This window comes from Microcystis panniformis FACHB-1757 (genome assembly GCF_001264245.1).
Lineage (GTDB): Bacteria > Cyanobacteriota > Cyanobacteriia > Cyanobacteriales > Microcystaceae > Microcystis > Microcystis panniformis.
Map to the genome: position 1 here is coordinate 1,555,571 of NZ_CP011339.1, position 57,671 is coordinate 1,613,241.

Here is a 57,671-nt window from a genome sequence, read left to right on the forward strand (position 1 = left end):
AAGGCGGCTTTTTCGGTTTTTTTTACTCAGTCACCTTCTTTTTTAGAGCATCAACGTTTGATGAAAAGTAGTAAGGGAAAAGATAATGCTTCAAGTTTATTTGCTATCAAAAAAATACCTGGTGATAATCAAATCAGAAACCTGTTAGCTCCTATCCCAGCTGCCACAATATTTGGCTCTTTTCAACAAGTCTATCAATGGTTAAAAAAACCGGGAGTTATTAAAAAATTTTTCTACTTAGATGAGGAAATTTTAATAGCTTTAGATGGTACGGAATATTTTTCTTCAAAGAAAATTAGTTGTCCCCATTGTAATTGCCGCAATCCTCGTAATGGAACGACAACTTATTTTCATGGTTGCGTCACGCCAATTGTGGTTTCTCCTGAGCAAAAACAAGTGATTAATTTAGAACCAGAATTTCTTAAAAAACAAGATGGGCAGCAAAAACAAGATTGTGAAAATGCGGCTGTTAAAAGATGGTTAGATAAGAATCATCAAAAGAAGTATGGTTATCCTGTAACCCTGTTAGGAGATGACTTATACTCTCGCCAACCTATCTGTGATTTAGCTCTAAAACAAGGTTATAATTTTATTTTTGTTTGTCTTGAAACTTCTCATAAAACCTTATATGAATGGCGAGAATTTTTAGAAAAAAGTGGAGAAGTTAAAACCGGAGAAAAGAAACAATGGGATGGACGAAAGAATCTCATTTATCGTTATCGTTATGTTTCTAGAGTTCCTCTGAGAGAGGTCGAGTCAAGTCTCGAAGTTAATTGGTGTGAAGTCACGGTCATTAATGAAAAAACACAGAAAATTATCTATCAAAATAATTGGATTACCAATCATCAAATTACTGAAAATAATGTTGAAAAAATTGTCAAAGCTGGACGCAGCAGATGGAAAGTTGAGAATGAAGGAAATAACGTTCTTAAAAATCACGGTTATAATTTAGAACATAATTTTGGTCATGGTCAAAGTCATTTATGCGAGTTCTTGTTGTCTTTAAATTTACTAGCTTTTTTATTTCATACCGTTTGAGATTTAGTTAATCATACTTATCAAAAGATTCGTGAGTTATTAGTTACTCGCACCAGTTTTTTTAATGATATTCGTACTTTATTAAAATATTTTTGGTTGAAGAATTGGTCAGAGTTTTTCTTGTTTATTCTTACCGAATATGTCCCGCTCAAAAAAATAAATTCTCGTTAAAAATGTCAATTTTTCGAGAGAAGGAAAGATTATTTTATTCATTGAAAAAACCACAAATTAGGTCAGAATTTCAGCTAAATTTATGAGTTGAGATAAGTTTTTTATGGGCAGATATTTTAAAACTGTCTCTTGAAGCTAATTATGATGATTATCTTGAAAAAAAATGATAATTAGACAGAAGTTCTCTTGTTCACATAGAGAACTTTATCTTCTTTTGTTTTCAAAATGAGAATTGCTGAGTTATCTCATTTAATCTTGATATTTTTAAATCTGCATCTAATCTGAGAACTCAATATCATCTATCATTTTGGGATAGTTTAGTGATTGCTTGCGCTTTATTTTCTGATGCAAATATTTTGTATTCAGAAGATATGCAAGATGGTTTAATTGTTGATAAAAAATTAACTATTATTAATCCCTTTAAGCAATAAAATTATTTTACTGGTTAATGATGCTGTCTTCAGCATTTCTCAAACCAGTCCTAACGGTACAGTTGTCGGGACAATTAACGCCACTGATGCCGATAATAACCCCTTAACCCTACAATATCACCGCGGGTAATCCTAACCTCGATGGCGACGGTATCTCCGCCTTTACCATCAATAATAGCGGCCAAATTGCCATGGCTGACTCCGATGACAAGGCTGTAGTCATCTCCCTACATCGACTAAATCCTTATCTGGCAAGAGATTTAATTGATTAGTTCGCTCTAGATCGAAAACAGTTGACAAAAATCGCAGCAATGTCTGTCTCTATAAGGAATGAAACCCTTGTAGAGACAGACATTGCATAACAAAAACCGAAGAACCGTTATCGTCTTTGTTAACTACCAAAATTTGCCCTTCCACCACATCGCTAACCGGAGAAACCATTGTCAGTGTCACCGGTTCTTTTTTGCTGATCGAGTCATCATCAATTTCAGAAGTATAAACATAGAGTTTTACTCCTTGGGCGGTTTTGCCAGTTGCCGTACAGATGATACCATCTCCTAGACTAGGCATTTGGGCAAATGTCGGCTGAATTAAGACGCTGGGGATACCGATCAGGGTAACGGTGGCTAAAAGAGCGGTTTTAGTCAGATTTTTAAGCATGAATTTCTCGGTACAAGTGGACTTCTATTAGGTTTTTAGCACATTACCTGTGCCACGAGAAATCAAGATAACACAAAAATTGGCTAGAAATTTTTATAAAGTGTTGAGTGAGATTCTTGGCTTTTACTGCCATTAAATCGACAAAATAGCCAGAAAATTCTTCTTAAATTCTCCTACTAACTGGCAATAACTAGCAGATTCGCTATTTGATCGGCTAATGTAAAACCTTAGACTCTAACTGCTGCTGTTGCCAGAGATTTTGATAGACTCCGGGGACTGTGATTAACTCCTCGTGGGTTCCTATCTGAACAATTTCTCCGCGATCCATGACAAAAATGCGATCGGCAGTGGCAGCGGCCGATAATTGATGGGAGATAAAAATCACGGTTTTTTGGCTTTCTTGGGCGAGATTTTCCAAAATAGCCGTGGCTGTTTGATTATCGACGCTAGATAGGGCATCATCGAGGATTAAAATCGGTGCTTGGATGGCTAAAGCGCGCGCTAAAGAGGCCCGTTGACGTTGACCACCGGAAAGAGTAATCCCACGTTCTCCCACTAAAGTGCCGTATTTTTGCGGGAAATTCTCGATTTCTTCCTCAATTCTCGCTTGTTTGGCCGCCGATGCCACTGCTGGAAAATTCAGCAGCGGATTGCCATAACGGATATTATCTTCAATGGTGGTACTAAATAAAAAACTTTCTTGGGGAACATAAGCGATCGCTTTTCGCAGCTCTTCAAGGGCAATTTGAGTGACATCTTGATCATCAATAAACAACTGTCCCTCGGCAATATTCAAAAGACGGGGAATAGCGTTAGCAAGGGTAGATTTTCCCGACCTGATCGCACCGACGACCGCTACCGTTTCCCCCGGATTAATGGTAAAAGAAAGAGATTTTAAGGCTGGTTCCTTAGCATCAGGATAGAAAAAAGTCAAGGCTTTGGCGGTAATTTTTCCTTGAATATTTTTTAAGTGAATACAATCAGCATTGTCTTTAATTTTAGCCTCAGCTAATAGGATAGTTTCTAGGCGATCAATACTCACTTCTCCCTGTTGGTAGGCAGTAATAGTGAAACCTAATAAAGCAGTGGGAAAAACTAATCTTTCGGCCAAAATTAACAGAGCAATAAAGTCTCCAATGGTGATATTACCCGCTATAATTTGTCTAGTACCGAGAGCAAGCAACGCCAATAAACTCACATAGGCTAAAGCTTCAATCAGGGGAAAAAGAAAATTACGAGTCTGGACTAAATCTAAATTAGCCTGTAATAATTCGCGATTTCTTTGTTTAAATGCTAGGCGCTCGTTAGCTTCTTGGGCATAGATTTTAATCAGAGTAATACCACTCATATCCTCTTGAATTAAATCGCTCAGATGCGAGAGTTTTTCCTGTACTTTTTGCTGTTGCTGCTGCAGACGACCACTAAATAACTGCACAGCAATTAACATCAAAGGATAGACAGAAATAGCGGCGATTGAAAGGGGAATATGAATCGCTAACATCACGGGCAAAGTTAACCCATAGGCAAAAAAAGTATTAGCCAAACTGAGCAAAGCAAAACCCACCAGACGACGCACATTATCCACATCGCTAGTGGCACGGTTGATTAAATCTCCTGAAGTTTGCCGAGAAAAATAGGCAGGTTCAAGGGTTAATAAATGCTGAAAGATTTTTTGTTTAATATCGAACTCTACCTGACGACCGATCCCGAATAATAATACTCTAGAACTCATGCGGATAAACCACATAATCGAGGCTAAAGCGACAATTAAAATTAGATAATAAATGATTTTTGAAAGTCAAAGGATTTACTCAAATCATCGATGCTATCCCGGATTAAAAGCGGTATATAAACACCCAAAAGATTAACAATAAGCAGCGCAACTACCCCCCAGTTACTATTTGCCAATGGGGACGTAGATAATTTGCTAGTTTTTTAATGCGAGAATAAGCCATATTCAGTAATCAGTAATCAGTAATCAGTTATCAGTAATCAGTTATCAGTAATCAGTAATCAGTTATCAGTTATCAGTTATCAGTAATCAGTAATCAGTTATCAGTTATCAGTTAGAACAGGAAAAAGGGGGAATAGCCACCCAAGAATTTTTATTTTTTCTCCTTGTCCTGATTTAGCCTAGGTTTAAGATTAGAACCAGCCTTGGGCGGTTTACCGGGAGGCTTATCAATTTTAGCTTGATAGCCGTGCCGCCAGAAGTTAAGATAATCTGGGTCTGGATTGGCATTAATTAACCCTGCCACCTCTTCTCTGGCCATTTCGATGACTGTCGCCGTATCCTGTCCCCAAGTGTGTAAACTGGAGGGATTGCCCCAATGATGTTGGAGAATAGTGGCAACCCGCTCGATTACTTGGGGATGAGTGGGGGTAGTGGCACTATAGTCAAGATAAATTTGCATTATTTTACAATCTGAGAAATGAGAGTCAAGAAAGGCAGCTATTCTCAGTTTAGCCGTTTAAGAGATTAGAAAACGGGTTTCTTTAAGAAACCCGTTTTCTAAGAAACCCGCTTTCTTTAAGAATTGAGTTTTCGGCAGATTTCACGAGCTAAGAAAGGCAATCGATAACAAACGTCCGGGTCGCTTTCGAACGCATATTGTTTAGTTAAAAGCATCACATTTCTGAGAGATATATCAGGAAGTCTTCTACTTTCTTCGGAGTAGTATTCTGCCAGATCTTCAGAGGTAAAGCTGAAGCCTCTCTCAGAAGCCAGTATGACAGTAAGATCCATTAAACTTTGGACATCTGTTGTTAGTTCTAGACTACCTTGAATTTCTAGATCACTCTTAGCAATTTCATTAAACTGTCTGACGGCTTCGATAGACATAAGTTCTCCTGTGATGTATTAAGATTGAGACCAAGAACAGCCGATGCAAGTCTGAATTGCATCACTATCTGATCTAGCTTGATAGAATACCTCATTGGGTGTCTGATAGTCAAGACATTTTCGAGGACGATTGTTAATTAAGTTTACGGCTCTTTCCACCTTTCCACCGGGAGCATCTCATTTATACAAGTGAGTAATTATACTTGTCCCTAAAACTGGTTTCTGGCAAGGCTTTTAAAATAGCTTGACATAAAACCTGATTTAGGGGTTACAAAGGTGAGATGCTCCCCTTTCCACCTCCTCTGGCTTAACGATTTTAAAATTTGTCCTCTTGGGGAAAAATTGTCTTAACAGTCCATTGGTATGCTCGTTTAATCCCCTCTCCCACGAATGATAAGGAGTAGCAAAATAAAAATCTGCTCCTAGTTTCTCACTCAACTCTTGATGTCCACAAAATTCTTTAACCTTGTCACAAGTAAAGGTTTTTCTTTTGTCAGGTTGAATCTCTTGGAAAAGTTTTTCTGTGACTCTATTGATTTCTTAACACAAATCTAGCAACTATTTATTCATCATTTGCTTATACCATTGAGCGTCTGCTTGAGCTTGCTCGGAGGGAGCGGGGGGATTTAACAGGGCCTCGACAAAAACGAATTGATCGCGTTCGGTTAATTCTACCAATTGGCTATCTTTGATCGTTTGCATAGCTGCCTCAGCCAAAACTGACACCATAAATTCAGTCAAGTTCTGTCCCCGTAAAAAGGCAGCCATCTCCATCAGTTGCTTTTGCTCTGCTGTTATGGAAGCCTCTAACCGCGCATTGTTGCCGATTTTAGTCCCTTGGGGTAAATCTTTATCTGGTTTCGTTCTCATGGCTTAGAAATTATCTAATTTAAGCACATTATATTCTTAGAAAACGGGTTTCTGAGTTGATAAGAAAGCGGGTGGCTCTTCTAGGTTCTGTGTGATAAGTTTAACTTACATAGGATCGATCTTTGTGTCCTCTGTGTCTGGAGTGGTTCCCTCCACTCCCTCGCCAGCAGGACTGTATCTCAGAATACATTTTACCCACCAAATCCAAAAGAGCCAGCGGGTTTCTGGGTTGTTGAGAAACCCGGTTTCTGGTTTGTTGATGAGAAACCCGCTTTCTGGGTTGATGAGAAACCCGCTTTCTGGCTTATACTAAGCGTCAGAGGGTTTACAGGGGTTAAGTTATGACAGGAATTGAAACAACCATTGTAACGGCATTGACTAATAATTTTATTGGCCAAACGATTAAATCGGGGTGGGAGGGTATTAATAAAAATGAGTTATTGAATAAAGATGTCGGGCAGCTTATCAAAGAAGGAAAGTATCTTTTTTTGCGGGAATATACTCAACGTTACTGGGATCGGCACGGCATGATTAAGGTTTTAAAAATGTCTAAGCCGATGGATTTGGAGTCAATTTATGTTAATGTCAAATGTTTAGGAAATTTAGTCAGGGATTATTATGATGAAAATTTAGAAAATAAATACCGTGAGAGTAAGCAGCGACGGTTTAACTTTAGGGATGATGGTAAAAAAGATGGTTTACTTTTGGCTAATCAAGAACAATATTTAATGGTACTTGGTGATCCTGGTATTGGTAAATCTACATTTTTGCGAAAAGTTGGGCTAGAAGCTCTCAAAGGAAAGCAAGGCAGTTATCAGCATCCTCTAACACCGGTTTTACTGGAGTTGAAAAACTTTAAAGAAAACGAGATTAATATTCAGGCATTAATTGAAGAGGAGTTTAAAATCTGTGGTTTTCCCAACGTGGAAAAAAATATTAGCAATAAACTAGAAAAAGGGGAATTACTAATTTTATTAGATGGTTTAGATGAAGTGCCAACAGCTAATGTTTATAATGTAATCGAGAAAATTCAAGATTTTGTAGATAGGCATCATAAAAATCGTTTTATTCTTTCCTGTCGTACTGCTGCTAGAACTCATCTTCAACGATTTACCGATATTGAAATTGTCGAATTTGATGATCAGCAAATTCAAAGTTTTATTGAACATTGGTTTAGTTCGGAATTAGATCGGAAAAATGAGACGGCTAAAAATTGTTGGGAACTGTTGCAAAAGGAGGAGTATAAAAGTGCAAAAGAGTTAGCCCATACACCGTTATTGTTGACTTTTTTGTGTTTGGTTTATGATGAAAATCAATCTTTTCCCACAAATCGCAGTCGCCTTTATCAAGATGCGTTAAGAATTTTATTGGAAAAATGGTCAGCCGAAAAACGTTTACCTAATCGCGGTTTAGTTTATGAAAATCTCAGTATTGAGCAAGAAGAAATTTTGCTATCTGAAATTGCTTATCAGAATTTTGTAGCAGATAAACTTTTTTTAGAAAAACGAGAAGTTGTTAAGCAAATTAAAGATCACCTTAAACAAAACTTAAATGCTCCGCAACATTTAGACGGCGAAAAAGTATTAAAAACCATTGAAATTGAACAGGGAATTTTAGTAGAGCGGGCGAGAGATGTCTATTCTTTTTCTCATTTAACCCTTCAGGAATACCTCACGGCTCAGTATATTTATGATAATGATTTGATTGAAGAAGCAGTTAAGAATTATGTAACAGAAACTCGTTGGCAAGAGGTCTTTTTGTTAGTGGCAGGGTTGATGCGAGGGAAAGCCGATAAATTGTTATTAGCAATGGAGAAAGAAGCCCATAATTATCTTACAACGCCCCTCGGTCAAAAATTAGTGCCGATTTTGCAATGGGCAGATGAGATGACTAAAGATTCTGTTGATAGTCCGATTAAACCTGTAGGAAGAAGAGCGATCGCCAATTATCTCGTCATCGCCAACGTCTTCGCCTACGGCATCGCCATCGCCTACGTCCCCGAGATCATCCACGTCATCGCCATCAACATCGCCACCGTCATCACCGAGATCCTCTTTACCCCCGACCTCATTGATGAGTTTGTCCTGTTAGTTAACTTATTGGCTCAGGATCGAATTGTTTCTAAGGTTAATTTTTACCAATTAAGCGCTGATTTAGAAGCTTTCAAACAAATTATTCCTGATGATAAAGCAACTAAAAAAGAACGTCGAGAATTTGCTGATCAATTCTTGAAAATGTGGAATACTGCTTTTAATTTAACGCCTGAATTACTGAATTTATCCATCCAAGAAATTCGCAAAATAGACAAGCATTATTTTTATATTAATCTCCTGGTTCTCTGCTGCCAAAAAGTGGCTGTTAATATTTCCCCTACCGTCTGGCAAGAAATCGAAGAACGAATGCTCCGCGTTCCTTAACTTCTACTTTTTTTCTCAAATTTTGCCTTTCCAATTGGATGAGATTAGCGAATATTAACACTATGAGGATTGGGAGCTTCAAAAACCTTGCATTACCATTTTTATAGAACATAGGGTTTGCTGAAAAAGTACGGGCGAAGCATTCGGATAGAAAATCTACGGTTTCACCGATAAGTTATTGTCCGAATGCTTCGCCCCTACAGGACGCGGAACCATGAAGACGCAAGGTTTTGAAGCACGATTCTCTCAGAATCTTGCACCTGTTTCGGGAGAAAAGCCACAAAACCTCTACCTTGCCTACATTTCACATTTATTCAGCAAACCCTATTTATTGGCGGTAAGCTTGACTGCGATGTTCAATCAGCAAGACGATAACTTGAGACTGACTATCATCAACTGTATAGATAACCCGATAGTCTCCAACGCGGAAGCGATACTTCCCAGCAAATTCTCCCTTTAATGCTTTAATTTGAGGGTGATTTTTCGGTGTTTCTTGAAGGAGTTTTAAACACTTAGCAATCTTCTTTTTTAAGATTGGATCCGCTTCAGAATAAACTTTATTTGCTTTAGCTGTCAAACGGACTTTATAAGTCATCTCAGCTTTCCCAATCAATGAGGCAACCTGATTGTAAATCCATTTCAGCTTCTTTCAAATGTTCCATAATATTCGGGATTGCTCTAATTTCTTGCGTTGCCTTTTCACTTTCTTTATCTGACAAATAAGCGGCAAATTCTAGAATCATCTTTAAATTTTCTACTGATAGGGTTTGTATATATTGTTGAATCTTTTGCTGCATTAAATCGACCTGTACTAATGTTTCAGAATCTAAAAAATCTTCTGGAGTCGAGGGATTTACTTCAACGTCAGTTAGAGTCATATTTAATCAAGTGCTTCTCTGAAGTTTATTATTTGTATCTTAGCGTGTATCCCGTCTCCCGACGACCGACGACCGACTCCTGACGAACGACTCCTGACCCCACAGTTAACTTTATTTTTGTCCAACTACTTAGGGTTGGCTGAAAAAGTACGGGCGAAGCATTCGGGCAATAACCTATCGGTGAAACCGTAGATTTTCTATCCGAATGCTTCGCCCCTACAGGACGCGAGCGCCGCTCAAGATGCCAGGTTTTGAAGCAAGATTCTCTCAAAATCTTGCACCTGTTTCGCTCGTAAAGCCACAAAACCCTTACCTTGCCTACATTTCACATTTATTCAGCAAGCCCTACTTAAGACTGCGAATGTATGAAAACGCATCAATTGGGCAAAAGCTCAACGATGCGTTTTTAAGCTCCAAAAACCGCTATATTTGTAACCCAAAACAAATTAATTCTGATTAGCGTCAGTGGCTGCGGCCATTTGCATTCTCTGCACCAGATTATCGAGGGCTAATTCTAGATGTAAACCGGCATCTACGGCGGTCCAACCCTGTTCGGTTAGGTGTCGCCATTCAAAGTGTAGGTGAGGACCGGTAGAAAGTCCCGTACTACCCACACGACCGATAACCGCGCCCTGTTCCACCCATTCTCCCGGTTTGACGGTAATTTCCGAAAGGTGGGCATAACGAGATTCTTGACTACCATCGAGGTGACGTAAAATCACCGTTAATCCGTAACCTCCCAACCAGTCGGCGGTGGCCACTTCCCCTGCGTAGGCGGCTAATACAGGTGTTCCCATCGGTGCGCCTAAATCAGTACCCGCGTGCATGGCCCGATTCCCGGTGACTGGATGATTTCGCCACCCGAAAACCGAGGTAATTTGGGCAGGAAGAGCGAGGGGAAAGAGTAAATCGGTGCGTTGAGTTTGGTTAGAATCCGTGGGACTTAAACGGGTGGCCCGCTCATAGGTGGTTGCTTCGCTGATGGCCGCCACTTCTGCGCGAGTCACGGGGGCTAAAGCTAATTTTACGCCATTCCATTCCGGGGGATTGAGGGCTACCACCTGACTGGGAATCACCGTCGGGGCGGCCAGACGTACCGGGGCGCTAGAGGCCACGAGGGTGGGGGCATAACGACGCAGGGAATTATTAGCGATAACCGGCTGATTTCGGGGCTGCCGTCCTACTCGCACGGCCGGATTAGGATTGAGACGCACCCGGGCCAGATTAACCGGGGGTAAGGGTTTGGCCACAGTGCTGACCGGCTGACGACGGGGGGACCGGGCCGCCAGATTACAGCTACCTCCTACCAGTTGACCATTTTGGGCGATGGTTTGGCAACCACTGCGGCGCTCGGTGACGACAACGGAACTGGGGGGGTTAAAGTTTCTGGTATCGATAAAATTATTTTTACCGCCGGCCCGGGGGGCAAGGGTAGGCATATCGGTTTGATGGTTTTCGGGGATAGCCAGACGGGGGGCGGGATTAGTATTTTCTTTGATAACGGGGGCTTTTAGAGTCGGGGCGGCATTTTCCACTACCGGGGTTTCGCTGCCAGCTGCGGAATTAGCGATCGCATTGGGAGCAAGAGTGAGCAGACCGCCAATCACCAAACCGAGACCACTGCATAAACTCAACTTCTTTTTTAAGGATTTTCCGAGAAAAAGTTTCAATATCACCGATGAAGGATACATAGGGCGGCCTCACTTCTCACAGTTTAGTCAAAAAAATATTTAGACTCAATTATAGCCGAGACTGACCCTACCGGCCGGTATATAGATTTCGCTACTGGCATTGTCCGAGGTGAGTTTAACTTTTAGTTCCCCTCGATCGCTTACCCCCGTTATTATGCCCTGATAGCCCTCAAAAGCTATCTTTTGACCAAAATTGGCAAAAAGCTCTAAATAGGAGGCTAATAAGGCTTTTATGCCGTGATGACAGTAATATTCATAGCCGTATAGGATAGCATCGCTGGTGAGAGAAGTTAACTGAGCGATCGAGGTGATTTTATTGCCAGTAAAAGCTTGTAAATTAATACCCGTGGGGGGGACGGGATTAGCCCAATTGATGCCCACTCCGATGACTGCTTGCGGGATGTTTTGACCCTGAATACGGGTTTCTAGGTTAATTCCCCCTAGTTTGCGCCCTAATAGGACTAAATCGTTCGGCCATTTGATTTTAACGGGTATTTCTTGACAATTGAGGTGATGAGCGATGCCCCAAACTGTAGCGAGAACGAGATGGGCAGATTTATCCACCTCTAAATCCAGATTTAACGCCAAAGATAAATATAATCCTCCCGGTTCAGAAATCCATTCCCGTCCCCATTGTCCCCTCCCGGCACTTTGTTGACTAGCAGTCACCACAAAAGGCGGCTTTTCCCCCGACTCTAATAATTGCCATGCTTTAGTATTAGTGGAAGGTAATCGCTCAAAGTGATGGATTTTGGTCATAAATTGGGAATTATGAATTATGAATTATGAAGTGGGGAGTATTTTCAGTGTTGCCAAAGGCACGGCGTAGCCGTCCAGTAAACAGTAAACAGTAATCAGTGACCTGATACTAAATCCGTTGAGTACAGGCTACATATCAGTACAGGCAAAAGGCAAGAGGCAAAAGGCAAAAGAGGGAATAGATAATCAGTTTTTAATAACCGGATTGAGTATGAAAACTCACATCTGATAACTGAATCACTGATAACTGATCACTGATAACTGGTCACTGATAACTGATCACTGATCACTGATAACTGATTAGGTGCAGGGGAGAGAACGCAGGTACTCACTGAGGTGGGAACGTAAACCGATGCCATGGAAAAGCGGGCCACGACTGCCTAATTCGACGATACTGACGGCGGCCACGGGCATTTCAAACCGATCGCGATAACGGCCCACATCGATACCCATCAGACTACAGAGCATGATCCGGATGGTGGCCTTGTGGGAAACAATCAGGATATTGCCATCACTGTGGGTGTGTTCAATTTCCTCCAAAACGGCCGCGGAACGACGGGCGATATCGATGCCCCTTTCCCCGTTGGGGGGAGCATTCCAAGCGGGATCCGTCAACCAACGCACATAGAGATCATGATATTGATGATCAATATCGTTAGGGTGCATTCCTTCCCAAAGACCATAACCGATCTCTTGTAATCCCTGCCGGATTTCTAATTTCAGTCCCACCGCTTCACAGAGAGGTTTAGCGGTTTGAATAGCTCTTTGGAGGGGACTGACATAGGCCGCGCGCCAAGGTAAAGAACGATAGACATCGGCGAATTCCTCCGCCATTTCGATGCCTTCGGCAGTCAAACCGGGATCATTTTCTGGAGTACCACAGTATCCCCCCGTTTTGCTATAGGCTGTCTGTCCGTGTCGCAGAAAATATAACATCAAGCACATAGTTTTTCAGGAGACCAAATCCGGGGTTTCCCTGGTTGCTGTTGACTGGTTAGGTTCCCGCTCGGGAGCGCAGGTCATTGCGGATGTGAGAGCGATCGCCCATGACTTGAAAGAGGGGACCATGTTCGGCTAATTCGACGATCGTTACCGAGGCCACGGGCATGGCAATTCGATCGCGATAACGGCCGATATCAATGCCTAAAAGAGAACATAACACGATTCGGATCGTTGCTTTATGGGAAACGATCAAAATATGGCCATCATCGTGATGATGGTCGATTTCCTCTAATACTTCCGAACTACGACGAGCGATATCGATGCCTTTTTCGCCTCCTGTGGGAGAATTCCAGCCTGGATCTGCTAACCAGCGCACATAATCATCATGAAACTCCTGATTAACCTCGGCTGCGGTTTTTCCCTCCCATTGACCGTAGGCAATCTCTTTTAATCCTTCCCGTTTGTGGATGGGAATACCTAAGAGTTCGCTTAAAGGGGTGGCCGTGGCCATGGTGCGCTTGAGGGGACTAGAATAGATACCTGTCCAAGGCACATCTCGATAGGCAAGGGCGAAATCCTTGGCCATTTCATAGCCGGCCGGGGTTAGTTCCAAGTCTAATCGACCGCAAAAACTACCCGTTTGACTGGCTGTAGTTTCGCCATGACGCAAAAAGTAAAGTTTTAGACTCATTTTTTAGGTTCCTCTTAATATTTGTGACTCTCTCCCACCTATAGTGATACTAAATCTTGTTTAAAAAGTACAGGAGAGCAGGGAGCGGGGAGAAACAATTTAAGCTGTTCGTAATTTAAATTGCTTGTTGAGATCAGGCGGTCGGCAGGGGGCGGTCGGCGGTCGGAAAAATCGAATATGCAATTTAGATTCAAAACAGCTTAGTTGTAAAATATCTACATCTATCAGCCACTTATCTATAGTTTTGTAACGGCAATTTTTGCTAAAAATCAATAAGTGTAAACTTTAATCACAAGCTCGATCGAGTCCCGACAAAGGTGTTATCTTAAAAACATAAGGCACAAAGGAAGCGACTCAACTTCCTTCCGGGCAAAAAGACCTAGAGCGTGTGCCGCCTGCTCTAGATCAACGCAACAGCTAAATCGGACACAGATTCTCAAAGTTTGTAAAGTAAAGTATGGTTTCGCCTCTGTTGCTCGATATAGGACAGATGGAGTGAGCCGTAATCAGCACCTGAGTCGGTAAACTGAGAAATCTTGATAGTTGACAGATAGACTGTTGTGGGTTCTGTAAACCTCTATTGTATTGAGTCCGTTAAACTTTTAGGAGTCCATATCGTTTGTACAAGATGAAGCCCGCCTCCCTAGGCGGGCCTATTGTGTTTTTAGAAAACCGCCACGAGATATTCCTGTAATTGCAATTGATAACCTGCCTGTAGCTGACAGGGATAATCAAGGGAAAACTCAGGTAAAGCTAATAGAGAACTTTTTTGACAACTAACTAACGCCACATCGAAGCGACAGCTTAAATCAGACCATTGGGGATAAAAGGCGAGAAATATCTGGGCAGCTTGGTAAATTTTACCTTGTTTACGGTCATTGATCGCTAATTTGCCCCCTAAATCCCAATTGCCAGCACTGCGGGTTTTCACCTCGACGAAAGCGAGAGTCGCTTGGGATTTAGACAAGACGATTAAATCGATTTCACCGCCAGCACTACGCCAACGACGCTGGAGAATATGCCATTGCTGTAATTGCAACCAATCCGCCACCAAATTTTCGCCCAATTCCCCCACGGTTGTCATATTCAGTTATCAGTTATCAGTGGTCAGTTATCAGTGGTCAGTTATCAGTTATCAGTTATCAGTTATCAGTTATCAGTTATCAGTTATCAGTGGTCAGTTATCAGTTATCAGTTATCAGTTATCAGTTATCAGTGAACAATATTGATTTATTATCCTGTCTTCTGACTCCAAACTACTGATTACTGTTCACTGAATCACTGGATTACAAAAGTCCTTCTAGACGACGACGGATGCTGTCTAACTCCGCATCGGGAATCTCAGAAAACTCCTCCTCGGCGGGGGGACTTCCTCTTTTTGCCAATCCAACTCCTCGGCATTGCTTTCGGGGGGAATTACCAACATACCCGCTGCAATCATTTCCGCTTGATAGCCGGCGCCGCGACAAAATTCTGCCACTTCCTCGGAATCAATTTTCTCTACCGTGGGAGTCGGAAAATCCTGTGCCTCTAACAGCAGAGCATAACGGGTGGCATCATCTTCCGATTCAAACATCAACACCTTATTGATAGCTCCCATTTGAATGGTGTGGATACCTTCGTTTTCTGTGCCTGCGTTAAAAAGTAGTACAAATACACGCATAATTACTATTAGCGATCGATAAGCGGTGGTCGTCTATACTCATTTTACCCCCCTTCTCGATCGCTAATCCTGAGCAATTTTAGTTTCTAGTCAACCACTTTTGACCGTTAAGCCGTTGCAGGGTGTAAAACAACAGTAAATCAAGACTAACTTTCCTTTCATCGATCATAAATGATTCAAGTGTACTAGGTTGAGCACCGCCCTCAGCTTGAGAAAAAGCTTTTTTACCATTGATGTTTTCTTCCAAAAAATAAATGCTAAATTGACGCATTCCCTCGAGCCAATTGCCAGTTAACTGCCAACAGGGAGAGCTAGAAAAGCCCTGCACGGGAATTTTATCCTGTTTAAAGGACAGCTTTATATCACTTATACCGAGCTTTTGCAAGGCTGCCGCCAGTGCGGGCTGAAAATGCTGCTCAATAAATTGAGCGAAGGGTTTTTCCTCGACGGTTGGCTCCTTGGGTTTTTTAGCAGCCGCAGGTTGAGCCGGTTTTGCTGCTTCTGCTGCCGGAGTTGCGGGGGTGGTGGTTTCTTCTGCCATAGGAATTAATCAGGAATGGGTAGGTAGCTACAATTATATTTTCTCCCGGGTTATCAGCTATCAGTTTTTTTAGCTATCAGCTTTGATTTACCCGATTAATTAGCGATTTTTTTAGTGACGGCGTTTCTCATAAATATGAAGTATAACCGGACAGGGCATCGTCTCGGAGTCTCCCCAAAACAAAAACCTCCTACCAGCGACCGGCGGTTTGATGAGCTTATTTTACCGTGAATGACTATGTTTGACTATATTTTTATTTAAACTTGACAATACTTCCGCAGATTTGCTCCAGTCTTAGAGCTTATTTATCAAGTAAACATTAAAATAAATGTAGGGCGATCGAGGAATTATCACCCTAGTTTTTCTGACAGGGATTTCTTATTTTCCGCAGTCATAATAGCTTATGCCACTTTCTTCACCTTTCTGTGTTCTCCAATTGGGACACCACTCGTTAAGAGGGACGACAAATGAGCCTCTTTTATATTCATCCTCTATTATTGGTCGAGCGTTATCAGCATCTTGCTTGCTTGGGAATAAGATGACACTCACATAAAATCCTTTTCGTTTAAATAGCTTATTTTTGCCTCGATATTGTGGCAATCGTCTTGGTAGTTGTTCCATTTCCCATTGTGCTTCTTGAATGCCTCGATCTGAACCATAAACAACACCATGGGATGGAGTTTGGGAAGATACTTGGCCAGCAAGACCAATACTTAATATCAAAGTAGCTAAAATTAAACACTCTCGATTCTTCATACTATTTGGCTCCTTATAATTGTTAAATAAGTTTCAAATTTATTGGCTACTCTCAAGGGGAGCATCTCACCTTTGCAATGAGCATAAATACTTAGTGGAAAAATAGGCTTTTCGAGGGTAATTCTTGTTTTAATTCTCCATGTACGCAGTCTTTAAAAGCCTCTATTTCGTTCCAAGACACGATTAAGAGTGGCTTTTAGGCTAAGTATAATTACTCATCGCGTAAATGAGATGCTCCCACTCTCAAGTCTTTTCTCGCATTTCTTAATAGTTGTCTTAAAGGGTATAGTGTTTAAAACAATTTCTCCTTTGGTAACACAAGCATCATCAAGTTTAGTTTCTGGTGAAATTGTTATCTTTGTTGTCTCGACATTATCAAAATTTGCACTCGTTAAATTCGTATTAGATAAATCTACATCAGTCATTTGACTCTTGATAAATTTTGCACCCTGCATATCAGCACCAGTGAAATAAACATCTGTTAGATTCGCTTCACTAAAATCAGATTCTCGTAGTTGTGAACCCTCAAATAATTTTACTTTTTTAATATTAGAGTTCGTTATGTCCGCTTTATCAATTACTACTCCTAATGGCTTTTTATTCACCGTCTCAACTTGATCAACATCATTTAATACCATACCTTTGAGATTGGCTCCATATAAGTTAATTTCTGGCTGAGGATATGGCTTGTTATTATCAACAGTAATTAATTGCGATTCAGCTAAATAAATGATAACTTTTCCTTTACGTTTGCCATCTAATTGTTCTAAAACAGAGAGAGTTAAAGCTTGAGCGGTCGGTCTAAATTCTGTCAGTAACCTTTCCTCTGAATTTGATTCTTTAGAACCGGGTGTTTGTTTGCTTTTTTTTGTCTCTACAATTAAATCTTGCATTTTGGAAAAATAATCCGTCAAAATCTCCTGATGTTTCTGCTCTTGTGCAATTTGAGAATCTCTAAAGTCGGCTGCAGAATTCAGATAGAAAGCACCCAGAGCTAACATTAGAGGTACTATCAATAATTGTAGCCAATCCCAAAAACTTTTTTTCTGAAAGCCCGACCATTTAAAATTTGCTATCCAGTTCGATACTATCGCTACAATGGCTAGAATAAGTAGGAATAATAATAAGAAAAGTATCCATCTTAGCCAGGGCATATCAGGGACGAACCCATAACCATCATTTATTAGACCAATCGCAACAACTATTAAAAAGGTAAACAAAGACAAGAATATGTACGGCCAATTTTTTCGATTGCCTAAAAAATCTCCAAGTTTGCTATGTTGAAGCTTCGGTGCAAATAGCTTTAAATAATCCTCATAACTTAGGTCGGGGCGAATTAGTTTTGTATCTCCAGAATAGTGATAATCTGGATTGCCTGTCAATATCTGGAAAGCCAATTCCTTACCCGTAATTGTTTTCTGAGATGAGTTTTCTGGTAAATCATCTAACCATCTTAAGGCATATTTAAGTCGTTCTATAACTTCGTCGCTTTCAAAGGGTGATTTAACATCAGGAAGAATTCTCAGGTCAAAATCACGAATATCGTGGCGTTTTAGGAGTTGCAGTTCTTGTTTTTCTAGATTTCCCAAACTAAAGAAATGCGTGTCCGATAAGCCAATTCTATAATGCCACGTTTGATATTTTTCTCGCCATTCGACCAGCTTGCCATAATATTCACTTTCCGGTCGCACATTTTCTTCAATGCCGATAATTAAAGAAGCCAACTCTGAAGCTATCATTAATATAACCCCCTGTTATTTATGTTATTTTTATAAAAAGTTAGAGAGAGTTTGAATATCCGTGAGGACTAGCATTATACACTATACACCTATCCCTCAGAATAGCAGAAAGTCCTTAACCAGAGACATTTACTTAGTACAATTTTACTTTTCTCGTCCTTAAAAATTGACTGTTTATATGATGAGTTTGTTTCTGGATTAGATCAGATTTATCGCCCAGTTTGGTTGATATTTTTTAAGGATGAACTTGTCTTTTATCTTGATGAAATAATCCAGATTTTACTAGACTTTTCCGACTTCGACTAATTCGAGTAATTGTGCTTCGGTTAGCTGAGTAATGCCCAATTCTAGGGCTTTTTCTAGCTTAGAACCCGCCGCTTCTCCTAGCACTAAATAATCGGTTTTTTTGCTCACAGAACCCGTCACTTTCCCCCCGGCTTTTTCGATTAATTCTTTCGCTTCCTCCCGTTTGAGAGTTGGTAAAGTGCCAGTAATCACAAAGGTTTTCCCTGCTAAAGTCGCTTTCGTGGTGGTGGTTTTTGCTGCTGCGGCAAATTGTAAACCAGCCGCTTGTAATTTAGCGACTAAATCCCGATTAGCGGCGATTTTAAACCAATCATAGACCGATTGAGCGATTTCTTCACCGATACCATAGACAGAAGCTAAATCAGTCACGCTGGCGTTAGCTAACTCCTCCACAGTCCGAAAACTTTCCGCGAGAATTTTGGCGTTAACGCTGCCCACATAGCGAATCCCTAGCCCATAAAGTACCCTCGACCAGCTTTGATTTTTGCTCTGAGCCATAGCTGTAATCAAATTTAAGGCTGATTTATCGCCCATTCGGTCTAATTTGGCAATTTCCGTTTTTTCGAGGCTGTAGAGGTCAGAAATGGTGGTAACTAATCCCTGTTCAATCAGCAAAATCACCACTTTTTCCCCTAATCCCCGAATATCGAGAGCATCGCGACTGGCCCAATGTACTACACTTCCCCGCAAAATCGCCGGACAGGAACTATTGACACAGCGCGTCACCGCTTCCCCCACCGGACGGACTAGGGGAGATTGACATTCAGGGCAATTAGTGGGCATCTGGAAGGGTAAAGTCTGGGGAGGACGCAATTCGGGCAGGATTCTCACCACTTCTGGGATAATTTCCCCCGCTTTGCGGATAATTACCGTGTCACCGATGCGGATATCTAATTCGGCCACTCGATCGCTATTATGTAAAGTAGCCCTTTGTACGGTGGTTCCTGCTACCTGTACCGGTTCCATCACCGCCATGGGTGTAACCGCGCCGGTGCGTCCCACATTGACGATAATATCTTTAACTACTGTGGGGACTTCTTCGGCAGGATATTTTAAAGCGATGGCCCACCGGGGGAATTTTTGGGTGAATCCTAACCGATTTTGTCGCTGTAAATCGTTGATTTTGACTACGACACCATCGGTCATGTAGGCTAATTGATGACGTTTTTCTTGCCAATCTTGATAGTATTGTGCCACTTGTTGCAGGGATGGACAGAGTTGACGGTGGGGATTAACCAGAAATCCCAGGGTTTCTAATCTATCTAAGGATTGCCATTGAGTAGTGATATGGTTATCGTCTAAATGCAGGGTATAGGCAAAAAATTGTAAGCGTCTTTTATCAACTATTTTCGGATCTAATTGTCGTAGGGTTCCGGCTGCTGCATTGCGGGGATTAGCAAAGAGAGATTCCCTTTTTTCTTCTCTTTCTTGATTGATTTTATCAAAGGTATCGAGGGGTAAAAAAGCTTCGCCGCGCACTTCCACAATTGCCGGGGGATTGTCTATATTTAAGCGTAAAGGAATAGAGCGAATTGTCCGCACATTGGGGGTAATATCTTCGCCAGTGACTCCATCCCCTCTGGTAACACCTCTGACTAAAAAGCCGTTTTCGTAGGTTAAAGCTAACGCGGAACCATCGATTTTTAATTCACACACATATTCCGTGTCTTGGGTTTCATTTACATATCTTTGCCAACGGTTGCCCCATTTATTTAATTCTTCGAGGTTAAAGGCATTTTCGAGACTATACAGGGGAATATTATGACGAACAGAAACAAATTGACTAGAGATTTTATCTCCGACTCTTTGGGTGGGACTATCGGGGGTGATTAATTGGGGATAACGCTTTTCTAGGTCTTCTAATTCCCGATAAAGTTGATCATAAACGCTATCGGGTATAAAAGGATCATCAAGAACATAATAAGCATAACTGGCTCTTTGTAGTTCTGTTTTTAGTTGTTGGCAACGTTGTTGGATTTCTAAGGGGATAGTCATAATCGTTAATAATGCTACTGGGCAAAAACCATTTGAGGAGTTAATTGTAAATCGGGAAATGTCACCGATATTATTCTATCTTCTTTGTGAAATTCTGCCAGTTCATAAAATCCCGAAATCAGGGTTAAAACTGATATTTTTAGGGACATAGGATCGATAATCCAGTATTCAGGAATGCCTCTCACTGCGTATTCTGAACGTTTATAACGGTAGTCATCGTCGGCATTATTGGGGCTAACAATTTCTACAACTAATAAGGGAGGAAATTCAATCACTGCTGTGGTCATATTTCTAATCTCTTGACATTGTTCGGCAGTTAAAATCATTAAGTCTGGAATTCTCGATTTAGCTTTATCGGTGCGAATTCCCACCGTAGCAGGCATGACTTTCCAAGTTAGATTTAATCTTTTAATTTCTGCCATTAAATAATCATAAAGAAAGGCAAGAATTAGAGCATGAAAGCCACTAGCGGGAGGCATAGAAATTAATTCTCCGTTAAATAATTCGTATTTATTATCTGTGGAGTCCTGATAATTTAAATATTCTGCAAAGGTATATTTTTTTTGTTGGGTAGCAATCATAAAAGTATCCAGCTAAGATTTTACTGTGCAAAGACCATTTGAGGAGTTAATTTTAAATCGGGAAATGTTACCGATTTTATCCTATCTTCGTTGTTAAATTCTGCCAGTTCATAAAATCCCGAAATCAGGGTTAAAACCGATATTTTTAGAGCCATAGGATCGATAATCCAGTATTCAGGAATGCCTCTCACTGCGTATTCTGAACGCTTATAACGGTAGTCATCATCGGCATTACCCGGGCTAACAATTTCTACAACTAACAGGGGAGGAAATTCAATCACTGCTGTGGTCATATTTCTAATCTCTTGACATTGTTCAGCAGTTAAAATCATTAAGTCTGGAATTCTCGATTTAGCTTTATCGGTGCGAATTCCCACCGTAGCGGGCATAACTTGCCAGTCTAATTGTAGCCTCTCTATTTCCCTTTCTAACACCTTAAATATATATCTAAGTATCAAAGCATGAAAGCCACTAGCGGGCGGCATAGAAATTAATTCTCCGTTAAATAATTCGTACTTATTATCTGTGGAGTCCTGATAATTTAAATATTCCGCAAAGGTATATAATTTTTCTTTGGTAGCAATCATGATAATCTCTAGAAAAAACTTAATTCAATCTCCTTAAGGGGGGTAGGGTTGATTCATGAATCAACCCTACCATGAATCAACCCTACTATGAATCAACCCTACTATGAATCAACCCTACTATGAATCAACCCTACCATGAATCAACCCTAGGGTTAGGGGGAAACTGACAATTTTTAACACCTAGCTTTTTACTCAAGATTCGATATCCTCAACTTTTTTGGGAACTGTTGCAGTTAAAACCTCATTTCCTGTGGCAGTAACTAACACATCATCTTCGATACGGATACCGATACCCCGCCATTTTTCTGGCACTTCCGGCTGTCCTTCAGCAGGTTTAATATCGGGGGCGATATAAATACCGGGTTCCACGGTTAAAACATGACCGGGTTGCAAAGTTTGCCAAGTTTCTTCGTTAACTTTATAACCTCCCGCATCATGGACATCTAATCCTAACCAATGGCCGGTTCTGTGCATATAAAAAGGCTTATATTTTTCCTCTTTAATTATCTCATCAATGTCGCCGATCAATAGCCCTAAATCTACTAATCCCTCCACAATTGTCCTCACGGCTGTGTCATGAAAAAGATTATAAGGATTACCAGTTTTCACCACTTCAATCGCCTTTAATTGAGCTTCCAGAACAATTTCATAGATAATTTTTTGTTCAGGGGTAAATTTACCATTAACGGGAAAAGTGCGGGTAATATCACCGTTATAGTAATTGTAGGCACAACCAGCATCAATTAATAAAAGCTCATTTTCTTGTACTTGGCGATTATTGTTGATATAGTGCAGAATACAGGCATTAGCACCACTAGCGACAATAGAAGGATAAGCAGGACCCATACCCCCTTCTAGGCGAAAAGTATGCTCAATTTCCGCTTGAATTTGATACTCATAGTGACCAACTTTTGTGAATTCTCTGGCGCGATTATGTGCCTGTGCTGAAATAGCGGTTGCTTTGCGAATATTGTCCAATTCGGCCTCGGTTTTCAGCAAGCGCAAAGGATGGAGAATAAAATTAGTATCCTCTAAAGCAGTCGGTCCGGTGCCGCGACGGGGAAAAGTGGCGATTAATTTTTGCCAGTGATTGAGAACATTTGTATTAAAAGTTTTGTCCCGGCCGAGATGATAATAAATTCGTTCGGCTTTTTCGAGATATTGGGGTAATTTTTCCTCCAATTCTTCGATAGAATAGGCCTCATCAGCAGCAAAAATCTCCTTTGCTCCTTCCACACCGTGGAGATAGCCAGTCCAGGTTTCTTTTTCGGGGTCTTTTGGCTGCACGAACAGGATAAACTGATGTTCGGGGTGATGGGGTGCTAAAACCGCCACCGCCTCCGGTTCATTAAATCCTGTCAGGTAAAAAAAGTCACTATCCTGACGATAGGTGTATTCTACGTCATTGTGCATGACCGCCATGGGCGCACTGCGAAAAATTGCGGTTCCATGGCCGATTTTTTCCATTACCTGCTGACGACGCTGCTGAAACTCTCTGCGATCGATGCCCATAGATATTCCTAAAAATGTCACAATAAGTCTTAGAGTCTATTATCGCTAAGTAGGTAGGCGTTAAAAGTTGTCAGATGCCCCCCTTATCAAGGGGGATTAAGGGGGACTAAGGGGGGATCGGCACCCCCCTTATCAAGGGGGGCAGGGGGGATCGAACCTAAAATCCATTTTTAATTTAATTATAACCAGCTACTTAATCTTTTTAGTTTATGACCCCTGAAGAACCGGATTTTTCCCAAGATATCATCGAAAGGCGCTCGTTTACCCTAGCAGATTTTATCGCTCAAGAGGGGGCGGATTTCCTCAAAGGGGAATCTCCTGTCCCCAAATTAGTGCAAGTTACCACAGAGATTAAACAATTTATTGCCGCTAATTTAGGTGATTCTTCGGGAGCTTTGCAGATAATTTTACAGCTTATCGTCGATGAAGAATTAACAAAAGTCAGTCAAAATTTAGATAATCCCGTTCAAGCTTTACAGTTAATCCTAGAAGAAATTTTAGACAATCAAGAATTACTCTATGAATTAGTACACCGAGTCGATGTGAAATGGGGACAATTATACGGGGAACGTCCCTATTTTCAAAAACCCCATCAAAAACCTCACCCTGAAGACGAATACACCCACAATTCCGTCAGAGATAAGTTAGTCAGTTTATTAGCCAGATTAGAAGCGAATAAGTAGTAGAGCCTATAGCAGTTATTAGGAGACTCCGAGACAATGCCCTATCAAGACATACCTTATCTTTAGGAAAAACTCTGTATTTTCATTATTTCTTAATAGAGAGACTAACAGGACTGACAAGGATCATCTATCCCTAGACAGACCACCAGGGTGGTCAGAGGTGAAAATAGGTGTAAGATGAAAAAATTCTCCGATCACTGTTGCTCTATCCCCCGCGTGCCTACCTATTCCTACTATACCGCCGATGTTTTTAGCGATCGCATTTTTGGCGGTAATCCCCTGGCGGTTTTTCCGGAAGCGTCTGGATTAACCCGCACCCAGATGCAAAAAATCGCCGCCGAATTTAACTTCTCGGAGACAGTCTTCGTTTTTCCGCCAGAAACGCCCCAAGGCACTAAAAAAGTCCGGATTTTCACCCCCAGTACCGAATTACCCTTTGCTGGTCATCCTACCGTCGGCACAGCCTATATTTTAGCCCTAATCGCTGCTATTTCCCCCCACCAAGAAACCACGATTTATCTAGAGGAAGGAGTCGGTTTAGTACCGGTGAAAATTCTCATGGAGGGGGAAAAACCAGTCTATAGTGAGTTAAAAGTGGCACAATTGCCGGAATTAGTGACGGATAATCATGCTCTCGATGATTTAGCGGCGATTCTTTCCCTCAGCGTTGCCGATTTCCTACCCGGTTATCCCCCCCGCGCCTTTTCCTGCGGTCTCCCTTTTTTATTCATCCCCGTCAAAAATCGAGATGTTTTGGGGAAAATCAGAGTTAATCTAACTCTCTGGTCATCATTATTAGGTCAATCCCCTGCTAACTCCCTTTTTGTCTGCTGTTTTGACCCAGAATCACCCCAATCTCGTATTTATGGCCGAATGTTTGCCCCCGGTTTGGGAGTTATGGAAGATCCCGCCACTGGTTCGGCTGTGGCCGCTTTAGCGGGCTATCTAGGCGGGTTAGAATCTTCTAGGGAAGGGATGAATCAATGGACGATAATCCAAGGAGTGGAAATGGGCAGACCCAGCAGTTTACAATTAAAGTTTCAGAAAAACAACCGGTCAATCACGGAAGTTTCTGTGGGTGGTGCATCAGTTCTAGTCTGCCAAGGCAAGATGATAATTCCCGATGGGGAAACAAAAAGTGATATAAACAGGTCATTGTGATAGCAATCACTGAAGTTAGTAAAAAGGAGATGAACAATCTTAAAACATTAAGACCTGCAAGGAGCAATCTCCGTTTTCTGGGATGGATAAGAATAAATTTGACAGGGTATAGGGAAAAATATAAAATTTCTAGAGGGATAACCAAGAAAAAAAACAGCAGTTATCTTAATGACGAGGCAGTAAGCAAAACGAGGTTATACTTTGTTTTTCTGGGAAACCCTGTCAGAGGCAGTGGAATGTCTATAGTTAAACTCTATTATAATTAATCATTATGATCACCTCTTATCAGGAACTACAAAAAAAACTTAGTTTGTCGTTACACGACTTAAATAATCTTGCCGACAAATTCCGAGAAAGTTATGATATTATAGTATCTTCAAACGAAATCAATGAGAATCACGGTGTCGGGGTTCTTTTAAAGAGAATTTTCCCTGATACCAGTGGGATAGTCTCCTTACGAACCACTAATCTCTACGGAGGAGAGCAAGATTTTGGAGTCCATAATTTTTGTCTGGATGTGCGAGGTTGTTCCTACGGGGAAATTTTATTAAAGATCCAAAATTTATTTGTTCATTTAAAACCGAAAAGAGTCCTAGTAATTCCCTACTTTGTCGAAGATTTTTATGTGGCCATAGCCCTAAAAGCCCTCTTTCAAGTACCCGTTTGTACCTACCTGATGGATGATCAAAACATCTATGTCAGGGCTGTGGCCGATGGGATTGTTAAGCAATTAATCGATAGCAGCGATCTAATTTTAGGCATTTCTCAGCCTCTTTGTCAAGCCTATAGTAAAAAATACGAAAGAAAAATTTGGTTTGTACCGCCCCTAGTAGAAAGTTATTTAATACCCCCAGAAATTACCGTCCCCGATTCTATGGCAAGAGGGATTTTGATCGGTAATATCTGGTCTCAGACTTGGTTAGAAAATCTCAGGCAATTATGTCGAGAATCCCAGATCAAATTAGATTGGTATGGCAATCCTAATCGTCAATGGTTGCAATTCCAAGAAGCAGAGTTAGAACAAGATGGTATCTTTTTTAAAGGTTACTGCAGCCAAGATGCTCTCATCTACTACTTACGTCAAGCCCCTTTTGCAATCGTTCCCACCGCCAGTTCTGAAAACGAGCAAGATCGTCCCGAATTCGCCTGTTTGAGTTTACCTTCCCGCATTCCCTTTATTACCGCCGTTGCTAATACTCCGATCATTATTGTTGGTCGTGAAGATAGTGCCGCCGCTCAGTTCGTCAAAGAATTCGACCTAGGAACTGTCTGTGATTATAAAGCTCAAAGCCTATTAACAGAAATAGAGAAACTGCGAAGAGAAAGCAATCAACTGCGGCTCCGTTATTCCAGTCAAAAATTAGCCAAAAGCTTAAAAGCCGATCATTTTGATGATTGGCTCTGGAGATCGTTAGAACAGGGAAAACCCATCGATAATCGCTTTGAACAATTCGAGAAAAATAGCCTTAAGTGCAGTGTGATCGTCACCGCTAGTGAAGTCAATCAAAGTCACGGGACAGGAGCCTTGGTCAGAAGAATCTTTCCCGATGATAGCGAGATTATTTCCATCCGTTCCGATAATCACTATGGCGGTGAACAACAATTCGGGGTCTTAAGCTTCCATCTTGACCATAAGAAAATGTCGCGACCGGCGATATTTCAATCAATTCTACAAACTCTCGGACACCATCAAGTCCAAAAAGTTTTTTGTGTCCCCTACTATGCCAGCGACATTCTGACATCGATCGCTATTAAGGAATTATTTAATGTTCCCCTTGCCACCTACATCATGGACGATCAGAATATCTGCGTTCAGGAGATATCCGATGATTTGATGAAAGAGTTTTTAAGCAAATGTTCCGTTCGTTTTGCCACCCATCCCGAACTCCGCGACGCTTACGAGAATAAGTACGGCTACAAATTTTGGCTCCTACCAGCGATCGTTCCTCACCGTCTAATTAGTAGTGAAGTTGCCGAAGTTTCTCCCCAACGCTGTCAAGAAAAATGGGGAGCTTTATTAGGGAGCATTTGGAGTCCTCAATGGTTTCAATCTCTTTTAGAGAGTATTCAAGGAGCAGGAATTAAACTAGATTGGTATGGCAATTCTAACTATTATTGGCTTAAAGAATCTGCCGCAGAATTAGAAAAATGGGGACTTTATAGCCAAGGACTTTATCCCGAAGAACAACTAGGACAACAACTACAAGCATATCCCTTTGTTATTGTTCCCACCGGAACCATGGACGAAAGAGATGATCGGACAGAATTATCTCGTCTTAGTTTACCTGGCCGGATTATTTTTAACCTCGCCACCGCTAACACCCCAGTAATTCTTTTAGGCAGTAATAAAACCTCGGCCGCTAACTTTATTAATCGCTTTCAAATTGGTGTGGTTTGTGATTATACGCCTGAAAGTTTGGCAGCAGCCGTGGACCACGTTCTTAACCCCGAAAATCAGCAAAGAATGCGAGAAAATGCCGTTAAGGTAGCGGCAAAATTCTCTGATCAAGATATTAACGATTGGGTGTGGCAGTCCCTAGAAAAAGAACAAGCAGCCGATGACAGATTTGAAGCGATTTTACCTCGATCGCCGATCGATTTAGTTCACTTTATTGAGCCACCCGTCCCCAAAAAGATTTATAAAGACTATATGCCAGTTTATCAAGTCATGCGACGTTTACGAGGGCAAAAATATCAGCCCGATTTTGTGGTTGATGTGGGAGCTTCCCACGGTATTTGGTCTCATACCGCTAGTCAATTATTCCCAGAAGCTCGCTTTATCCTCATCGATCCGCTAATCTCAAAATACGAGCAATCGGCCAGAAATTACTATATCTGTAATATTCCTAAAGCGGAATTACTAGAAATTGCCATCTCTAATCAAGCTGGTCAGTTAAGTTTTCAAGTTTCCCCCGATTTGTACGGTAGTTCCTTACTTACTCCCGCCGATTTTAGAAACTATGAAACGATTACAGTGGCGGTAAAAACCCTCGATCAGGTGGCGACAGATCAGCAAATTTCTGGCAGAGGAATATTAAAATTAGACGTGCAATGTGCCGAGCATATCGTCTTAGAAGGAGCCAAAGAATTTATCGCTCAGGTGGATTTAGTCGTTGCTGAACTCTCCTTTATTCGCTATGATCAGAACGCTCTCGTCTTCAATGAAATGCTTAATCTTTTGGATCAGCTTGGTTTCCGTTATTATGACGAAACCGGCGAATGGAGATCCCCCATTGATGGCACACTCCTCCAAAAGGAAGTGGTTTTTATTCGCCAAGATTTGTTAGTTCCTGAAACTAGCCGCAAAATTGAAAATTCTCCCAGTCAAGCTTAAGACAATTTCCCTAATCACTAGCCAAAATGATCAAACAATTATTAGCCAAAAATAAAATAGTTCAGCGATTTAAAGCAGTCAAAGATTTATTTCTAGAAAAACTTGATTCACTCAGTCATGTCCAACTGGAACAAATCCAAAAACTGGAAAAACTGGAGAAACTGGAGAAACTTAATCAGCTTGATCCCTTAGCTTTTAAGGTTGAGCAACTCAATAACTCCACGGAGCAAATCCGACAAGAAAATACAGAAACCAAGCGAAAGGCTGATTTATTACTGGAAAATCAAGCTTTTTTACTGAAGTTTTCCGTAGATATAATTAAAAATATTCAAGTCTTGACGGAACAACTCCAGACAAATCACAGCCAATCTCAAAAACAGCACGAATTAACTCTCGACACTTTCCAAAAAATAGCCAGCCAATCTCAAAAACAGAACGAATTAACTCTCGACACTTTCCAAAAAATAGCCAGCGATGTGAGATTAGACTCCCAAAAACATAATGATATAATTCTCGATTCTTTCCAGAGAATTTATGAAGCTTACCAACAGCAAAGTGATGCTGTTTTTGGAACCATACAAAAAATACAAGAAAATCTCCATCAAATCAGCGAAGACAACCGCCAAATCTTTGAAGATATTCACTCTCAAAAATATAAAGTAATTACGGATCAACAATATTTTCAAGATTTAGACATCGAATTAATGACTTATTTATATTCCTATCTTCCCCATCGTCTTGCAGTAGATATTGGCGCTAATCGAGGCGATGTTTCTAGTCGTCTCCTACAAGCTGGTTATCAAGTTTATGCCTTTGAACCTTTTCCTGCTGTAATCGATAAGCTCAAAAATCGCCTCGGTGATCATCCTAACTTTCGGCTTTTTCCCTTTGCTCTCGGTTCCGAAAATCAAACCCAAGAACTCCATATAGCAACCGATGAAACCCCAGACAACACCTATCAAGATGCCAGCTTTTATAGCAGTTTAACTAAGCATTCTCTTTCCGAAGGTTTAGTATTTACCGATACTATTCCCGTTACTGTTAAAACCCTAGCTAGTCTCCAGGATGCCGAGGAATTACCTAAAGATATTGGTTTGGTTAAAATTGACACAGAAGGCTTTGATTTAGAAGTAATCAAAGGTATGGGTAACTATCGTTATCCCGTGGTAGTTGCGGAATTTTGGGATAAAAATTTCCCCTTTGGTCGTTCGGGAGCGATGAATCAATTACCAGATTTAGTCAAGGCAATGAAAGAAAGAGATTATCATTGGCATCTAGTTATCTATCGTATTTGGGGCAGTTCCGACGTTAGTTATTACTGTAATTCTGCCTATTCCCTCGATAATTCCTGGGGCAATGTTTTCTTTTTCCAAGATTATCAGGTCTTTCATCAAGCCTTACTTTGGTGTGCTTCCGTTATGCCAGCCACCTACTTTTCAGCTTAAATTGTAATTGGTAGAATTTTAGTTAAAATCTGCTAACAAATTAGAATGGAAAACAGCAATTAAAGAGTAAAATTATGGCAAGTAAATTTCAAGAGTATGTCAGTCAATCAGTTTCGGTTGAGGGATTTTTTATGGAGCAAGCCGCCATAACTTGGGATTGCTTACTAAATTATCAAACCAACCATAATATCAAAGGTAATTTTTTAGAAATAGGAGTGTGGAAAGGAAAATCAGCTATTTTATCTTGTCTTCATGCTAACCCAGAAGAAACCTGTCTATTAGTTGACTTGATTATGTTTGACGAAGCCCAAGAGCTTCTCAAGAATTTACACTCTAACAGTAATTTTTATCGATGTAAATCTCAAAATTTTTGGCAAAATGAAGCTAATCTTCACCAGTTTTTTTCCAGCTGTAGATGGCTCCACATAGATGGTGCCCATTCCGGTTCTGCTTGTTTTAACGATTTACAGATTGCTAACCAGCTTTTGAGTGAGGAGGGAATAATTTGTATTGATGACTTTTTTAATCCCAGTTATCCCCAGGTGACAGCCGCAGTTTTTAACTTTCTCGCTCAATTTCCTTTTTCTCTGAAAATTTTCCTGTGTGGTTTTAATAAAGGTTATTTAGCTCGCCCCTACTACTGCGACAACTATCTTCGTTATTTATTGGAGAATTTTCATAATGATTTATCGATGATAAACTATTCAGAAAAAATCACTCTCTACAAAACCTCTATGCCAGGAGATTTTAACTGCTTTGGTATGCGTGAATATCAAGGCAAAAAAATTGTGGGACTAGATGAAGATGACAGCAAAATCTTCATCTAGAGTTAAGTAGGTAGGCGTTAAAAATTATCAGACACCCCCCTTATCAAGGGTTGATTCATGAATCAACCCTACCATGAATCAACCCTTGGGACTAAGGGGGGATCGAACCTAAAATCCATTTTTAACTTAATTATAACCAGCTACTTAGACTCTATAGATTAATTGCTCAAAAACAATTATTGGTTGGAGACAGAACAGAATTGGGTAGGGATTATGACTCACAACAATAATAGACTTAAAGAGAATTACCAAAAAATGCTTGATGACTTAGATCCTCAAGTCCTCCAGTTGGATCGACAGGTATTTAAACGACTACAAAACCTAGGTTACACCCCGAGGGTGATCTTTGATGTGGGTGCTTCTAATAGTGGCTGGTCCTACTATATCAAACAGGTGCTGCAGGAAGCTGAATTTTATCTCTTTGAACCCCTCATCGACTACAGCAGCGACTATCGGGAATTAATCTCAGAAATTCTGCGAGTCTATCCTTCCTTTCATCTACACAAATACGCCCTAGGTGAAACCTGCGGCGAGGTGACGATGAATGTTTCCACGGACGTGGTGAGCAGTAGCCTCTTGCCAACCGGTGATGATAGTCAGCCCACCACTCCCATCTCGGTGCAAATGTTAACAATTGATGACGCAATTGCCCGACTTGGTTTACCCCATCCCCAAGTGATCAAAATTGATACCCAAGGCTCGGAGTTGTCTATACTTAAAGGGGCCGTTAAAACCCTACCTAAAGTCGATATTCTCTTTCTCGAATGCTGGCTCTATCGGGGCTATGGCAAAAAAACTCCCCTCTTAACCGAAATCGCCGATTGGTTATTATCCTTTAATTTTCGGCTTTGGGATGTGGCCGATGCCTATCGCGATCAAGGGGGAGTGCTAACCACATTAGATTGTATTTTTGTAAATACTCAAGCCGGTATTGCCCCGATTTGGTACTATGAGAACTAGAGTGGCTTGACTTTCCTAACCCGTCTAGTCCTTGCCGTGCGAGGGAAAAGAAGAACAGTCTATTTTCTTCTTAGATATACGATAGACCAAGTACCAAGTTGGAGAGCAAGGGACAGGATTAAACAGTCCTTAGATCACTATTTCGGGAAGGGGAAACTGAGCCATACTTAAGAGGGCTTTTCCTACCCCCAGTTTTTCATGCGGGAAAAACTGGGGGTCAAGCCACCATTCAGACTGTCCAAGGAATAACTTTTTTATGTCCACAGGATTTCTACTTGCCCAAACGGGAAAGACTTGTTATAATTTTATCCGAGTAGCCGTTAGGGTCCCCCGACCTCTGGACGGACTCAAATTATCATAACCGTGAGGAGTTGAGATTAAAAACATGGCAATCAGTCAAGAAGTGTACGCTTCGTTAAATATTCTTTATGCTTCCCAAGCTCCGTCAGCCTCTGACATTAGCTTGTGGCAGACTAACCCTAGCTTGACATCCCTAAGCTGGGAAGAAACGGTTCTTGTTTTCGCCAATTCGGATGCGGCCAAAGAAACCTATCCCCTCTTGGCGGCCCCTGGGGCCGCCACCGATGCTACCAGAAAGCAGTACGTTCTAGAGGTCTTTAACAATGCCTACGGCCTACAAGAAGCCGATTTAGATGCCGCCGAGATTGACTACTGGGTTAACTGGCTCGGTCAAACCAATTCCGACGGTAGTCCCGCCGACAGCGATGGCAACGGCATCCCCAATATTCTGGATTTTCCCATCGTCCTTAACCAGTTCCAGCCCCCTGCAATTCAACAGGCCCTGCTCAACCGGGCAGAAGTAGCTCTTGATTTCGCTGCCCAGTTCCAACTGCAAGGTATTACTAGCTTTACCGAGGAATACTACAACACCTCTTGGAGCATCCTTGAAACCGTCACTGCCTCTGCGGCTAGTGTTACTGCGGCCAAAGACCTTAATATTTTGGCGGCCCAGGCGGCGGCTGGTGTGGGCAACAGTGCCATCCTCACCGCAGGTGTGGACATACTCACCGCCAATAGCTTCCTCGCTCCGACGGTCAATAATTTCGGTGAATTTAACGCCACCTTCAACAGTGGTGACAAGCTCACCGGTTCCGGCACCAACCCCACCCTGACAGTTCTCAACACCGGTGGAGCCACCCTCAATACCGGTCCGGTGCTACCGACGATGAAGGGCATCGAGACCCTCAAAGTGGTTAATACTGACATTGACGTTATGGTACCTGGTGATGCTAACTTATTTGTACTAGGTGCTAATGTTGTTGGGGTTAAAAATGTTGACCTATCAGATAGTACATCTGGCTTGATTCTCAGCAACTTCCAGACGGCGGTAGAAAAAGTCTCGGTCAGTCGTACTGCCATCAATTCTGACGTAGAACTCGGTATCACTATTGCGGGTGCCGCTCTAGCGGGTAGTGAAGATACGGTGGCTGTAACTCTCGATCAGGTGGGTCGCTATAGCCCCGTCACCGGTGCTGCTATCGGGTTCTTAACCTTAGGACTTAACCCAGTATCCGGTGGCAATGGTTACGAAAAAATTTCCATCGCAAGCAAGGGTCTAGCCAACGCTGTGAAGGCACTAACCGCCACTGGCTCGAAGGAAATCACCATCACTGGAGATCAGGATCTCCTCATCGCTGCTGCTCTCCCCAACACCGCCACCAAGCTGGACGCTTCTGCCCTTGAAGGTGATCTGGACGTGACTGCGGGCAACGGCACAGTGGATTTCGTCGGCGGCAAAGGTGATGACACTTTCCGTTTCCTTGCAGGTACCTTCACCGCTACCGATAAAGTGGACGGTGGCGACGGTGCCAACACTTTGGTAGTAGTGGCGGCAGATGCAGAAACCATTATCGCGGCCGATGCCAACATCAAAAATATCCAAAGCCTGACTTTATCTACTGGTGGCACGGCTACCAAGACTCTCCGGGCTGACCTAATCGGTGATAAGATCACCACGGTGACCCTAGCCGCACCGACTTTCGGTGACTACACGATCCGCTTTGCCGCAGGTGCCAACTCGGTTAACGTCTTCGAAGATACATCTTTCTTGGCTACTCTCAACGTAGAAGCCAATGGTGGTGGTAACAACGATTCTTTGACCTTCACCATCGACGGCGATGACCCCGGAACTCCTTTATTAATAGAGAAGGCTAATATTGATGTCGGCAACCTCAACCTGAATAACACCAACACGCCTAACCGCTCGATCGAGCAACTTAAGCTTGTTGTCAATAACTCCGGTGCTGGTACTCATACTATTGGCGCGATAACCCTTCCTCAGGCCGCTGGTGTGGTGGAAACCATCACCATCACTGGTAACTCCAGCCTGACAATCGGTGGTGCAGTGAAAGCCGAGAAACTGGATGCTTCCGGCCTGACGGAGGCAACCGCCGGCACCACTGGTTTAACCATGAGCGCACCATCGGTATCCGATGTGGGAATTAACCTCACCGGCTCCACTTTCGATGATTTTCTGATTGGTAGTGATAAAAATGACTTCATCAGTGGTGGTGCTGGAAAAGACACCATCACCGGTGGTGCTGGTGCTGACCAAATCAAACTAGGGGATGGGTTCGATACGGTTCGCCTCACAGACGGTACAGCGGGGGCTGTGGGTAAGCTGAATCAGCAGGAGGACTACACCACCGTCACCGATTTCCTCACTGGCGCTACGGCAACCACAACAGACCAGATTCAGGTTTCTGCATTCCTTAATGGTGGTTTCATTTTCGACCAATTTAATGGTGGTATTGTCTTGGCTGGTGATGCTGTGGTTACCAGTGATGTGGCTCAAGGTGCTATTGTTGACTATTCAACTCTCACTGCGAATTTCCTGAGAATTACTGGTACTGGCAATATCACTAAAGACAACTCCGCCCAAGCGGGCTTTGATGCGGCCATCGCTGGTGGAGAGATCACGGTTGCTGCGGTTGATATTGATATTCTCACCTCCTACTACGATTCGGCTAATAGCCAGATGGTACTTGGTCAGGTTGATGTTGGTGGCGACGGCAAGATGGCTTCTGGAGATGTTTTCACCATCATTTCCCGCGTGACCATGACTGCCGCGGATTACAACAACTTCGGCAACGCTCAGTTTGGTACGTTTATCTAATCCTCTGCCCCTCGGCTAGAAAAAACCTCCCCTTATTGGGGGGGTTTTTGGTTTTTTCCAGTTCCAGGGTTCTACCTTTGCGTCCTGTGAGTAACGCACAGAAAACGGGTTTCTCCGAGAAACCCGTTTTCTACCTTTGCCCCTACTTTTTCAGCTTTTCTGGGGGCAGTAGTAGGGTTAATTCATGAATTAACTCTCATAGTAGGGTTAATTCATGAATTAACCCTACCCTTGATAAGGGGGGTGTCGATCCCCCCTTCCCCCCTTGATAAGGGGGGTAATAGCTTCAATTTCCTCGCGACTTTTCTGGGGGAAATCGCTTTAAGAGTTGCTGCTTGGAACAATGGAGAACTAAAGGAGTAAATTCTTCTGGGGACAGTTGTAAAATCCGGCTGATAATAGCTTGAATTTCTGGGTCTAACTCACCGAAGCGGACTCGGAGCAGGTTTTCCACCACCAGACGTTCCCCCTCTTGCAGACCCCGTTCTAGACCCCGTTCTAGACCCCGTTCTAGACCCCGTTCTAGACCCCGTTCTTCTCCTTCGGCCAGTGCCTCTTGATAGACTCTCGTTTGTTTTAAATCACTTAGTCCAAACATAGCTTCAATTTCCTCGCGACTTTTCTGGGGTAATTTGTAAATGATGATACTTTCGATTAGGTCAATTAACTGCCGTTGACTGGACTGGTCGGTGATTTCTTCTCTGGTGCGCTCGATTAGGGTTTGAGCAGTCCTCACCGCTGCTGTTTCCGACTCTACTACTAATTTAATCACACCAATTCCTAAGGAGGGATTGTCCCTTGGGGGCAATTCATCGAGATAAATGCGTCTAACGCTTGATAAATTGAGGATTTCGCCAAAATGCAGGGATTGTTCCCGTTCCACCCGACGATGGGGATAAATGACGACAATTTGCCAGGGGTGGGGTGGTTGATATTGTTTTAAAAATAGGAACAATTCCGCAAAAAGTCGATAGTAGAGGGTGTCGTCCGGTTGGAACTGCACTTCCACTAGGTAGAGGGGTTGCTGAATATCTTCTCTGAGTGGTATAAATAAGCCATCGAGACGGAAAGAGAGTTGTTTCACCTCTTGGGAGGTAAATTGATAGTTTGCTGCTCCCGGTTGCGGTTGTCCGATTAGGTCAAAGAAACTGTCCGGAAAGCGCAGGAATATTTGGTAAAAGATACTGTCAGTTTTCACGAGAAATCTCGCTTCTAGGGTTTATTGGCAGTTGCCGAATCGTTTGGCTAAACGGTTAATACTCTAGTATTAATAGACATTGTATAATTTTTTCTCCTTATCTCGTTCCAGGGTTCTACCTTGGAACCCTCATAGTAGGGTTAATTCATGAATTAACCCTACCCTTGATAAGGGGGGTGTCGATCCCCCCTTCCCCCCTTGATAAGGGGGGTGATAGCTTCAATTTCCTCGCGACTTTTCTGGGGGAAATCGCTTTAAGAGTTCCTGCTTGGAACAATGGAGAAGTAAAGGAGTAAATTCTTCTGGGGACAATTGTAAAATCCGGCTGATAATAGCTTGCAGTGGTGGGTCTAACTCACCAAAACGGACTCGGAGCAGGTTTTCCACCACCAGACGTTCCCCCTCTTGCAGACCCCGTTCTAGACCCCGTTCTAGACCCCGTTCTAGACCCCGTTCTAGACCCCGTTCTAGACCCCGTTCTTCTCCTTCGGCCAGTGCCTCTTGATAGACTCTCGTTTGTTTTAAATCACTTAGTCCAAACATAGCTTCAATTTCCTCGCGACTTTTCTGGGGTAATTTGTAAATGATGATACTTTCGATTAGGTCAATTAACTGCCGTTGACTGGACTGGTCGGTGATTTCTTCTCTGGTGCGCTCGATTAGGGTTTGAGCAGTCCTCACCGCTGCTGTTTCCGACTCTACTACTAATTTAATCACACCAATTCCTAAGGAGGGATTGTCCCTTGGGGGCAATTCATCGAGATAAATGCGTCTAACGCTTGATAAATTGAGGATTTCGCCAAAATGCAGGGATTGTTCCCGTTCCACCCGACGATGGGGATAAATGACGACAATTTGCCAGGGGTGAGGTGGTTGATATTGTTTTAAAAATAGGAACAATTCCGCAAAAAGTCGATAGTAGAGGGTGTCGTCCGGTTGGAACTGCACTTCCACTAGGTAGAGGGGTTGCTGAATATCTTCTCTGAGTGGTATAAATAAGCCATCGAGACGGAAAGAGAGTTGTTTCACCTCTTGGGAGGTGAATTGATAGTTTGCTGCTCCCGGTTGCGGTTGTCCGATTAGGTCAAAGAAACTGTCCGGAAAGCGCAGGAATATTTGGTAAAAGATACTGTCAGTTTTCACGAGAAATCTCGCTTCTAGGGTTTATTGGCAGTTGCCGAATCGTTTGGCTAAACGGTTAATACTCTAGTATTAATAGACATTGTATAATTTTTTCTCCTTATCTCGTTCCAGGGTTCTACCTTGGAACCCTCATAGTAGGGTTAATTCATGAATTAACCCTACCCTTGATAAGGGGGGTGTCGATCCCCCCTTCCCCCCTTGATAAGGGGGGTGATAGCTTCAATTTCCTCGCGACTTTTCTGGGGGAAATCGCTTTAAGAGTTGCTGCTTGGAACAATGGAGAACTAAAGGAGTAAATTCTTCTGGGGACAGTTGTAAAATCCGGCTGATAATAGCTTGCAGTGGTGGGTCTAACTCACCAAAACGGACTCGGAGCAGGTTTTCCACCACCAGACGTTCCCCCTCTTGCAGACCCCGTTCTTCTCCTTCGGCCAGTGCCTCTTGATAGACTCTCGTTTGTTTTAAATCACTTAGTCCAAACATAGCTTCAATTTCCTCGCGACTTTTCTGGGGTAATTTGTAAATGATGATACTTTCGATTAGGTCAATTAACTGCCGTTGACTGGACTGGTCGGTGATTTCTTCTCTGGTGCGCTCGATTAGGGTTTGAGCAGTCCTCACCGCTGCTGTTTCCGACTCTACTACTAATTTAATCACACCAATTCCTAAGGAGGGATTGTCCCTTGGGGGCAATTCATCGAGATAAATGCGTCTAACGCTTGATAAATTGAGGATTTCGCCAAAATGCAGGGATTGTTCCCGTTCCACCCGACGATGGGGATAAATGACGACAATTTGCCAGGGGTGGGGTGGTTGATATTGTTTTAAAAATAGGAACAATTCCGCAAAAAGTCGATAGTAGAGGGTGTCGTCTGGTTGGAACTGCACTTCCACTAGGTAGAGGGGTTGCTGAATATCTTCTCTGAGTGGTATAAATAAGCCATCGAGACGGAAAGAGAGTTGTTTCACCTCTTGGGAGGTGAATTGATAGTTTGCTGCTCCCGGTTGCGGTTGTCCGATTAGGTCAAAGAAACTGTCCGGAAAGCGCAGGAATATTTGGTAAAAGATACTGTCAGTTTTCACGAGAAATCTCGCTTCTAGGGTTTATTGGCAGTTGCCGAATCGTTTGGCTAAACGGTTAATACTCTAGTATTAATAGACATTGTATAATTTTTTCTCCTTGCTGTCACCAACAAAAATCTAGGGGAGATGGCTCTTTTGCTGTATAATCGAGTCTTAATTTTAGGAATTGTCATTATATTTGAGGAAAATCTATGAGTTGGACAGAAGGATATGTATCAGAAGTTAACTACACTAGCGGCTTTTACGGCGAGTTAAGTCCCCTAAAATTAGGTTTAGCGACTCTGATTAAATCGATTCACCCCCCCGATTCCGGTCAAGAATTTACCTATTGTGAATTGGCCTGTGGTCAGGGTTTTACCACGAATATTTTAGCAGCTACCTATCCCCACGCCCAATTTTATGCCAATGATTTCAATCCTAGCCATATCGCCACTGCCAGAGATTTAGCAGCCAAGGCGGTAATGAAGAATATTCTTTTCTTTGATGATAGTTTTGAGGAATTTTTAGAGCGAGATTTACCTCAATTTGACTTCATCAGTCTGCACGGAATTTATAGCTGGATTAGTGCCAAAAACCGCCAAGCAATAGTTGATTTTATGCGCCGCAATCTCAAGGTGGGGGGATTAGTTTATATCTCCTATAATGCCCTGCCGGGTTGGTCAGCAGCGATGCCGATGCAAGCTTTAATGTTGCGCCATGGTCAACACAGTTCCGAACCAATTTTAACCCGCATTGAACAGGCACTTAATTTTACAGGAGAATTATTAGAGGCTAATGCTAGTTATTTTGCCCAAAATCCAATTTTAAAAAGTCGTTACGAGCGCCTAAAGGAACAAAATCGTTATTATTTAGCTCACGAGTATTTCAATCAGGAATGGAATTCTTTTTACTTCGATGAAGTGGCGAAAGAATTAGAGGATGCTAAACTTAAATATGTGGGTTCCGCCCATATTAATGATCATATTGATATGGTCAATCTCTCCCCAGTTGCCCAAGAAAAATTAGCAAAAATCAGCGACCCAATCTATCGAGAAGTGGTGCGAGATTTCTTTGTTAATAGCCAATTCCGTCGTGATATTTTTATTCGAGGCTCTTTAGGTTTAACCAACCAAGAACAGCTTAAACAACTACAAGAAACCCGGTTTGCTCTACTTGTTAATCCCGCAAATATCAAGTTCGAGCAGCAGTTTCCCGTGGGAGAAGTTAAGTTACAGGAGGCAATTTATCAGCCAATTTGTCAGGTTTTGGCGGAATCTCCCCAAACTTTACTGCAACTACAAAATCACCCCAAAACCTCAAATATTAACTTAAATGGTCTTTACCAAGCTCTCGTGATTTTAACTGGTATTGGCTATATTCATCCTGCTGTGGATGAGCAAACTTGCCAACAACGGAAACCATCTACTGATGCTTTTAATAATGCAGTGAAAGCTAAAGCAGTCTATAGTGAGGAATTAAGCTTTTTAGCTTCTCCTTTGATTGGGACTGGAGTAGTGGTCAATCGTTTAGAACAATTATTCCTCTTGGCTAAATCCTCTAACCAAGATGCCGTACAATTTGTTTGGCAAATTTTGGCAAGTCAAGGCAAAAAAGTGGTTAAAGACGGGAAAACTTTGGAAACAGAGGAGGAGAATATTACTCATCTGAAAACAGTGTACGAGCAGTTTAGTAAAGAACGTTTACTAACATTGCAAAAACTAGGTATTTAGTAAATACTAAGTAAGTGATCTCATTGTAACCAGCTACTTAGATAGGTGGTGCTTTATGACGGATTTTTACTTTCTACGTTTTACTACTTAGTTGATGATAGGTGGTGCGTTACGACGGATTGTTACTTTCAAGTCAAAGCAGTAATTTTTGCCGTCTAACGCACCCTACGTTTTACTACTTAGTGGTGCGTTACGACGGATTGTTACTTTCAAGTCAAAGCAGTAATTTTTGCCGTCTAACGCACCCTACGTTTTACTACTTAGTGGTGCGTTACGACGGATTGTTACTTTCAAGTCAAAGCAGGAATTTCTGCCGTCTAACGCACCCTACGTTTTACTTAAATGGTCATTAACAGAGTAACATCTACTAACTGCCTTGCTTTCACTAGCGGGAAATATTGACCCCGATAATTGCTACTTTTCTGGGGTATGGGGGGAAGCACCCAGAATCTGAGCTGCTTCCCCTATCTTGACTAATCTTTTGCCTTGACAAAACCTAGTTAAAAACGCCAACCTAGCTAGGTTGCACGAGATTATTTAAGCCATAAACCACTTTAGCGGTGATAATCTTATCCTTATCGGTAAGTTCTTCTAACACCTCTTTTCCCTCGACTAAATAGCCGAAAACCGAATAACGACCATCCATGAGATTAAACCCCGGAGGAGTTAATTCATTATCGAATTTAAAGAAAAAGAATTGCGAGGAACCTCCGTTAGGATTGGTATCCGGACGCGCTAGGGCCAACGCACCAAAAGCGTTAAAAGGCAAAGCGAGACTGGGCAAGTAAATCCCTAATTCTTCGAGAGTATTGCCATAAACTGGTTCTTCTTCCCCTTTAATCAAAATTTCCAAGGGAATAGAGCGATATTGCTTAGTTTTTGGGTCAAAAAAGCCTTCTTCTGCACCGACGGGGTCCCCGGTTTGGACAACGAAATTATCTTCGCTGCGAATGAAGGGTAAACCGTCATAAAAACCCCGTTGGACTAAATCCACAAAGTTACCCCCATTAACCGGAGCGCTGTAACCATCCACAACGATGGTTAAATCTCCTTTGGTGGTCTGCATCTCTACGGTGGCGCGTCCTCGCAATTGCGGCAAGTTAGCGTATTCCGGGGGAACGTTAAAGGGAAAACCCACTACCATTAATTCTTCTAAAGCAGTGATATTATTGAGTAATTCGCGTCTGGTTGACCAAACTGCCTCTTTATCCTTCGCTTCTACGGCCGTATCCAGGGCTGCCACTTCCGTTTTCAGTTTTTCGATTAATTCCTCCCCTTGGCTTGTACTGGCTTCGGGAACACTATCTAAGATAGCCTTGCTTTTGGTAGAAAGGGTATAATTGGCATCCTTGACATCTTTTTTAATCGGACTCCAACGCTTGGCCCGCAGATGTTTGGCAATATCTTCGATCGATTGTTGCACTTGACGAATTGGTTTATTATCTATGGGTAAGGCATTGCGTAAAATAGCAGTGGGATCCGTTACCGCGTCACCCTGAGCAAGCACAGCTAAAGCAGGAGCAGTCCCCTTAACCGTGAACAGACTTAAGATTAAAAATAGTGCTAGGGCGATACTAGCACCGCTTTTTAAGAAAAATTTGCCCCATTCCCGTAATCTTGTCTTTATTTTCATATTTTGGTCGGTTCCTCAATGGCTATACCTATCCAAAATACTTGTAGGCTTTTAGGGGAACCCTTGTCAATAGCTGAGAAAACTGATCGAAGCCATTATCAGTTATCAGTTATCAGTTATCAGATGTGAGTTTTCAGTTCACCCATTACTGTTTACTGAAAAAAGGCTCCCCACTTCCCCACCTCCCCAATTCCCCACCTCCCCAATTCCCCAATTCCCCACCTCCCCACTCCCCCACTTCCCCACCTCCCCACCTCCCCACTTCCCCAATTCCCCACTTCCCCAATTCCCCACTTCCCCACTTCCCCAATTCCCCAATTCCCCAATTCATAATTTATAATTTATAATTCCCACTCCCTTTTTTTACCTTTTATGACTATTATTGTCGATTATCGCTTTCCTCCCGCTATTAATGCCGAAAAACAGGCAAAAACGATCGCTATCGGTCAAACCGCTGGCACTTGGAGCGAGCGCCACGGTCATCGTCAAGAGCAGCTGCAACAACACCTAGGGGAAGTGGTGGGGATCAGGGAGGAAGCCGACGGTTATAAGGTGGCTAGGGTGCGTTTTCCCGAGATAAACGTTGAAAATGACATCGCCAGTCTTTTAACCATGATTTTCGGCAAATATTCCATGGCTGGAGCCGGAAAAGTGGTGGGGGTGTACCTACCCGAAAACTACGGCACAAAAGCCAAGGTGGGAATCACAGGAATTAGGCAACGTTTGGGGGTTTATGATCGACCTCTAGTCATGGCAATTTTTAAACCCGCTTTAGGACTATCGGCGCAAGATCACGCCGATATCCTGCGAGAAGTAGCTTTTGCTGGCTTAGACGTGATTAAAGATGATGAAATCATGGCGGATCTTCCCGTGGCTCCCACCCACGAGCGCCTAGATTGTTGTCGGCGGGTTTTGGAGGAAGTGCGGCAGCAAACCGGTAGAAATGTTCTCTATGCGGTCAATGTCACTGGAAAAGCGGACGAATTGCAGAGAAAAGCCCGTTTATTAGTGAAACATGGGGCTAATGCCCTGTTATTAAACGTTCTGACCTACGGTTTTTCCGTTTTAGAAGCTTTAGCCAGTGATCCAGCGATCGATGTTCCTATTTTCGCCCATCCTGCCTTTGCTGGAGCGATGTGTGCCGGTAGCGATACGGGATTAGCCTATTCTGTGGTTTTGGGGACGATGATGGCCCACGCGGGAGCCGATGCAGTGCTATATCCCGCCGCTTATGGTAGTTTACCCTTCGACCCCCAGGAGGAAGGCAAAATTCGCGATATTTTGCGCGATAGAAACGTTTTTCCGGTTCCCTCGGCCGGCATTCGTCCCGGTATTGTTCCCCAGGTCCTTGGGGATTACGGACGTAATGTTATCCTCAATGCGGGAACCGGAATTATGGACCACCCATGGGGACCGGCCAGTGGTGTGAGAGCTTTTTTTGAAGCTTTAGGGAGAGTGGAAGCGGGTGAGTCTTTTGATCCCGCTAATTTGCCCGAAGGAGCCTTAAAACAGGCAATTCTAGAGTGGGGTTAAGAGCAACTTTTTCAAATGCACTATAAAGACATTTTGTCAAGCATTTTTAGAAAATTTAACAAATAACTTCCCGTTTTAGATAGGGTTGCAGCACTTCCGGCACTTTTACCGTCCCGTCTGCCTGTTGATAATTTTCTAGGACAGCAGCCATAGTACGACCGATCGCTAATCCCGAACCGTTGAGGGTGTGGACAAAATTAGTGCCTTTTTGCCCTTTTTCTTTAAAGCGAATATTTGCCCGTCGTGCCTGAAAGTCTCTAAAATTAGAACAACTGGAAATTTCCCGATAGGTATTAGCCGAAGGTAGCCACACTTCTAAGTCATAACATTTAGCAGCCGAAAAACCCAAGTCACCGCTACACAATTCAATCACCCGATAGGGCAACTGTAAAGCTTGCAGGATTGCCTCCGCATTAGCGACTAAATTTTCGTGTTCCTGAGCAGAAGCGTCAGGATGGACGATTTTGACCATTTCCACCTTATTAAATTGATGCAAACGGATCAAGCCCCTCGTATCTTTGCCATAGCTGCCCGCTTCTCGACGAAAACAAGGGGTATAGGCACAGTGTTTAATCGGTAATTGCTCCGATGAGAGGATTTCATCGCGATAGAGGTTAGTTACAGGTACTTCTGCCGTTGGTGCTAACCAAAGCTCATCATCTCGACATTTAAAGCTTTCTTCCGCGAATTTTGGCAGTTGTCCCGTCCCGCGCAGGGAGTCACTATTAATCAGAATTGGCGGTAAAACTTCTGTATAACCGGCGACAATATGGCGATCGAGCATAAAATTAATTAAAGCTCTTTCTAGGGCTGCCCCGAGCGCGATAAGATTAACAAAACGACTCTGGGCGATCTTTACTGCCCGTTCAAAGTCTAAAATGCCCAATTTTTCCCCAATTTCCCAGTGAGGCAAAATATTCGGGTTGGTGGGTTTATATTCCTCTCCCCAGCGTTTGACTTCGACATTTTCCCGTTCATCCTTACCGATAGGAGTGGTTTCACTGGGTAAATTGGGTAAATCTAAGATTTTTTGGTCAATGGCCGCTTTAATCTCTTTTTCCTGCGGTTCTAATTGAGCTAGTTTACTTTTAATCTCGTTTCCTTCTGTTTTCATTGCCAAAATTTCGGGACTGTTGACATCGCTGCCACTTTTCACTTTTTGTCCCACCAGTTTACCGATTTCGTTACCCCGGGCCTGTAAACTGCTGCGTTCTAACTCTAAAGCCTTCTGTTGTTGATTTAACTGAAGAATAGGGGCAATATCATAACTCCCTCCCCGACTATCTAAGCGTTTCTGTACTTCCTCTGGATTTTCTCTAATTTGCTTTAGGTCTAACATGGTAAGTGGGTGGGTGGAATTAAATATAAGATGAACGTAGGTTGGGTTGAAGCATGAAACCCAACGCCCGATCATGTTACGCTACCGCTAACCCATCCTACAAATAATTGTGCCTCCCTACTTACGAGTCAGTAAAAAGTAAAAATTAAGTGGGGGAGTCGGGGAATCGGCAGCCTGAGGGGAAATGTTGTCAACCGCTAACCAATCGTCAATAATAACTCAAAACTTCACTAAAATATCGGTTAAAAGCCGCCGGTAAAATTAGCGGTATATTGAATTGTGGTGTTTGGAGTAAGTCTCATGCTCAAGTATCTGCCTGTTAAATTACTGCGTTTTTTAGCGATTAGCTGTCTTGTAACGTTAATTTCTCTAGGATTTGACCGTTTACACCCCGTTAAAGCTAATCCCACCCTCATAGCTCAAAATGCTTGGGCCGGGGCCTCCTTCCCCGTGGAAAACTTTCAAACCTATACCTCTGGTTTCGGTTATCGTTCCTCTCCCATGGATGGCAGTCAACAATTTCATGCCGGGTTAGATATGGCCGCACCCTTGGGCAGTTATATTCGCAATTGGTGGACCGGCAGAATCGTCGAGTTATCGGATCATACAGGCTGTGGCACCATGATTAAGATGCAATCCGGTCAATGGACACATATTTATTGTCATCTCATGGGTTCGGTTCAATCCGATAGCCGCGGTACTTTTTTGATTGACATGGAAGGAGGAATCGTCCTTACTCTCGGTCAGGATATACCGGCAGGGGCGCGCATGGCTAGAGTGGGAATGAGCGGACGCACCACCGGACCACACCTGCACTGGGGACTGATGTACGGCAATCAATACGTTGACCCCGCTTTGGTTTTAAATGCTATGTACGGTTCTAATCCTTCGGGTAATAGTTAAGGGAAAAGGGGAATCAGAAAATCTGCGATCGCATTCTGTGGAGAAAAAACATCGCTGCCCGGATTTAGTGAATAACGAGGGACACTGCTAAAATTAAGCTGATCGATTCAGGTATATCCAGATAAAATGCGAATATTAACCCTTGTACCGGGAGGAATTAGCAATCAACTGCTGTTTTTTCCCACTCTAGAAACCCTCCAGCAAACTTACCCCCAAAGCAGCATTGATGTTTTGGTCGAACCTAGAGCAAAGGCTGCCTATCGTCTCTGTCCCCAGGTTAGGGAAGTGCTTTTATTTGACTATCGAGATCAGTACGGATTAGCGGATTATTTAAATATTTTGGGAGTAATTCGGGACCGGGAGTACGAAATCGCCATTAGTCTCACCAATCGTCCTGCTATCAACCTTTTACTCTGGTTAAATGGTGTTCTTAACCGTATAGGCTATGAAAATAATGGCAGCTGGTTCTTATCGCAACAAGTCCCCCGGCCAACGGAAGGCTATCTAGCGGATAATTATCACGCACTGGTCAAAGGTTTAAAGATTGCCGCACCCTGTCCACCTTTAAAAATAACATTGAATCGGGATGATATCGATTGGGCCCAAATGGAGCAGCAACGCCTCAATATCAAGGATAGCGGCTATATTCTCCTCTACGCCGGCGGTAGCGATATCAGCATCAGCCAAGGACTGGAAACGCTTTATCCCCTAGAGAGTTGGCTAGAAATTATCCAAGGCATTCGCCATCAACAACCGGATTTGCCAATTGTCGCAATCCAGGGAGAACTGGATGAAGCTTGGGTTTTAGCCCTCAAAGCCATGGATAATAACTTAAAAGTGTCGAGAACGGCCGATATCGGTAAAATGGCGGCTATGATCGCCGGTGCTAATTTATTGTTAGCTACCGAAAGTGTCCCTTTACAGTTAGCCGTGGCCGTGGGAACCTATACCCTCTCTCTGCTGGTTCCTTCGTTGTCTAAGAGAGTTTTACCGAGCGGGGGAGAGCGTCATCGATATATTGAAGCTAATACGGGAAAAGTCGCCGATATTACTCCCGAAACTGTCCTGAAAAAGATTTGGGGCCGGTAAATAATCAGGTTTCGATCGCTTTTCTCTGGGATCGAAACCCGAAAAAAAATCAGCATCAAAGCTCAATTTTGCGATTGAGATAACTGACTTTTCAAGGATTCTAGGGAGGCCCAACGACCATCGATGGCAGTCTTTTCTGGAAGCAGAAAATCGGGTGGTTGACAATTGGCTCCGCAGAGTTGACGGGGGGGTAAAGTGAGACATAACTGCTCGTATAACCACATTTGCGGGTCAAAATCCCCGTTAGGATCGAGGGTTTCTGAGAGGTCTTCGTAGGCTATTTCTCGCTCTAGAGGATAGGATCTATCGTAGTCTTTATTTTTGTCTAGCCAGATTAATTCGGAAGTGTTTAATTGCAGACGATGATTATATTGTTGTAAACAGCGATCGCAGGTTAAGGTGACGATGGTTTCTGCTTTCACCGATACTTCCAAAAAATTGCCCCCATGTCTAACCAGCAAGGTTCCCCGCACCGGTGTCAAGGTTTCTAGACCGGGGATAAGATTATCGATGATGATCACTCTTTGTCGATCAGGAGATTTGAGGAGGTGGGGGATAAAAATAGTTTCCATAGATAACTCCTGTATCATTTATCGGTTATCGGGTGTCAACTGCGTTAGCGAGTAACGCCACCATAATTGCTCGGTGACAATCTTTCCTTTATCAGCTTATCGCAGCCCCGACCTCTAGAGACATAGACCGGTTCTAGACTGTGGGAAGTGGGGTGTATTTTCAGTGAACAGTGAACAGTAAACAGTAATCAGTGAACTGAAAACTCACATCTGATAACTGATAACTGATAACTGATAACTGTATTTGACAGGCTGTCTGTTGATCGATTGAGAAAGTTTCCTCAGAATTGGGAGTATATGCACAAAGATACTCCTATGTCAACGGTTTTGAAAAATTTTCTTCCTCGCCTCGGTGGATTGGTTATGGTTGCACTGCTCTGCTCGCTTGTGCTGGGGGATTGCCTCGGCCGGGAAAAGCGGACAAATCAGTACATTTGCACTACTGGTTGCGATCGGGAATTGAACAACTAGAGGCGGGTAATTATCAGCAAGCTTTGCAGGATTTCAATCAGTCGCTGGAACAGGAAAATAACTTGGCCCTAGCCTACAGTAATCGCTGTTTAACTGAGATTTATTTACAGGATTATCTGCACGCTTGGCAAGACTGCACCCGCTCTTTACAACAGCAATCTGATAATTATCTAGCCTATTTTCATCGGGGTTTAGCTTTTTATCGTTTGGGAGATTATTCACAGGCGCTGACCGATTATAACGAGAGTATCCGGCTAAAACCCACCTATTATCAAGCCTACTATAATCGTGGTTTAGTTCAGTCGGCTATGAAAAATTATCCCCTTGCCCTAGCGGATTTTAATCAATCCTTGCGTCAAATTACTAACCAGCAACCCGACACTTTAGCCACTATTTATAATGATCGAGGTTTATCTCATTTAGCCCTCCACAATTTTACCTCAGCCAAGGCGGATTTTAATCAAGCTCTCCGGTTAAATAAAAATAACGCCTCAGCCTACTATAATCTAGCTTGTACTGCTCACCAATTAGGTGAATACGATCGCTCAATCGCCCATTTAAATCAGGCGATTGCCATCGATCCTTTTTATGCCGATGCTTATATTAGAAGGGGATTACTGCGGCATCAATTGGGTTATTATCAATCAGCTTTAGCGGATTTAAATCAAGGAGCAAATCACCTTTATCATCAGGGATTGCACCACAATTATCAGCAAATTCTCGCCCTAATCGAGCAGATTCACCAACAGTTACTTTCCCTACCATCTCCCATTGTTTAGAATAGCGATCAATATTACAAAGGAAAACGCTTCATGGCTGTGACGACGAGACGGGCATTATCTTTAAGGACTTGGGAAACCCGGGGAATTTGGGGAATTTGCCAGAGAACATCGACGGTGCGCCGTAATAATCGCACTAGATCTCCCTCATCGAGGCTAGTATTTTCGCACAATTCCGGCCAGGATGTCCCCTGGGCCCAACGGGAGGCAATCCCCATCAGTTGGGTTTCTAACCAGACGGGAATAGTGATATCGTAGCGAGATTGAGCTTGATAGAGTAAACGGCGAACTTCTCGCAGACCGGGGGAATTTTCCTCTCCTTGTCGCAAAATATCGATAACTTCTGGCACGGGCGGGTAATTGCACCAAGTATCGGGGCGAGGGGGTTCCGTAATCATGGCGCTGATGGCGGCGGCTAGCTGGCTAGGAGTCAATCGGTCCAAATCTCCAGACATCATCGCTAATCCTAACCAGAGTTCATTTTCCCCGCGAATAGTGGCCGCCGCTTCTCCGAGGGGAGTGGGCAAATAACCCTCTAATGCTTGGAATTCCCGCAAAATCTCGATTAGATTCAGAAATTCTTCCCAGTAGTAGGATTTACGCGATTGTTGTTTTTGGTATTTAATCTGGGTCTTGTGTAACTTATCGCGAGCAATTTCTCGATCGTAGTATAATTTCATCAATCGCCCTGGATTTTTGCGTTTTTGCAGGGGATGAGCGGCAATTTGACTATTGACAATTTCAATTTTTTGTGCCTGTGTTGCCAGTTCCGCCACTGGTGGGATGCCCTGCACTTGTTGGGGGATTAAATCTGCGATCGCCTGAGTATTTTCCTCACCCTTGCGCCACCCCCCTAGGGAAACTGCTTCTAGGGAAGGGGGTATCAGTTCGCCTAATGCCGCAGGAGCGAGAAAACCTCGATCTATCTCGCTAATATCGGCATAGGCGGCTAAATACCAGCGATTATCACTGCCTAAACACACAAGGGTTCGCACTTGACCGGCTCCGTGCAGGGTATTGACAAAGATAGCGGGGACGGGGACGGGAACCTTAATATGTTTGCCCTTGAGATGGAGGATAGTTCCGACGGCAATATTCGGCAATTTTAGATGTATTTCCTGTCTTTTCTGGGCCTCTGCCTGACTAGCGATGATTTTATACAGTCTTTCTTCTTCCCGCAGTTTTTCCCGTAGCTTTTCGTAACTGAAGACCTGCTCCCGTTCGATACCGGCTAATTCCATATCCAACTTAGCCAATTCGGTGGTTAAGGCGGTAATCTGTTGTCGTTCGGGGCTTAACTTCAAACGAGCGAGATATTCGGCGAAACTGCGCTCTAAGAGGTCTTTGGCCTCCTCTAGACTGTGTTTTTGCAGGAGATTTAAGACCATGCCGTAACTGGGCGCAAAACAGCTTTGCAGGGGTTCCGGTTGAGCGATGGCCAGAAAAGCCGCTTCTTTTGCTCCTTCAAAGGGCGTTTGTACTGTCACCACATGGCCCACTGCGTCCATTCCCCGGCGACCGGCCCGGCCGGCAATCTGGACAAATTCCGAGGGAGTCAGCATACTATGGCCATCATCGGTGCGTTTGGAGAGGGCCGAGATAACGGTGGTGCGAGCGGGCATATTAATCCCGGCTGAGAGGGTAGCGGTGGCAAAAACCACCTTAATTAAACCGGCTTCAAAGAGTTGTTCGACTAATTCTTTCCAGAGGGGTAAAATCCCGGCATGGTGAACACCACAGCCCCGGGTGAGGGGTTCCACTTGGTCGGCCCGCACCAATTGGGAAGCACTGGCTAGGAATTCAAACAGTTGATTTTTCGTCTCGGGGGCGGCGGTTAAGAGGCTGAGGAGTTGCTCGTCAGACTGGGGGTTATTAGCGAAAAAAGCCAGTAATTTCTGGTGTAGAGGCGGATTTTCGACGGCAAAGAAGGAAAGGGCTAGTTCTTGCAGATTGGGATTATCTTCCAGAAAGAAAATGAGTAAACGGTAGTAAATAGCTCTAGCTTCTTCTTGATTAACGAGATTGAGGTTTTTTAGCTCTCGAATCGCCTGATCGCAACCTTTACGGCTGAAAATGACGTAAATGGCTGGGAGCATATCCTTGTCCCGCAGAGTGGTGACAATCGAGGCGATGGTGGGACAATCTTCTCGTTTTAAGCGTCGGGGTTTGCCGTGGCCGACTTTTGAGCGTAGTTTCGGGTTAACTTTGCTCTGTTTTGGGTCGAGCAGCGGGAATAATCCCTCTTTATTGGCGAAATAAAAGCGCAGGGGGACGGGGCGAAAATCGGAGTTAATTAGCTCGCAGCTGGAGGTCTGTTTATTGTCGCTGGGTTGGCGCAGTTGCCGCACCCAGTTAATCCAGTCGGTGAGTTCCCCCGGGTTGCCGATGGTGGCGGAGAGGGCGACTAATTGGATACTAGGGGGACAGTAGATAATTGATTCTTCCCAAACGGTGCCGCGACCTCGATCGCTGATATAGTGACATTCATCGAGAACTAGGGTTTCCACGTTTTCTAGGGAAGTGCCTACCTCACCGATTGGAGTTTGGTAGAGCATATTGCGAAAAATTTCTGTAGTCATGACTACAATTAATGCGGAGGGATTGATCACCACATCACCGGTAATCAATCCCACTTCCGCAAACAGCAGCGGGGAATCCTCATCGCCATCGGTGGGGGTGCGACCGAATTTTTCTTGAAAATCCCGGAATTTTTGGTTAGAAAGAGCTTTCAGGGGAGTGGTGTAGAAAACCCGTTTACCCCTTTCGAGGGCGCGATAGATGGCGTATTCTCCGATTAAGGTTTTGCCGGAACCGGTGGGAGCGCAGACAACCACTGATTTACCGGCAGCGAGGGCAGCGATCGCCGATTGCTGGAAGTCGTCGAGTTTAAAGGGAAAAATGGTTTTGAGATCCAAAGAAGTAGGGTTGAGGGACTCTTTCACGTCAAGTCTAAGAGGAGAAATTTTTTAAATTGTGGCTATTCTGGCTGGCTTTTTTTATTCTAGTCGAAAAAAGCGGACTTCTAGAAACTAGGGATAAGCTTAACCTTTGGGGCGATGCCCAATCCCATCATACTTCATCTGTATAAGAAATGCTGTATCACTAATAGGTAGGTAGGCGTTAAAAGTTGTCAGATCCCCCGCCTATCGGCACCCCCCTTATCAAGGGGGGCAGGGGGGATCGAACCTAAAATCCATTTTTAATTTAATTATAACCAGCCACTTAATTGTATCTCTATTTTGTCCTTAGCTTGATTAATTATACCTACTGATCATGATTAAATTTCGTCCTGAAGACTGTCTGGTTTTAGTGGTTGATGATGTCGGTAAAAATCTCCAATTGGCTGTGAAGATTCTTGATTCTGCTGGTTATGCCACTATTTGTGCTAGTAGTGTTAAACAGGCAATAGAACGAGTAAAAACTGCTAATTTTGACCTAATTCTTCTTGACTTAATGATGCCAGACATGGAGGGACTAGAACTTTGTCGCAGACTAAAAAGTGATGCTTTATCCGCTCATATACCGATTATTTTTGTAACAGATAGTAAGGAAAAAGAAGATATTATCAATGCTTTTAATTCTGGGGCTGTGGACTATATAAATAAACCCTTTCATAGTTGGGAACTGTTAGCCAGAGTTAAAATTCATCTAGAACTGAAAAAAACGCAAGAAGAACTGAAAAATATCAATTCTCAACTAGAAAAGCTAGTCATCACCGATAGCCTAACTGGGGTGAATAATCGTCGAGAAATTCTCGCCTTGGGCGATAAAGAATTGCAACGATGTCGCCGTTATCATCGTTATTTTTCGGTTTTAGTCATCGATATCGACCATTTTAAACATATTAACGATACCTTTGGTCATCTCCTAGGGGACAAAACTTTAATTACTGTCGCTGGGGCAATTAAAAACTGTCTGCGTCAAGTGGATAGTTTTGGGCGCTTTGGGGGCGAGGAATTTGTCGCTATTCTCCCAGAAACTAATCTTGAAGATGCTGCTACCACAGCCTGGCGCATTTGTCAAGTAATTAACAAGTTAAATATTGAAATTGATCGACAAAAAGTGCGAGTTACTGCTAGTATTGGTGTGGCAACATTTAGCCCTGAAGATAATAATCTAGAAGCGGTGATCGAGCGGGCTGATCATGCCATGTTTGCCGCTAAAAATCAAGGTAGGAATCGAGTTAGTTTAGGTAAAACAGTATGAAAAATTTGTTATTTATTCTTGGTTTTTTGCTCTTGGGTGTAGCCCCAAGTTTTAGCGCCGATCTCGATACAATTATACGCCGGGGAAAATTAATTGTCGCTGTTAAAAATAATCTCCCTCCCCTCGCTTTCCTTGATTCTCAGGGGAATCTGCAAGGATTGGAAATCGACATCGCTAAACGTCTAGCGTCAGAAATTCTCGGTTCTGACAGTGCTATTATTCTCAAACCCGTTAGTAATCAAGAACGTTTACAGGTGGTTATTGATGATCGAGTAGATTTTGCGATCGCTCGTGTGGCGATTACTCCTGCACGTCAGCGCTTAGTGGATTTTAGCCCCTTTTATTACCTCGATAGCAGCGGTTTTGTGACGAAAAACCCCCAATTGCAGCGTTTAGAAGACTTAGCTAACTCTAGAATCGCCGTACTCAACGGCTCGACGACAATCGCCCTTGTGCGTTCCAATTTGCCTAACGCTATCCTGCGCGGGGTTGCTTCCTATCAAGAAGCTTTAAATTTACTGGAAACCGGGGAAATAGACGCTTTTGCGGCTGATAATAGCCTTTTAACTGGTTGGGTGCAGCAATTCCCCAATTATCGTCAATTACCGATCGAGTTAGGGGCGATCGCTCTAGGAGTCGTTCTCCCTAAAGGTTTACAGTACCAAAGTCTCCGAGAACGCGTCAACCAAGCGATCGAGCGGCTAGAATCCACCGGTTGGTTAGCAGAACGGCTGAACTATTGGGGTTTACCCCTGAGAATTCGGGAAATGGGAAGATAGGGAGAGGGGTGTGGGAAGATAGGGAGAGGGGTGTGGGGTGTGGGGTGTGGGGTGTGGGGTGTGGGGAGGGGGGAGAAGGGAGTTTTTTGCTGTGAACAGTGAACAGTGAACTGAAAACTCAAATCTGATCACTGATAACTGATCACTGATCACTGATAACTGATAACTGATAACTGACTAAATCCTGCTATAATCTGAGTGAATAAGTATAAAAATATTAATTGCTCGATCGCTAATTATGGAAGATACCCTGCCGCTTATTTACGTTTCTGGATTGCTAATTTTCGTGATTGGTTTAGGAATTTTTGTCATCGTGCAAATCTTTAAAACCCGTCGAGTGGAAGGAACCTTTAACAAGCTACAAAAAAAATTGCAAAAAGAAAAAGGTACGGCTAAAGATTACTATGAATTAGGGAGTCTTTATCTCGATAAAAAACTCTATGTTCAAGCCTTGAGTTTACTACAAAAGGCTTTAAAAATCTCTGGGGAAGAAAGCATCGAACCAGAAAATCAAGCTCTAATCTACAATGCGCTCGGTTTTTCCTATTTTGCCCAAGAACAATTAGAATTAGCGATTCGTAACTACAAAGAAGCAATTAAACTTTATCCTGAATACTCGATCGCTCTCAATAATCTTGGCAATGTTTACGAAAAGAAACAAATGGCTAAAAAAGCTCTCGAAACCTACGAAGAAACTCTCAAATTTGATCCTAATAATACCGTAGCCAAAAAGCGAGCCGAATCCCTGCGTAAACGCTTCGCTGAATCGAAATAGTTTTGACTACTATCAAATTCTTTTTAGAGATCGAAGATTCTTCGATCTCTTTCTTTATTTCAAGCCATAAAACAAGACAATTAAACTAGGGGTTAAAATCGTCAAAATTAAATTTAGGGGCGCACCCAAACGGGTAAAATCGAGGAATTTATAGCCGCCTGGTGCATAAACCATGGTATTAGTTTGATAGCCAATTGGTGTTAGATAACTATTAGAAGCAGCAAAGGTGACAGCATACATAAAAGCCAAAGGATTTAAACCCAAAGTTTTCGCCACTTCCACGGCGACGGGAATCATTAACACGACGGCAGCATTATTAGAGAGGATTTCAGTTAAAACTGAGGTAATTAGATAGAAGAAAACTAAGATCCAAAACCCCGAAAGATTGCCGCCGATAGCCACTAAATTATCTGCTAACCATTTAGTCGTTCCTGAGTTATCCATGGCAGTACCCAGGGGAATTAAACCCGCTAATAAAAAGATAATATCCCAACGAATGGAACCATAGACTTCCCCCGGTTTTAGACAGCCAGTAATTACCATTAAAACCACTCCAACTAAACTGGTGACGAGAATCGGTTGAATATCAAAAGCGGCAATAATAATCACCAACAAAGTAATTATTAAAGCAATAATTCCCTTATCCTTTCGCAGGGATTCGATGTCTTTCTCTTCTAAGACTAATAATTCTCGCGTAGTTTGTAACCCCACAAAACTCTGTTTTGGTCCCTGAACTAAGAGCAAATCGCCAAACTTTAAAGGAATTTTACCTAATCTTCCTTGCAGTAATTCCGAACCACGCCGAATCGCTAGAACCGTTGCGTTATAACGCTGACGGAATTTCAAATCTTTTAAAGTTGTCCCAATTAAACGGGAATTAGAGAGAATCAAAACCTCGGCTAATTTTTCCTCACCTGTAGTAATTGCCGATTCAATATCTTCTTTCTGAAATTTGACATCGGCAAAGATTTCTAATCCCCGTTCATCTTTAATCTTTAATAGTTCTTCCCGACTACTGTGAACGATTAAAATATCGCCAGCATTGAGAACTTTATCAGCTAAAGGTTGGGGTAAATGTACCTTATTCCTGATTAATTCCAACACATCAAAATCAAACTTTCTTTGTAGTCCACTTTCGGATAAAGTTTGACCGATAAGATTAGAACGAGTGCTAATAATTACCTCACTCAGATATACTTTAGAACCATAATCATCGTCCAAAAATTCCCCGGTGGAAGATTTGCGATCGGGTAATAATTTCGGGGCAAAAATTGCTAAATAAATCAAACCTGCCAAAAAAGTTACTACCCCCAAAGCAGTGAATTGAAATAAGCTAAATTGCCCATAACCCAGCTTGGCAGAAATACCACTAGCGAGAATGTTTGTAGAAGTTCCCACCACGGTAATCATCCCCGCTAAAACCGTGGCGTAGGAAAGGGGAATTAATAACTTAGAAGGGGAAATTTTTTGTTTTTTACACCAATCTTCAACGATGGGTAAAAAGATCGCCACCACTGCCGTGTTATTAATAAAAGCACTAATTGGCCCTACTAATGCCCCTAGTACAAATACCTGTTGGTGGGGACTTTTGCCCCCCCAAACCAGCAAGCGATCGCGGATTACTTGAATCACTCCCGTGCGGGTAATTCCGGCACTAAGTACAAACATCGCCATCACTGTCACCGTGGCAGAATTACTAAATCCGGCGATACCTTCTTCAGGAGTAACTAAACCCAAAAGAATCAGGACAATCGCCACGGATAAAGCGGTTAAATCTACCGGCAGCCATTCCGCCACAAAAGCGACTAAAGCAACGACTAAAACCGTTAAAGTCAGAATAATTGGTGTTGGCATTGATTTATTTTTTCGTCATGAACCAGCGAATAAATAACTTCTCTAACTCAATCCAAACAAACATTAAGGCACTAAATCCAAAACAGATTAATAATTCCGTGCCACTAATCCATTGAGTACCGAAGAAGTTTTGTAGAGGAGGAGCATAAATTAACAACAATTGTAGGATCGTTGTCAAGCCCACGGCGACAATAATGTAAGGATTAGAGAAGGGATTCATTTGCACAGCTAACTGGGTATGGGAACGCACCGCCAAAGCATGACCCATTTGTGCTAAACAGAGGGTAGTAAATACCATGGTTTTCCAGCGTCCAGGATCTCCGATTTCGGGGGTTGCCTGAGTATATTGGTAAGCCCAGTACATCATAATAATGGTCAGAATGGCAAAGACGATGCCGATGCGAATCATATACCAACCCAACCCGCGAGCAAAAATGCTTTCCCGGGGGCTAAAAGGTGGACGTTTCATCACATTAGGTTCGGCGGGTTCCATTGCCAAAGCAAGAGCCGGTAAACCGTCGGTGACAAGGTTCATCCAGAGGATTTGCAAGGGAGTCAGAGGTACACCCCCCATACCGATTAAAGGAGCCGCAGCAATGGTTAAAACCTCGCCAATATTACTGCCGAGAATGTATTTAATAAAGCGCCGAATGTTACTGTAAACCACGCGCCCTTCTTCAGTGGCAGCGACGATGGTGGCAAAGTTATCATCTAGCAAAATCATATCACTGGCTTCTTTGCTGACATCGGTTCCCGTAATCCCCATGGCGATACCGATATCCGCTTGTTTTAGTGCCGGAGCATCATTGACTCCATCCCCCGTCATGGCGACGAATTTGCCCCGTTTTTGCAGGGCTTGGACGATTCTCAGCTTATGTTCGGGAGAAACGCGAGCATAGACGCTCACACCATCTACCTCTCCCTCTAGGTCATTCTGAGACATTTTTTCTAATTCTTTACCCGTGATTACTCGCTCTCCGGGGGCAGCAATGCCTAATTCAAATGCGATCGCCTTGGCGGTTAATTGGTGATCTCCGGTAATCATAATCGGACGAATTCCCGCTTGACGACAGAGGGCAACCGCTTCTTTAACTTCTTTGCGGGGTGCATCGAGCATTCCCACCAATCCCAACCAAACCAGGGATTGTTCCTCACTATCTTCTCTTTCCGCTTCTGGCACTTCTGTCATCGGTTTATAGGAAAAACCTAAGACTCGTAGGCCATTACCCGCCATTTCGTCATTTTGTGCCAAAATACGGCTTCTTTGTTCATTTGTTAAGGGTTGACTTTCCGCCCCAACTTGGATCAGAGAACAACGTTCGAGAATTAATTCCGGTGAGCCTTTGGTAAACATCAAATAGGTAGAATCACCCAAACCTAACTGAGCATTCTCACAGATTACTGACATTCTCTTTCTTTCGGAAGAAAAGGGAAATTCGCCTAAACGAGGGCTTTTTGGTTCCAATGCTTCCCGATATAGTCCTCCTTTACCCGCTAACGTCAGTAAAGCTCCTTCGGTGGGATCGCCTAAAATTGACCATTCTTGAGCTTGATTCTGCAAAAGTGCATCATTACACAGGACACAAGCCGTTAAAATTGCCTGTAGTTCGGGATCACTTTCACTAGCACCACTAAACTCACCGATGGGCGCGTAACCCTCCCCCGTGACAGTAATTGTCTGCTCGGAAGTATTAACTTTCTGCACCACCATTTTATTTTGAGTTAAAGTTCCAGTTTTATCGGAGCAAATCGTCGTTACCGAACCTAAGGTTTCCACTGCCGGCAATTTACGGATTAAAGCTTGTCTTCTCACCATTCTTTGGGTTCCAATTGCCAAAGTCACCGTTACCACTGCCGGTAAACCTTCGGGGACAACGGCCACAGCCATACTGAGGGAAGTTTCTAGTAGTGACTCAAAAAACTGCCAACCGAAGCGAATTACGCCCCCAAGCACGACTACAGCCACTAAAGCTAGGGAACCACTCACTA

At 42.9% G+C, this 57,671-nt stretch carries 44 protein-coding genes and 7 pseudogenes (2 of these 51 running past the window's edge); 20 read left to right on the forward strand and 31 right to left on the reverse strand.

The genetic code is table 11. The features are described from left to right. Positions 1 to 1,123: pseudogene (locus VL20_RS07605) on the forward strand (ISNCY family transposase) (it extends 99 nt beyond the left edge of the window). Between the two features lie 325 nt (positions 1,124 to 1,448). Beyond that, positions 1,449 to 1,640: pseudogene (locus VL20_RS32370) on the forward strand (PIN domain-containing protein); the annotation flags it as partial. A 321-nt stretch (positions 1,641 to 1,961) separates the two neighbouring features. Here the strand turns inward: VL20_RS32370 and VL20_RS07615 are convergent. The 6 genes and pseudogenes from VL20_RS07615 to VL20_RS07635 form a co-directional block, all read right to left on the reverse strand. After that, positions 1,962 to 2,300 (reverse strand): hypothetical protein, encoded by a 339-nt coding sequence (locus VL20_RS07615; RefSeq protein ID WP_284526038.1) that lies wholly within the window; start codon positions 2,298 to 2,300, stop codon positions 1,962 to 1,964. 214 nt (positions 2,301 to 2,514) lie between these two features. Continuing rightward, positions 2,515 to 4,255: pseudogene (locus VL20_RS07620) on the reverse strand (ABC transporter ATP-binding protein). Positions 4,256 to 4,443: 188 nt separating this feature from the next. Then, positions 4,444 to 4,714: pseudogene (locus VL20_RS07625) on the reverse strand (aminotransferase class V-fold PLP-dependent enzyme); the annotation flags it as partial. A 116-nt stretch (positions 4,715 to 4,830) separates the two neighbouring features. Then, the gene (locus VL20_RS07630; RefSeq protein WP_052276118.1) at positions 4,831 to 5,142 is read right to left on the reverse strand and encodes a Nif11-like leader peptide family natural product precursor; all 312 of its coding nucleotides are present in this window, start codon (positions 5,140 to 5,142) and stop codon (positions 4,831 to 4,833) included. Between the two features lie 291 nt (positions 5,143 to 5,433). Continuing rightward, a pseudogene (locus VL20_RS32375) lies at positions 5,434 to 5,682 on the reverse strand (IS30 family transposase); the annotation flags it as partial. 18 nt (positions 5,683 to 5,700) lie between these two features. Then, the gene (locus VL20_RS07635) at positions 5,701 to 6,012 is read right to left on the reverse strand and encodes a type II toxin-antitoxin system TacA family antitoxin (protein WP_052276119.1); all 312 of its coding nucleotides are present in this window, start codon (positions 6,010 to 6,012) and stop codon (positions 5,701 to 5,703) included. A 341-nt stretch (positions 6,013 to 6,353) separates the two neighbouring features. On the opposite strand from VL20_RS07635, the gene VL20_RS07640 reads away from it, so the two are divergent. Beyond that, entirely contained in the window at positions 6,354 to 8,429 is a 2,076-nt protein-coding gene (locus tag VL20_RS07640) for an NACHT domain-containing protein (RefSeq protein ID WP_052276120.1), read from the forward strand. A gap of 328 nt (positions 8,430 to 8,757) precedes the next feature. Here the strand turns inward: VL20_RS07640 and VL20_RS07645 are convergent, their stop codons facing one another. The 7 genes from VL20_RS07645 to VL20_RS07675 all read right to left on the reverse strand — a co-directional run bounded on the left by VL20_RS07645 (position 8,758) and on the right by VL20_RS07675 (position 14,474). Beyond that, on the reverse strand, positions 8,758 to 9,024 hold the full coding sequence (locus VL20_RS07645) for a type II toxin-antitoxin system RelE family toxin (RefSeq protein ID WP_002759714.1): 267 nt from the start codon (positions 9,022 to 9,024) through the stop codon (positions 8,758 to 8,760). Position 9,025: 1 nt separating this feature from the next. Beyond that, positions 9,026 to 9,307, reverse strand: coding sequence for a hypothetical protein (locus VL20_RS07650; RefSeq protein ID WP_002787278.1), 282 nt, complete (start codon positions 9,305 to 9,307; stop codon positions 9,026 to 9,028). A 446-nt stretch (positions 9,308 to 9,753) separates the two neighbouring features. Then, entirely contained in the window at positions 9,754 to 10,998 is a 1,245-nt protein-coding gene (locus VL20_RS07655) for a M23 family metallopeptidase (protein WP_052276121.1), read from the reverse strand. Between the two features lie 45 nt (positions 10,999 to 11,043). Continuing rightward, entirely contained in the window at positions 11,044 to 11,757 is a 714-nt protein-coding gene (locus VL20_RS07660) for a biotin--[acetyl-CoA-carboxylase] ligase (protein WP_052276122.1), read from the reverse strand. A 300-nt stretch (positions 11,758 to 12,057) separates the two neighbouring features. Further along, positions 12,058 to 12,702 (reverse strand): histidine phosphatase family protein, encoded by a 645-nt coding sequence (locus VL20_RS07665; RefSeq protein ID WP_002765895.1) that lies wholly within the window; start codon positions 12,700 to 12,702, stop codon positions 12,058 to 12,060. A 49-nt stretch (positions 12,703 to 12,751) separates the two neighbouring features. After that, positions 12,752 to 13,390, reverse strand: coding sequence for a histidine phosphatase family protein (locus VL20_RS07670; protein ID WP_002746077.1), 639 nt, complete (start codon positions 13,388 to 13,390; stop codon positions 12,752 to 12,754). A 664-nt stretch (positions 13,391 to 14,054) separates the two neighbouring features. After that, positions 14,055 to 14,474, reverse strand: a complete 420-nt coding sequence (locus VL20_RS07675) for a YraN family protein (RefSeq protein ID WP_002765893.1) — start codon at positions 14,472 to 14,474, stop codon at positions 14,055 to 14,057. Between the two features lie 19 nt (positions 14,475 to 14,493). On the opposite strand from VL20_RS07675, the gene VL20_RS32380 reads away from it, so the two are divergent. Beyond that, positions 14,494 to 14,619 (forward strand): hypothetical protein, encoded by a 126-nt coding sequence (locus VL20_RS32380; RefSeq protein WP_284526039.1) that lies wholly within the window; start codon positions 14,494 to 14,496, stop codon positions 14,617 to 14,619. A 57-nt stretch (positions 14,620 to 14,676) separates the two neighbouring features. Here VL20_RS32380 and VL20_RS07680 read toward each other — a convergent pair. From VL20_RS07680 to VL20_RS07715, 8 genes and pseudogenes are all read right to left on the reverse strand, one after another. Continuing rightward, positions 14,677 to 15,053: pseudogene (locus VL20_RS07680) on the reverse strand (DUF3110 domain-containing protein). Between the two features lie 79 nt (positions 15,054 to 15,132). Next, positions 15,133 to 15,594: a DUF2996 domain-containing protein gene (locus VL20_RS07685; protein WP_052276123.1), complete on the reverse strand. Its 462-nt coding sequence runs from the start codon at positions 15,592 to 15,594 to the stop codon at positions 15,133 to 15,135. A 378-nt stretch (positions 15,595 to 15,972) separates the two neighbouring features. Continuing rightward, positions 15,973 to 16,350 carry a hypothetical protein gene (locus tag VL20_RS07690; RefSeq protein ID WP_052276124.1) on the reverse strand — a complete coding sequence of 126 codons (378 nt, stop codon included), beginning with the start codon at positions 16,348 to 16,350 and terminating at the stop codon, positions 15,973 to 15,975. Positions 16,351 to 16,565: 215 nt separating this feature from the next. Next, entirely contained in the window at positions 16,566 to 18,089 is a 1,524-nt protein-coding gene (locus VL20_RS07695; protein ID WP_052276125.1) for a pentapeptide repeat-containing protein, read from the reverse strand. A 282-nt stretch (positions 18,090 to 18,371) separates the two neighbouring features. After that, positions 18,372 to 20,390 carry an NAD-dependent DNA ligase LigA gene (gene ligA, locus VL20_RS07700; RefSeq protein ID WP_052276126.1) on the reverse strand — a complete coding sequence of 673 codons (2,019 nt, stop codon included), beginning with the start codon at positions 20,388 to 20,390 and terminating at the stop codon, positions 18,372 to 18,374. Positions 20,391 to 20,404: 14 nt separating this feature from the next. After that, positions 20,405 to 20,971, reverse strand: a complete 567-nt coding sequence (locus VL20_RS07705; RefSeq protein ID WP_052276127.1) for a Uma2 family endonuclease — start codon at positions 20,969 to 20,971, stop codon at positions 20,405 to 20,407. Between the two features lie 20 nt (positions 20,972 to 20,991). Next, positions 20,992 to 21,558 (reverse strand): Uma2 family endonuclease, encoded by a 567-nt coding sequence (locus VL20_RS07710; protein ID WP_052276128.1) that lies wholly within the window; start codon positions 21,556 to 21,558, stop codon positions 20,992 to 20,994. Between the two features lie 192 nt (positions 21,559 to 21,750). Beyond that, positions 21,751 to 23,070, reverse strand: coding sequence for an aminopeptidase P N-terminal domain-containing protein (locus VL20_RS07715; RefSeq protein WP_052276129.1), 1,320 nt, complete (start codon positions 23,068 to 23,070; stop codon positions 21,751 to 21,753). A 209-nt stretch (positions 23,071 to 23,279) separates the two neighbouring features. Here VL20_RS07715 and VL20_RS07720 point away from each other — a divergent pair, with 209 nt between their 5' ends. From VL20_RS07720 to VL20_RS07755, 8 genes are all read left to right on the forward strand, one after another. Continuing rightward, positions 23,280 to 23,753: a hypothetical protein gene (locus tag VL20_RS07720; RefSeq protein ID WP_052276130.1), complete on the forward strand. Its 474-nt coding sequence runs from the start codon at positions 23,280 to 23,282 to the stop codon at positions 23,751 to 23,753. 216 nt (positions 23,754 to 23,969) lie between these two features. Beyond that, on the forward strand, positions 23,970 to 24,914 hold the full coding sequence (locus tag VL20_RS07725; protein ID WP_052278406.1) for a PhzF family phenazine biosynthesis protein: 945 nt from the start codon (positions 23,970 to 23,972) through the stop codon (positions 24,912 to 24,914). Then, a complete protein-coding gene (locus tag VL20_RS31065) occupies positions 24,911 to 25,180 on the forward strand; it encodes a hypothetical protein (protein ID WP_043995696.1) in 270 nt (89 codons plus the stop codon). Before VL20_RS07725 ends, VL20_RS31065 begins: the two co-directional genes overlap by 4 nt. A 5-nt stretch (positions 25,181 to 25,185) precedes the next feature. Beyond that, positions 25,186 to 28,248 (forward strand): FkbM family methyltransferase, encoded by a 3,063-nt coding sequence (locus tag VL20_RS07735; RefSeq protein ID WP_052276131.1) that lies wholly within the window; start codon positions 25,186 to 25,188, stop codon positions 28,246 to 28,248. A gap of 26 nt (positions 28,249 to 28,274) precedes the next feature. Continuing rightward, entirely contained in the window at positions 28,275 to 29,693 is a 1,419-nt protein-coding gene (locus VL20_RS07740; protein ID WP_052276132.1) for an FkbM family methyltransferase, read from the forward strand. Between the two features lie 74 nt (positions 29,694 to 29,767). Beyond that, a complete protein-coding gene (locus tag VL20_RS07745; protein WP_002787303.1) occupies positions 29,768 to 30,520 on the forward strand; it encodes a class I SAM-dependent methyltransferase in 753 nt (250 codons plus the stop codon). A gap of 213 nt (positions 30,521 to 30,733) precedes the next feature. Further along, positions 30,734 to 31,480, forward strand: coding sequence for an FkbM family methyltransferase (locus VL20_RS07750; protein ID WP_052276133.1), 747 nt, complete (start codon positions 30,734 to 30,736; stop codon positions 31,478 to 31,480). A 385-nt stretch (positions 31,481 to 31,865) separates the two neighbouring features. Next, positions 31,866 to 34,616, forward strand: a complete 2,751-nt coding sequence (locus VL20_RS07755) for a beta strand repeat-containing protein (protein ID WP_052276134.1) — start codon at positions 31,866 to 31,868, stop codon at positions 34,614 to 34,616. Between the two features lie 286 nt (positions 34,617 to 34,902). Here VL20_RS07755 and VL20_RS07760 read toward each other — a convergent pair whose 3' ends face one another. From VL20_RS07760 to VL20_RS07770, 3 genes are all read right to left on the reverse strand, one after another. Beyond that, complete coding sequence (locus VL20_RS07760; RefSeq protein ID WP_052276135.1) at positions 34,903 to 35,814, reverse strand: Rpn family recombination-promoting nuclease/putative transposase; 912 nt, start codon at positions 35,812 to 35,814, stop codon at positions 34,903 to 34,905. 219 nt (positions 35,815 to 36,033) lie between these two features. Next, positions 36,034 to 36,957, reverse strand: coding sequence for an Rpn family recombination-promoting nuclease/putative transposase (locus tag VL20_RS07765; RefSeq protein ID WP_052276136.1), 924 nt, complete (start codon positions 36,955 to 36,957; stop codon positions 36,034 to 36,036). A gap of 219 nt (positions 36,958 to 37,176) precedes the next feature. Next, complete coding sequence (locus tag VL20_RS07770; protein WP_052276137.1) at positions 37,177 to 38,040, reverse strand: Rpn family recombination-promoting nuclease/putative transposase; 864 nt, start codon at positions 38,038 to 38,040, stop codon at positions 37,177 to 37,179. 191 nt (positions 38,041 to 38,231) lie between these two features. Here VL20_RS07770 and VL20_RS07775 point away from each other — a divergent pair, with 191 nt between their 5' ends. Continuing rightward, positions 38,232 to 39,749, forward strand: a complete 1,518-nt coding sequence (locus VL20_RS07775) for a methyltransferase regulatory domain-containing protein (protein ID WP_052276138.1) — start codon at positions 38,232 to 38,234, stop codon at positions 39,747 to 39,749. A gap of 514 nt (positions 39,750 to 40,263) precedes the next feature. On the opposite strand, the gene VL20_RS07780 is transcribed toward VL20_RS07775, so the two are convergent. Further along, positions 40,264 to 41,382 carry a peptidylprolyl isomerase gene (locus tag VL20_RS07780; protein WP_052276139.1) on the reverse strand — a complete coding sequence of 373 codons (1,119 nt, stop codon included), beginning with the start codon at positions 41,380 to 41,382 and terminating at the stop codon, positions 40,264 to 40,266. Between the two features lie 145 nt (positions 41,383 to 41,527). After that, positions 41,528 to 41,713: a hypothetical protein gene (locus tag VL20_RS07785; RefSeq protein WP_158499327.1), complete on the reverse strand. Its 186-nt coding sequence runs from the start codon at positions 41,711 to 41,713 to the stop codon at positions 41,528 to 41,530. Positions 41,714 to 41,754: 41 nt separating this feature from the next. Here VL20_RS07785 and VL20_RS07790 point away from each other — a divergent pair, with 41 nt between their 5' ends. Further along, positions 41,755 to 42,915, forward strand: a complete 1,161-nt coding sequence (locus VL20_RS07790; RefSeq protein ID WP_052276141.1) for a 2,3-diketo-5-methylthiopentyl-1-phosphate enolase — start codon at positions 41,755 to 41,757, stop codon at positions 42,913 to 42,915. Positions 42,916 to 42,970: 55 nt separating this feature from the next. On the opposite strand, the gene serS is transcribed toward VL20_RS07790, so the two are convergent. Next, positions 42,971 to 44,254, reverse strand: a complete 1,284-nt coding sequence (gene serS, locus VL20_RS07795; RefSeq protein WP_052276142.1) for a serine--tRNA ligase — start codon at positions 44,252 to 44,254, stop codon at positions 42,971 to 42,973. Positions 44,255 to 44,554: 300 nt separating this feature from the next. Here serS and VL20_RS07800 point away from each other — a divergent pair, with 300 nt between their 5' ends. Further along, complete coding sequence (locus VL20_RS07800; protein WP_052276143.1) at positions 44,555 to 45,157, forward strand: M23 family metallopeptidase; 603 nt, start codon at positions 44,555 to 44,557, stop codon at positions 45,155 to 45,157. A 126-nt stretch (positions 45,158 to 45,283) separates the two neighbouring features. Further along, positions 45,284 to 46,246: a glycosyltransferase family 9 protein gene (locus VL20_RS07805; protein WP_052276144.1), complete on the forward strand. Its 963-nt coding sequence runs from the start codon at positions 45,284 to 45,286 to the stop codon at positions 46,244 to 46,246. Positions 46,247 to 46,308: 62 nt separating this feature from the next. Here VL20_RS07805 and VL20_RS07810 read toward each other — a convergent pair whose 3' ends face one another. Then, a complete protein-coding gene (locus tag VL20_RS07810) occupies positions 46,309 to 46,818 on the reverse strand; it encodes a YceD family protein (RefSeq protein ID WP_052276145.1) in 510 nt (169 codons plus the stop codon). A 297-nt stretch (positions 46,819 to 47,115) separates the two neighbouring features. Here VL20_RS07810 and VL20_RS07815 point away from each other — a divergent pair. After that, positions 47,116 to 48,068 (forward strand): annotated as a pseudogene (locus tag VL20_RS07815) (tetratricopeptide repeat protein). Positions 48,069 to 48,082: 14 nt separating this feature from the next. On the opposite strand, the gene VL20_RS07820 reads toward VL20_RS07815, so the two are convergent. After that, entirely contained in the window at positions 48,083 to 51,010 is a 2,928-nt protein-coding gene (locus VL20_RS07820; protein WP_052276146.1) for a DEAD/DEAH box helicase, read from the reverse strand. Positions 51,011 to 51,341: 331 nt separating this feature from the next. Here VL20_RS07820 and VL20_RS07825 point away from each other — a divergent pair, with 331 nt between their 5' ends. The 3 genes from VL20_RS07825 (at position 51,342) to VL20_RS07835 (ending at position 53,828) form a co-directional block, all read left to right on the forward strand. Next, positions 51,342 to 52,274, forward strand: a complete 933-nt coding sequence (locus tag VL20_RS07825; protein WP_052276147.1) for a GGDEF domain-containing response regulator — start codon at positions 51,342 to 51,344, stop codon at positions 52,272 to 52,274. After that, entirely contained in the window at positions 52,271 to 53,053 is a 783-nt protein-coding gene (locus VL20_RS07830; RefSeq protein WP_052276148.1) for a transporter substrate-binding domain-containing protein, read from the forward strand. The genes VL20_RS07825 and VL20_RS07830 overlap by 4 nt, the downstream gene beginning before the upstream one ends. A gap of 238 nt (positions 53,054 to 53,291) precedes the next feature. After that, entirely contained in the window at positions 53,292 to 53,828 is a 537-nt protein-coding gene (locus VL20_RS07835) for a tetratricopeptide repeat protein (protein ID WP_052276149.1), read from the forward strand. A gap of 54 nt (positions 53,829 to 53,882) precedes the next feature. Here the strand turns inward: VL20_RS07835 and VL20_RS07840 are convergent, their stop codons facing one another. Then, positions 53,883 to 55,682, reverse strand: a complete 1,800-nt coding sequence (locus tag VL20_RS07840) for an SLC13 family permease (RefSeq protein ID WP_052276150.1) — start codon at positions 55,680 to 55,682, stop codon at positions 53,883 to 53,885. 4 nt (positions 55,683 to 55,686) lie between these two features. Further along, on the reverse strand, positions 55,687 to 57,671 hold the 3' portion of the coding sequence (locus tag VL20_RS07845; protein WP_052276151.1) for a cation-translocating P-type ATPase. 796 nt of this gene lie beyond the right edge of the window; only the last 1,985 of its 2,781 coding nucleotides appear in the window; the start codon falls outside the window, past its right edge — the gene reads right to left on this strand; the stop codon is at positions 55,687 to 55,689.

Coding starts and splice junctions, on each gene's coding strand:
- VL20_RS07615 (WP_284526038.1), bottom strand. CDS start 2,300: ATGCTTAAAAATCTGACTAAAACCGCTCTTTTAGCCACCGTTACCCTG.
- VL20_RS07630 (WP_052276118.1), bottom strand. CDS start 5,142: ATGTCTATCGAAGCCGTCAGACAGTTTAATGAAATTGCTAAGAGTGAT.
- VL20_RS07635 (WP_052276119.1), bottom strand. CDS start 6,012: ATGAGAACGAAACCAGATAAAGATTTACCCCAAGGGACTAAAATCGGC.
- VL20_RS07640 (WP_052276120.1), top strand. CDS start 6,354: ATGACAGGAATTGAAACAACCATTGTAACGGCATTGACTAATAATTTT.
- VL20_RS07645 (WP_002759714.1), bottom strand. CDS start 9,024: ATGACTTATAAAGTCCGTTTGACAGCTAAAGCAAATAAAGTTTATTCT.
- VL20_RS07650 (WP_002787278.1), bottom strand. CDS start 9,307: ATGACTCTAACTGACGTTGAAGTAAATCCCTCGACTCCAGAAGATTTT.
- VL20_RS07655 (WP_052276121.1), bottom strand. CDS start 10,998: ATGTATCCTTCATCGGTGATATTGAAACTTTTTCTCGGAAAATCCTTA.
- VL20_RS07660 (WP_052276122.1), bottom strand. CDS start 11,757: ATGACCAAAATCCATCACTTTGAGCGATTACCTTCCACTAATACTAAA.
- VL20_RS07665 (WP_002765895.1), bottom strand. CDS start 12,702: ATGTGCTTGATGTTATATTTTCTGCGACACGGACAGACAGCCTATAGC.
- VL20_RS07670 (WP_002746077.1), bottom strand. CDS start 13,390: ATGAGTCTAAAACTTTACTTTTTGCGTCATGGCGAAACTACAGCCAGT.
- VL20_RS07675 (WP_002765893.1), bottom strand. CDS start 14,474: ATGACAACCGTGGGGGAATTGGGCGAAAATTTGGTGGCGGATTGGTTG.
- VL20_RS07685 (WP_052276123.1), bottom strand. CDS start 15,594: ATGGCAGAAGAAACCACCACCCCCGCAACTCCGGCAGCAGAAGCAGCA.
- VL20_RS07690 (WP_052276124.1), bottom strand. CDS start 16,350: ATGAAGAATCGAGAGTGTTTAATTTTAGCTACTTTGATATTAAGTATT.
- VL20_RS07695 (WP_052276125.1), bottom strand. CDS start 18,089: ATGATAGCTTCAGAGTTGGCTTCTTTAATTATCGGCATTGAAGAAAAT.
- ligA (WP_052276126.1), bottom strand. CDS start 20,390: ATGACTATCCCCTTAGAAATCCAACAACGTTGCCAACAACTAAAAACA.
- VL20_RS07705 (WP_052276127.1), bottom strand. CDS start 20,971: ATGATTGCTACCCAACAAAAAAAATATACCTTTGCAGAATATTTAAAT.
- VL20_RS07710 (WP_052276128.1), bottom strand. CDS start 21,558: ATGATTGCTACCAAAGAAAAATTATATACCTTTGCGGAATATTTAAAT.
- VL20_RS07715 (WP_052276129.1), bottom strand. CDS start 23,070: ATGGGCATCGATCGCAGAGAGTTTCAGCAGCGTCGTCAGCAGGTAATG.
- VL20_RS07720 (WP_052276130.1), top strand. CDS start 23,280: ATGACCCCTGAAGAACCGGATTTTTCCCAAGATATCATCGAAAGGCGC.
- VL20_RS07735 (WP_052276131.1), top strand. CDS start 25,186: ATGATCACCTCTTATCAGGAACTACAAAAAAAACTTAGTTTGTCGTTA.
- VL20_RS07740 (WP_052276132.1), top strand. CDS start 28,275: ATGATCAAACAATTATTAGCCAAAAATAAAATAGTTCAGCGATTTAAA.
- VL20_RS07745 (WP_002787303.1), top strand. CDS start 29,768: ATGGCAAGTAAATTTCAAGAGTATGTCAGTCAATCAGTTTCGGTTGAG.
- VL20_RS07750 (WP_052276133.1), top strand. CDS start 30,734: ATGACTCACAACAATAATAGACTTAAAGAGAATTACCAAAAAATGCTT.
- VL20_RS07755 (WP_052276134.1), top strand. CDS start 31,866: ATGGCAATCAGTCAAGAAGTGTACGCTTCGTTAAATATTCTTTATGCT.
- VL20_RS07775 (WP_052276138.1), top strand. CDS start 38,232: ATGAGTTGGACAGAAGGATATGTATCAGAAGTTAACTACACTAGCGGC.
- VL20_RS07780 (WP_052276139.1), bottom strand. CDS start 41,382: ATGAAAATAAAGACAAGATTACGGGAATGGGGCAAATTTTTCTTAAAA.
- VL20_RS07785 (WP_158499327.1), bottom strand. CDS start 41,713: ATGAATTGGGGAATTGGGGAATTGGGGAAGTGGGGAAGTGGGGAATTG.
- VL20_RS07790 (WP_052276141.1), top strand. CDS start 41,755: ATGACTATTATTGTCGATTATCGCTTTCCTCCCGCTATTAATGCCGAA.
- serS (WP_052276142.1), bottom strand. CDS start 44,254: ATGTTAGACCTAAAGCAAATTAGAGAAAATCCAGAGGAAGTACAGAAA.
- VL20_RS07800 (WP_052276143.1), top strand. CDS start 44,555: ATGCTCAAGTATCTGCCTGTTAAATTACTGCGTTTTTTAGCGATTAGC.
- VL20_RS07805 (WP_052276144.1), top strand. CDS start 45,284: ATGCGAATATTAACCCTTGTACCGGGAGGAATTAGCAATCAACTGCTG.
- VL20_RS07810 (WP_052276145.1), bottom strand. CDS start 46,818: ATGGAAACTATTTTTATCCCCCACCTCCTCAAATCTCCTGATCGACAA.
- VL20_RS07825 (WP_052276147.1), top strand. CDS start 51,342: ATGATTAAATTTCGTCCTGAAGACTGTCTGGTTTTAGTGGTTGATGAT.
- VL20_RS07830 (WP_052276148.1), top strand. CDS start 52,271: ATGAAAAATTTGTTATTTATTCTTGGTTTTTTGCTCTTGGGTGTAGCC.
- VL20_RS07835 (WP_052276149.1), top strand. CDS start 53,292: ATGGAAGATACCCTGCCGCTTATTTACGTTTCTGGATTGCTAATTTTC.
- VL20_RS07840 (WP_052276150.1), bottom strand. CDS start 55,682: ATGCCAACACCAATTATTCTGACTTTAACGGTTTTAGTCGTTGCTTTA.